A 56,048-nucleotide genomic window follows, 5' to 3' on the forward strand; every position below is an offset into this window, starting at 1 on the left:
CCGTCACGGTGCGTTCCAGGCCCACGATGTAGGCCGGGTCGCCGTCGCGGAAACCGCTGTAGCTGGCCGCGTTGGTCTTGGTGGTGTACACGCCGTCCAGGTACTTCTTGTCGAACAGGTTGTCGACGTTCAGGCGCAGGGTCGCGTCCTTGACCACCTTCTTGTCCACCGGCAGGTAGATACCCGCGCCAGCGTTGAACACGGTGCGCCCGGAGATGGCTTCGTCGTTGGTCAGGTCGCCGTAGAGCTTGCTGGTGTACTTGCCGCCGAAGGTGCCGTAGAAGCGGCCGTCGTCGTAGCCGATGTTGGCGGCCAGCATGTTTTTCGGCACGTTGGCGAACTGCTTGCCGCTGGTGGGCAACAGGATGGCTTTGCCGGCGTTGTACACGGTCAGGTCGTCTTGCTGCTCGGCCTTGGTGTAGGTGTAGGAGGTGTAGTAGTTGAAGTGATTCGGCAGCAGGCCGCTCCACTCCAGCTCCAGGCCGCTGTTGTTGACGGAGCCGGCGTTAATGTCGGCGAAGTCGCCGTTGATGTCGCGTGACGACACCTGGCGATCCTTGAACTGCATGTAGAACAAGGTGGCGGCGACGGTCATGTCTTCATCGGTGTAGCGCCAGCCCAACTCGTGGTTCCAGCTGGTTTCCGGCTTGGAATCGATGGAGCCGACACCCTTGTCGTACAGCACATAGTTCTGCGGGATGCGCATGTTGCGCGACAGGCTGTAGAACAACTGATCGCGTTCATCCAACTGGTATTTCAGGCCGGCGTTGGGCAGCAGTTTGTTGTAGGTCTGGTTACGTTTTTCCGGCTGCTCGGTGAGGCTGCCGTGGTTGGTGCCGTCACGCTTGACGTTCATGTAGGCCAGGCCGGCGATCAGGGTCCAGTCCGAGTTGATGTACCAGGTGTCCTGGGCCCAGACCTTTTGCGCCGGGGTGATGGTGAAGCGGTCGCGACCCTGGATGGTGTTGCCATTGGCATCAACCACGGCCTCGTTGGAGTCCGGCCAGGTGTCGACCGGCTTGCCACTGGCCTTGAGCGGAATGAACGGCTGGGTCTGGCTTTGACGTGCGCGCTCGTACCAGTAGCCGACTTGCAGGCTGTGATCGCCCAGGTCCCAGTTGAGTTTGGTGGTGATGCCCGGACGCCAGGTCTGGGTGCGCGAAGGGCGGTAGTACACACCGTTGTTCGGGGTGCCGTCGGCGTTGTATTGGGCACCGGTCGGCAGGTTGCCCAGGTCGAACACGCCGCCTTGGTTGGAGCCGCGGTTCAGCGCATAGCTGGACGAACCGACACCGCTGCCGTTACCCCAGTAGTAATACGGGATCACCGACAGCGCGAGGTTGTCCGCCAGTTTGAACTGGGTGTTGAGCACGGCGGTGAATGTCTGGAACGGGTTCTGCGCCAGGGCGTAGTAGCTGTTGTACTTGCCGTTGCTGCCCACGGTAGGCGTGGCCGGGTAGGGGTCGTACTTGCGGCCGTTCTGCTGGTACTGGGCCTTGGTCAGTTGGCTGTAGCTGTTGTTGTCCTGCTCGTGGTACTTGAGGATCAGGTTGGCGGTGTTGCCATCGCCGGCGTCGAAGAAGCTGTTCCACTCGACTTTGTCCGCGCGCACGGCGCCCGAACCGCGCCACATCTGGCCTTCGGTGTGGGACGCCGACAACCAGTTGCTCAGGCCATTGATCTCGCCGGTGTTGAGGCGGGCAAAGGTCTTGCGCGTGGCGTTGCTGCCCATCACCTGTTTGACGAACGCCCCGGTTTCCTTGGTCGGGCGAATGGTCACGATGCCGATGTTGCCGCCACTGGAACCGATGTGCGGGCCGTCGGCCTCCGAAGAGCCTTGGGTGACGAAGATCTGCTCGATGTTTTCCGGGTCGCCCAGCAGGTTGGAGTACAGCGCGTAGTTGCCGGAGTCGTTGATCGGCATGCCGTCCACCGACATCCCCACCTGGTCGGAGTTGAGCCCGCGCATGGTGAAGCGAAAGCCGGACAGGCCGGTGTTGTCTTCGCTGGAGATGTTCAAGCCCGGCGTGTACTTGAGCTTGTCCACGGCGTTGCCGGTGGCGGTCTGTTTATCCAGCGCTTCCTTGGTCACGGTGGAGCGGCCCTTGATGCTTTCTTCCTGAACCATGTAGCCGCCACCTGCCGTGGCCTTGCCCTGAACCCCAATCGTCCCGACGTCGCTGTTGCTGGTGTCGGCCATGACCATTCCATGGCCCATGCTTGCGGCAACGAGTGCCAGATGAATCCGTGTGAACCTCATCTCTGTCGTCCTGGTGTCGGGTGCTTATTGCACGCTGTAGTTGAAGGTGGCGGTGAAGCGCTGCTCATTGCGGCCCCCGAAAGCTTGCTCGGGGAACGGCTTGACTTGCTTGATACGACGCAAGCTGTTGGTGGCGGCCCGGTTGAGCAACATGCTCGACGCCTGGGTCTGCAAACCGGAGTCGAGAACCCGACCCTGGCGGTCCACCAACAACCAGACCACCACTTCGCCGGTGGGGCGTTCGAGGGAGGCCTGGCGTCCGGTGGGGTACTGCTTGTAAGTGTCCAACTCGTTGCGCAACCCCTTGAGGTAACCGCCTTCCAGGGCTTGGCCATCGACCTTCGGTGGTGCGGGCGGCGCGGGTGTCGGCGCGGCCTGGGCCACGGGCGCCGGTGCCGGTTTGGCGGCGACTGGTGGTGGTGTCGGGGTGGGCGTTGGCTTGGCGACCACTGGCTTGGGCACAGGTTTTGGCTTGGGCTCAGGCTTGGGTTTCGGCAAGGGTTTAGGTGGCGGCGGTGGCGGGGCCGGTTCGGCCTCTTCATCCTCGATCACCGGCGGTGGCGGCTCTTGTTCCACCACCGGCTCGGGGATCACTTCCGGCTCTGGCTCGACCAGCGCCAACTCGACCGCCGACTCGTCATACACCGGCTCGACCTTCAAGGTCTGGGACTGGATACCCAGTGCAATCAGCACCAGGGCGATCAGGGCCGGGACACTGCCCAGCAGCTGACGCGCACGAAACAAGACGTACATGATCAGGACTTACGCGTGGCAATGGACACGGAGGTAAAGCCACCCAGACGCAGGGTGTCCATCACCTCCACCAGGCGCGAAACCTCCACGCCTTTGTCGCTGTTCACGATGATGGTCGACTTGGTGTCAGGCTTTTCGGCCGCCTTCAGCGCCGGCACCAGCGCATCGACTGTGAGGTCCTTGCCATCCAGTTGCAGTTGGCCTTCCAGGCCCAGGGTGAGGATGAATTTGTTCTGTGGTTTGAGCTGCTGTGAACTGCTGGCGCTGGGCAGTTGCGTCTTCATGCCGAGGGCCGGAATCACGTTCAGGCTCACGAGTACGAAAAACACCAGGAGGAACATCATCACGTCGATCATCGGGATCAGTTCGATGTGCGCCTTGCGTTTTTTCGGTTCGTCCCAGGTTCTCATTCCGTTACCCCGTTATTGAATTAGGGGCGACACGCTAACAACCAAAAATGACCGATTGGTTAACTTTAATTGACGTTTTGAGGGCTCTAGGACAAGTCTTTCAGGCGATTATCAAGACATTTTTGTGACGTAACAGAATTGACATGCAGCAGGGGCATTCTCAAAAACTTTACATCGAGGGCCCCTGGAAATGAGCCGTGAACTGCCACAGATATCCACCCCGCGACTGTTAATGCGCGCACTGGAAAACCATCAGGCCGAGACGTTGTGCACGCTCGCCAACGGCCCGAAAATCGCCGACAACACGGCGAGTATTCCATCGCCCTACACCCTCGAAACAGCGCAGGATTTTATCGAGGGCATGCAGGCAAAATTTCGCTCTGATGGGTTGTTGAGTCTTGGGGTGCATGTGCGCGACACCGGTGAATTGATCGGTATCGCCAGCCTGCGCATCAATGCGAAACATCACTATGGGCATCTTGGCGGCTGGGCGGCGGCGGACGCGCGCAACCTGGGTTATGCGACCGAAGCGGCCACCGCGCTGATGGACTACGGGTTTGCCGAACTGGGCCTGCATCGCGTGGGCAGCCAGTGTTTCAGTCGCAACAAAGAGTCGGCGCGAGTCATGGAGAAAATCGGCCTGCAGTACGAAGGCTGCATGCGCGGGGCATTTCTCAAGAACGGCGTGCATGAAGACATGCTGGTGTTCGCCACCGTGCGTGAGGAGTGGGAGTTTCGGCCGTGAGTGGCGAGGTCGATCATGGCCGACGCCGGGTGCTTGCCGGGCTGGCTGTCGCCACCACGTTTTCGATCCTCAGTCCGTTTGCGCGCAGTGCCGGCGTGGATTATCCGTTCACCCTCGGCGTGGCTTCCGGTGACCCGTTGCCCGATGGGTTTGTGATCTGGACGCGCCTGGCGCCGTTGTTCAATGCCGTGGATGGCCGGGGTGGCTTGAGCCGTTCCGTACCTGTGCGTTGGCGGGTCGCCAGCGATGCCGCGATGACCCGCGTGGTGCGCCAAGGCGAAGCCATGGCCAGCGAGCGCTGGGGGCATTCGGTGCATGTAGAAGTCGCGGGGCTCGAGGCGGGCAGACCGTACTGGTATCAGTTCGAAGGGCTGGGTGCGCAAAGCCCAGTGGGGCAGTCGCGCACGGCGCCGGCGGTGCATGCCATGGCGTCGGCGCGTCTGGGGTTTGTCTCGTGTTCCCATTGGGAGCGCGGCTATTTCAGTGCCTACCGCCATTTGGCAGAGGAACAGCCCGACCTGGTGTTCTTTCTCGGCGACTACATCTACGACAGTTCCTACGCGGCGGATTCGGGCAAGATCATCCGCCCCCATGGCAGCGGCAATGCGGTGAGCCTGAGCGACTATCGCAACCGCTATGCCTTGTACAAAACCGATCCGGATCTACAGGCCCTGCACGCCGCTGCACCGAGCGTGGCGACCTGGGACGATCACGAAGTACAGAACGACTACGCCAACCGCTGGTCCCAGGACCCGAAGATTCCGGTCGGGCAATTCCTGCAGCAGCGTGCGGCAGCCTACCAGGCTTACTACGAGCATATGCCGCTGCGTGCCAGCAGCTTGCCGAAGGGGCCGGACATGCGCATTTATCGGCGCCTGGACTACGGCCGACTGGCCCGTTTCCACGTGCTGGACGGTCGGCAATACCGTTCCGAACAACCGTGCATTCCGGCCAATGGCAGCCACCAGGGGCATATCGCCGATAACCTCTGCCACGACTTGCGCGACCCTGGCCGCACCATGCTTGGTTGGCAGCAAGAAGCCTGGCTGGACCAGGGGTTTGCCCAGTCGAAGGCGCAGTGGAACATCATCGCCCAGGACCTGCTGGTGGCACCGCTGACCCAGCGTGACCTGACCAACCACAAGCCGGGGCGTTGGACCGACGGGTGGGATGGCTATATGGCCAACCGTTCGCGGATGCTGGCGTCCATCGAGCGTAACCGAGTCAGCAACCCGGTGTTCTGGGGCGGTGATATCCATTCGTTCTGGGTGACGGACTTGCATGCCGATGGCAATAACCCGGACTCGCGGGTGGTGGCCACGGAATTCGTCGGCACGTCGGTGACGTCTGACGGACCGCCCTTTGATGCGTTCAGCAAGCTGTTGCCGCTCAACCCGCATGTGAAGTTTTTCGATAGCCGTCAGCGGGGATATGTGTCGGTGGACGTGGAGGAGGGCAAGATGCTCACGAACCTGCGGGTGATTACCGACCCCCGCGACCCGATGGCCACGGTATCGACCCTCAAGTCGTTTGTGGTGGAACCGGGGCGGGCGGGGGCGAGTGAGGTTTAATCGAGTTCGTAGCGCACCGACAGCGCGCCCTTTTTCTCTGACAAGGTCAGGATGGTCACCTGGCCCAACTCGCTCAGTGCCTGTACATGAGTACCGCCGCAGGCGTACGCGGGCAATTCACCAAAGCCGACTTCGCGGGTGCCGTCTTCCAGGTTCATGTGCCGTGGGTAATCCGCAGCGATCCATTGGTTGACCTGTTGCTGGATCGCCTCGGCGTCCATGGCTTGCGCCGCTTCGCCACGGATGAAGGTGATCTTGCCTTCGCCGGGCCAGTGATGGGCCTTGATCGGCATCCAACCCAAGGTCTCGCCCACGTTGCCGATCAAGTGCCCGGCGGAATGCAGCCGGGTGTTCAACATACGGCGCTGTTCATCGACCCTTGCGGTGATCGGACCCGGTTCCAATGGCCGGTCGACGTAGTGCACCACGCGGTCTACTTCCTGGGTGACGCGCAGCACAGTGGCTTCACCGAGCCAGCCGGTATCGAAAGGTTGCCCACCGCCCTGTGGGTGAAAAATCGTCGACTGCAGGATCACTGCAAATTGCTCCTCATGGGGTGTGCAGCTCAACACTTCCAGCTCGGCAGTCAGGTGATCGTGGGTAAAAAACAGGCGCTCGGTCATCATCTACATCCGCATCAGGGTTCTGCGAGCAGTATAAATAGTGCGTAGATGGGTGATAATCCGCTCAATTATCAATGGACCTGTGCACCATGAGCATCAATCTTCCTTTGCCGCTGCTGGGCGAAATGGCGATTTTCGTCAAAGTGGTGGAAGCCGGCAGTTTCTCCGAAGCCGCCCGGCAACTGGGGGCTTCGCCTTCCTCGGTGAGCCGTAGCATCTCGCGCCTGGAGAAGGCCCTGGCGACGCGCTTGCTGCAACGCACCACACGCAAATTGCGCTTGAGCGAAGGCGGGGAAGAGGTACTCAAGCGTTGCCAGGAGATGGTCAGCGCGGCGCGTTCGGTGATGGAGATCAGCGGCCAGTTCACCCATGAAGCCGAGGGGCTGGTGCGGGTCAGCGTACCCAAGGCGGTGGGGCGGTTTGTGGTGCATCCGCATATGCCGGAATTCCTGCGGCGTTACCCCAAGGTGGATGTGCAGTTGATCCTGGAGGATCGCCAAGTGGACATGATCGATGACAATGTCGACCTGAGTATCCGCATCACTGACAGCCCGCCGCCGGGGTTGGTGGGCCGGCAGTTACTGCCCATCGAGCATCTGTTGTGTGCGACGCCGCAGTACTTGGCCGAACACGGGACGCCGGAGCATCCCCATGATCTGCTGGCGCACAGTTGCATCTACCTCGGGGAGACACCCGGAGACTCGCGCTGGAAATTCCGCCAGGCCGGCAAGGCGGTGACGGTGGCGGTGCGTGGGCGTTATGCCGCGAACCACACCGGGGTTCGGCTGGATGCGGTGTTGCAGCATGTGGGGGTTGGCAGCTTGCCGTATTTTACGGCGCGCCATGCGTTGGAGGAGGGGCGGTTGGTGCAGGTGTTGCCGGCGTGGGACTTCATTGCGTCCTACCATGGCGAGGCGTGGTTGCTGCATTCGCCCACGCGGTATTTGCCGCCGAAGTTGCGGGTGTTTATTGATTATCTGGTGGCGTGCATGGCGAAGGAGCCGACGTTGCGCAAACGGTAGGAATGCGGTCGAAACCGTAGGAGCCGGCTTGCCGACGATTGGCCCTTGAACCCAGTGCAGGACTCAAGGCCGCCATCGCCGGCAAGCCGGCTCCTACAAGGGAATCAGTGCTTGCTCTGGTCAACCGGCATGGCCAGCAGCTGCTTTTCCTGGTTCCAGTCGAACGGTTCGTCGTTCTGTTCGGCTTCGAAGCGACGCTCTTCCAGGGCCTGGTACAGGTCCAGTTCTTCGTCGGGCATGAAGTGCAGGCAGTCACCGCCAAAGAACCACAGCAGGTCGCGCGGCACCAGGTGGGCGATTTGCGGGTAGCGCAGGATGACCTGGCTCATCAGGTCCTGGCCCAGGTACTGGCTTTCGATCGGGTCGATCGGCAGCAGGGCGCGCAATTCGTCGAAGCGCTCCAGGAACAGAGAATGGCTTTCCTCGGGTACCTGTTCGGCTTCGCCGACGGCAACCAGGATGCTGCGCAGATGGTCGAGCAAGACGAGATGATCGGCAACGACGTTGGACACGAGATAAGTCCTCTAAAGCAAAAACGGGCGCGAGAGTATATGCCTCTCGCGCCCGTTTTTATATGACCGCTCGACTCAGCGGACCTTACCCTCAGCCTGGGTCAGCTCTTCCTTGCTGAAATCATCCACGTCGATCACCTTGCGCCGTGCCGCTTCGGCATCACGCAGGGTTTGTGCTTCGGCCGGTTGCAACACGCCTGCGTGCAGTGCCGCATCGATGGCGTGCTCGCCGGCAGTCGGTTTGACCTGGCCGCTCTTGAGCGCGGTGTGCAGTTTTTTCTGCAAGGGATGGCTGGCGCCAAGCAGGTCGTAGGCATGTTGCAGGGCGCCTACCGGATCTTCCGCCGATTGCGGGCGGTAGCAGCCGGCCAGCAACTCTTCCAGGGTCGGGTCACCCTTGGCGCGGCCGATCACCGCCGCCACTTCGGCATCCAGCGCATCTGACGGTCCGGTATGACGACGGCCGAACGGGAACACAATCACCCGCAGCAGGCAGCCCAGCACCTTGTTCGGGAAGTTGCTCAGCAGTTCATCCAGCGCACGCTCCGATTCACCAAGGCTTTCTTCCATGGCCCAGGCGAACAGCGGTTCCAGGTGATCCGGCGAATCCAGGTCGTGGTAACGCTTGAGGGCGGCCGACGCCAGGTACATATGGCTCAGCACATCACCCAAGCGTGCCGAGAGGCGTTCGCGCCGCTTCAGCTCGCCACCCAGCAGCATCATGCTCAGGTCGGCCAGGAGCGCGAACGCAGCAGCCTGGCGGTTGAGTGCGCGGAAGTAACCCTGGCTCAAACGGTTGCCCGGGGCCTTCTCGAAATGCCCCACACCGAGGTTCAGCACCAAGGTGCTGGCGGCGTTGCTCACGGCGAAACCGATATGTTGCATCAGCAGCCCGTCAAACTCCTTCAACGCCTGGTCATGGTCTTCGCGACCGGCCAGGGCCATTTCCTTGAGTACGAACGGATGGCAACGAATCGCGCCCTGGCCGAAGATCATCAGGTTGCGCGACAGGATGTTCGCGCCTTCTACAGTGATGAAGATCGGCGCACCTTGCCAATTGCGCCCCAAGTAGTTGTTCGGGCCCATGATGATGCCCTTGCCGCCGTGCACGTCCATGGCGTGGCTGATGCACTCGCGGCCACGCTCGGTGAGGTGGTACTTGAGAATGGCCGACAGTACCGAGGGTTTTTCCCCCAGGTCCACGGCGTTGGCGGTGAGCATGCGTGCGCTGTCCATCAGCCAGGCGTTGCCGCCGATACGCGCCAAGGCTTCCTGGATACCTTCGAATGCCGACAGCGGCACGTTGAACTGTTCGCGCACCTGGGCGTATTGGCCGGTCACCAGGCTGGTGAACTTGGCCGCGCCAGTGCCCACCGCAGGCAGGGAGATCGAACGGCCCACGGAGAGGCAGTTCATCAGCATCATCCAGCCCTTGCCGAGCATTTCCTGGCCGCCGATCAGGAACTCAAGCGGGATGAACACATCCTTGCCGGAGTTGGGGCCGTTCATGAACGCGGCGCCCAGGGGCAGGTGGCGACGGCCGATTTCTACGCCGGGGGTGTCGGTAGGGATCAGTGCCAGGCTTATGCCCAGGTCTTCCTCTTCACCCAGCAGATGGTCCGGGTCATGTGCCTTGAAGGCCAAGCCGAGCAGGGTCGCGACCGGGCCGAGGGTGATGTAGCGTTTTTCCCAGTTCAGGCGCAGGCCAAGGGTTTCCTTGCCTTCCCATTCACCTTTGCAGATCACGCCGGTGTCGGGCATAGCGCCCGCATCCGAGCCGGCCAGTGGGCCCGTCAATGCGAAGCACGGGATGTCATCGCCACGGGCCAGGCGCGGCAGGTAGTGGTTGCGCTGTTCTTCGGTGCCGTAGTGCAGCAGCAGTTCGGCCGGGCCGAGGGAATTGGGCACCATCACGGTCGAGGCCAGGTCACCGCTGCGAGTGGCGAGTTTCATCGCGACCTGGGAGTGGGCATAGGCGGAGAAGCCCTTGCCGCCATATTCCTTGGGAATGATCAGGGCGAAGAAGCCGTGGGTCTTGATGTGTTCCCAGGCGGCGGGCGGCAGGTCCATGGCCTGTCCGATTTCCCAGTCGCTGACCATGGCACAGAGTTCTTCAGTGGGGCCGTCGATAAACGCTTGTTCTTCTTCGGTCAGTTGCGCTTTGGGATAAGCCAGCAACTTGTCCCAGTCCGGGCGACCGCTGAACAGTTCGCCGTCCCACCAGACGGTACCGGCGTCGATCGCGTCGCGCTCGGTCTCGGACATCGGCGGCAGGACTTTCTGGAACCAACTGAACAGTGGCTTGGTGAAGTATTGGCGGCGCAGGTCGGGCAGCAGCAGGGGCGCGGCTACCACGGCGATCAGCACCCAGAAGACCAGCAGCAGCCAACCCGGTGCGTGGCTCCAAGCGCCCATCGCCAGCAGGTAGACGGCGACCACGCCCAAGGCGGGCAGGGGCGCGACGCGGCGGTGTGCGAGGTAGGCAATGCCGACCACCAGCACCAGTATCCACAACAACAGCATATTCAATCCTCCGTGAAACCAGGGGCGAAACCACCAGGGAGCTTAGTCGGCATCCGAACAAGCGGGGTGATCAGGGTGTAACGAGATTTGGCCGATTCGTCGTTATCTCCCCGGCAGGCCTGTGGTTAGACTCCAGGCTTCCTTCGGAGATAAAGCTCATGGATACCTACCTGAGTCCCAGCCGCTTCATCGATAGTGACCACCCTGCGGTGGTGGAGTTCGCCGAAAAACACCGTGGAACCCGTGCGAACTTAAGTGACCAGGCAGTCAGCCTCTACTACGCCGTGCGTGAGGCGATTCGCTATAACCCCTACACCTTCAGCCGCGACCCAGACACATTAAGTGCCAGCTTCGCCTTGGCCAGCGGCGAAAGCTATTGCGTGCCCAAGGCCACCTTGCTCGCCGCCTGTGCGCGCCACTGCGGCATTCCGGCGCGCATCGGCCTGGCGGATGTACGCAATCATTTGTCGACGCCGCGCCTGATCACCTTGCTCAAGAGTGACGTATTCGCCATGCACGGCTATACCGAGCTTTACCTCAACGATCGCTGGGTCAAGGCCACGCCTGCGTTCAATCAGCAGTTGTGCGATGTATTCGATGTGCCGCCGCTGGACTTCGATGGCATCCACGACAGCGTTTTCCACGCGTTCAATCGCCAAGGCCAACGTTCGATGGAATATGTGGTCGACCACGGGCAATTTCCTGACGTGCCCGAGGCGTTTTTCTTCGCGCATATTCAGCAGTGTTACCCCCACTTGTTCAGCGAGGACATGCCGACCCTGCTGGGCGATATGCAGAGCGATTTAAGCCGCGCGTGAACCGGCGTATGCTGCTGCGTTCATCAAGCCATGTTCATCAACAATAAGGCGCGGTTATGCTGAAAATCTGGGGTCGTAAAAATTCATCAAACGTCAGGAAGGCACTGTGGTGCGCCGAGGAACTCGGCCTGGACTATGAAGCAATTGATGCGGGCGGGGCTTTTGGTGTGGTCGATACGCCGCAATATCGGGCATTGAACCCCAACGGTCGGGTGCCGATGATCGAAGACGGCGATTTCGTGCTGTGGGAGTCCAATACCATCGTGCGCTACCTCTGCGCCAAGCAGGCGTCCAGCTGGTATCCGACAGAGGTGAAAGCCCGGGCCAACGCGGAAAAGTGGATGGACTGGACCACGTCGACTTTCGCCGAACCGTTCAAGATCGTGTTCTGGGGCGTGCTGCGCACCCCGGCGGAAAAACAGAACTGGGAAGACATCCATGCCGGTCGCCAGGCCTGTATCGATGTGCTCAAAACCGTTGATGAAGCGCTGGCTACACAGCCGTATCTGTCGGGCAACGAGATCGGCATGGGCGATATTCCCCTGGGCAGCTTTATCTACGCCTGGTTCGAAATGCCCATCGAACGGCCTGCGATGCCCAATCTAGAGGCCTGGTATGCGCGCCTGCAACAACGTCCGGCCTACCGCAAAGCGGTCATGACTGCGTTGACTTAATACCCACTATTAATACGGGTGACTGTACTTGTGCGGCGCGGGCAAGCACCATGCTTGTCATGCGCCGCCGTTGAACTACCTGGGCTGCGCCCCCATCTACTCTTTCTATTCCCTTCTTTGGTGCGTAATCCGATATGAGTTCCGCTCTGTCCATCCGGCAGCTAACCAAAACCTACGGCAACGGTTTCCAGGCCCTGAGTGGTATCGATCTGGACGTCGCCGAAGGTGACTTCTTCGCCTTGCTCGGCCCTAACGGCGCCGGCAAATCCACCACCATCGGTATCCTCTCGACCCTGGTCAACAAGACCAGTGGCACGGTGAATATCTTCGGCCATGACCTGGACAAATCCCCGGCGGCGCTCAAGCGTTCCATCGGCGTGGTGCCCCAGGAATTCAACTTTAACCAGTTTGAAAAGACCTTCGACATCGTCGTGACCCAGGCTGGCTACTACGGCATCCCGGCGAAAGTCGCCAAGGAACGCGCCGAGCAGTACCTGACCCAGCTGGGCCTGTGGGACAAACGCGACGTGCCTTCGCGTTCGCTGTCCGGCGGCATGAAACGCCGCCTGATGATCGCCCGCGCACTGGTGCATGAGCCGCGCCTGCTGATCCTCGACGAGCCCACTGCCGGCGTGGACATCGAACTGCGTCGCTCGATGTGGACCTTTCTCACCGAGCTGAACGAGAAGGGCATCACCATCATCCTCACCACCCATTACCTGGAAGAGGCTGAGCAGCTGTGCCGCAACATCGGCATCATCGACCACGGCACCATCGTCGAGAACACCAGCATGCGTAACCTGCTGGGTCAGTTGCATGTGGAAACCTTTTTGCTCGACCTGAAAAACAATCTATCGGCGCCGCCGCAACTGCTCGGCTACCCGAGCCGCCTGGTGGACAGCCATACCCTGGAAGTGCAGGTGGACAAGGCCATGGGCATCACCGCGCTGTTCACCCAGTTGGCGGCCCAGCAAATTGAAGTGCTGAGCCTGCGTAACAAAACCAATCGCCTTGAGGAGTTGTTCGTGTCCCTGGTGGAGAAAAATCTGGCGAAGGTGGCGGTATGAGTTCCGAACTGCAACCCAACCTTGTCGCGCTGCAAACCATCGTTTATCGCGAAGTGAAACGCTTTACCCGGATCTGGCCGCAGACCCTGCTGCCGCCGGCGATCACCATGGTCCTGTACTTCGTGATCTTCGGTAACCTGATCGGCCGGCAGATCGGTGACATGGGTGGCTTCACCTACATGGAGTACATCGTGCCGGGCTTGATCATGATGTCGGTGATCACCAACTCCTACGGCAACGTGGTCTCCAGTTTCTTCGGCAGCAAGTTCCAGCGCTCCATCGAAGAATTGATGGTGTCGCCGGTGTCGCCCCACACCATCCTGATCGGCTACACCCTGGGCGGTGTGCTGCGTGGCTTGATGGTGGGCGTGATTGTGACCCTGCTGTCGCTGTTCTTCACCCACCTGCAGGTGCATCACCTTGGAGTCACCATTCTGGTGGTGGTGCTGACGGCGACGATCTTCTCGCTGCTGGGCTTCATCAACGCCGTATTTGCGCGTAACTTCGATGATATTTCGATCATCCCGACCTTCGTGCTGACGCCGCTGACCTACCTGGGCGGGGTGTTCTACTCCATTACCCTGCTGCCACCGTTCTGGCAGACCGTGTCGCTGGCCAACCCGGTGCTGCACATGGTCAACGCGTTTCGCTACGGCATCCTGGGGGTGTCGGATATCAAGATCAGCGTGGCGATCACCTTTATGATCGTCGCCACGGTGGTGTTGTATATCGGCTGTGCGCGGTTGTTGGTGAGCGGGCGTGGGATGCGTACCTGAGCAGCGATCCGCAATGAAAAAACGGCCTCGGATGAGGCCGTTTTTTTTTGCACCGCTGTGGGAGCTGGCTTGCCTGCGAAGGCGGTCTGACAGCCGACCTGGATGTTGGATCTGATCGGGTACATATCCGTTATTTGGGTAACGGCTGGTATTGGTTCCGCCCTTACGGCGGGTCACTTTGGAAAAGCCCCAAAGTAACCAAAGGGCTCTTGCCCCAACACTCGGCACCTCGCCTAGGCTCGGTGTGCCCGTAATCCGACAGGTATTTGGGGGGCCGCCGCCACGCGCCATCCATGGCGCGGGGCGGCTAAACCGACATCCCTGCCGGTTTACCCCCCCCAAATCCCTGTCGAATTCCGGCCAGCGTGTTTGACGGGGCGCCTAGGATCAAGATCAAAAGCAAGAGCACGGCGGCCTGACAGCCGGCCTGAGTGGTTGGATCAAAGGCAGGTAGGTGTAGGAGCTGGCTTGCCGGCGATGCAGGCGGCTCGGTATAGCAGGTACACCCAGCGTTATGCCATCGCCGGCAAGCCGGCTCCTGCAGGGGAGGTTCAGGCGTTGAGTGCCAGTTCGATCAGGGCGTGCAGTTCTTGCACTGTCAGCGGGGCGTTCGAAAATAGAATGCGAAACACCGTTGGCGCTGCGATCAGGTTGATCAGGTGGTCCACGCTCGGCGGCGTGCTTTGCGGGTAGCGATCGACAATCGCCTGCAACTGCCCACTCAGGATGCTCACGCAGTATCCCGGCGTGATCGTGCACTGCAGGTCGCGCATCATGTTGCGGCCCGGCTCCGAACTCATTTCATCCAAGTATTGCTCGGCCCAAGCCTGCAGGTCGCCGCGCAGGCTGCCGGTGTTGGCGGGTTCGCTGTCGGGGCGCATGCGCGCCAGGGCCACGTCCGCGAGCAGCACGGAGAGGTCGCCCCAGCGCCGGTAGATAGTCGAGGGCGTGACGCCTGCGCGTGTTGCAATCATGGGCACGGTGACGCTGGAGCGCTCGTGGGCTTCCAGCAGTTCACGCACCGCCGAATGGACGGATTCTTGTACCCGGGCACTGCGGCCCCCCGGGCGAAGGCCTTCTTTTATCGCCATGTTTGTGACCTTAACACAAAGAATTTGCTTTAAGCGCTGGCGGGTAGCACACTCTGCAAAAGCAAAATATTAGCTTTAGCGGAGCGTGTGCATGTCCAGTCCTGTTTCCCATCGTTCCAGCCTGGTGTTTCTCGCGATCACCTTGCTGACCTTCCTGGCCGCTTCGAGTGCGCCGACGCCGTTGTACCACCTGTATCAGGAAGGCCTGCATTTTTCGGCAGGCATGCTGACGCTGATCTTCGGTGTCTACGCCCTCAGCCTGCTGGCGGCGCTGTTGACCGTCGGCTCTTTGTCGGACCACCTGGGGCGCAAGCCGGTGATTTTTGCTGCGCTGCTCCTGGATATGCTGGCGATGCTGCTGTTTATCAATGAAGGCAGCGTGGCCTGGCTGATTGCCGCCCGCACGTTGCAAGGGTTTGCCACTGGCATGGCCACCGCCGTATTGGGCGCGGCACTGCTCGACACCGACCGCCAACAGGGCCCGCTGGTCAACAGCGTGGCGCCGCTCTTGGGCATGGCTTGCGGGGCGATGGGCAGCAGTCTGCTGGTGGAATTCGCGCCCCTCCCGACCCAGTTGATCTACTGGACGTTGCTGGCCTTGATGCTGTTGCAGGCCCTCTACGTATGGCGCCTGCCGGAAACGGTGAGCCGCATCCCCGGCGCACTGGCGTCGCTGCGCCCAACATTGCATGTACCGCCCCAGGCGCGCCGGGCGTTGTGGCTGTCATTGCCGGTGGATGTGGCGGTGTGGGCGATGGGTGGCTTCTACTTGTCACTGGCCCCGTCGCTGGTGCGGGCCGCCACCGGGTCTACCTCCAACCTGATCGGTGGCGGCCTGGTGGCCGTGCTGACCCTGAGCGGCGCGTTGATGATCTTTACCTTGCGTAATCGTCCGGCCGACAAGGTGCTGCGTCTCGGCGCCGGCTTGCTGGCCATCGGTGTAACGCTGATCCTCACGGCGGTGCACAGCGCCAGCCTGCCCCTGTTCTTCATCGCCACGCTGATCGCCGGCAGTGGCTTTGGCGCGGGCTTTCTTGGCGCCTTGCGCAGTGTGGTGCCGTTGGCCTTGCCCCACGAGCGCGCGGGGCTGATGTCGGCGTTCTATGTGCTGAGCTACCTGGCGTTCTGCTTGCCTTCGTTACTGGCGGGCAACCTGATTCGCAGCTTTGGCCTGATCGCCACCACCGACGGCTACGGCGCGGTCCTCATCCTGCTGGCTGTCGGTGCGCTCATTGCCTTGCTGTTGCAGGATTCGGCGCGCGTGCGGGCGACGACAGGCGGCTGATGGGTAATAATCAGTGCCCGTATCCGCCTGATCGAGATTCGCGCATGAAGATCATCCGCAGCAAGGACTTCACCGGCAGCCGTGCCTGGGAGGCGCTGGACATCGCCAACATGAATGGCATCACCACGCGCCTGCACTGGACCGACCAGCCCTATCGCTGGCATATCAACGACGGCGAAGAAGTGTTTGTGGTGCTCGATGGCCGGGTGCAGATGCACTACCGCGACAATGGTTTCGAACAGGTGGCGGAGCTGGGCGTCGGGGACATCTTTTACGCCAGCGTCGGCACCGAGCACGTGGCCCACCCGCAAGGGCCGGCGCGGATTCTGGTGATCGAGTGCGAAGGCAGCGTCTGACGATATATAGGTAAAGTAGATAACAGATAGAGATATTACCCGTTATATAGATATTCGATTCGGTTCTACCATGGTCTCACCCTCATGCGAGGAAGAGGATTGCCATCATGACCTGCTCGAATAGCATCAGTTACAAACCCTTCAGTCACCTGACCCGTCCACGGGAAGTGATCCGCCAGTTCACGCCGAACTGGTTTGCCGCCACCATGGGCACTGGTGTGCTCGCACTGGCCCTGGCGCAGTTGCCAGTCAACCTGTCTGGCCTGCACGCCATCGCCCAGGCGTTGTGGTTGTTCACTGTTGGCCTATTTGTGTTGTTCAGCGTGTTGTACGCGGCCCGCTGGGTGATGTTTTTCCACGAGGCGCGGCGTATTTTCGGTCACTCCACCGTCTCGATGTTTTTCGGCACCATCCCCATGGGGCTCGCGACGATTCTCAACGGCTTGCTGTTATTTGGCCTGCCGCGCTGGGGCGCCGGTGTGATACCGCTGGCTGAAACCCTGTGGTGGTTGGACGTGGGCATGGCCCTGGCCTGCGGCGTGCTTATCCCCTTCATGATGTTCACCCGCCAGGAACACAGCATCGACCAGATGACCGCCGTCTGGCTGCTGCCTGTGGTTGCCGCTGAAGTTGCCGCGGCCAGTGGTGGGCTGCTCGCGCCGCACCTGGCAGACGCGCATTCGCAACTGGTGATGCTGGTGACCAGCTATGCGCTGTGGGCGTTTTCGTTGCCGGTGGCGTTCAGCATCCTGACCATCCTGATGCTGCGCATGGCCCTGCACAAACTGCCCCACGCCAATATGGCCGCGTCGAGTTGGCTGGCCCTGGGTCCCATCGGCACCGGTGCGCTGGGCATGTTGCTGCTGGGGGGCGATGCGCCGGCGATCTTTGCGGCCAATGGCTTGCCGGGTGTCGGTGAGATCGCCAACGGCCTCGGCCTGGTAGCGGGCATTACGTTGTGGGGCTTCGGCCTGTGGTGGATGCTGATTGCGGTGCTGATCACCCTGCGTTACCTGCGCGCCGGTATCCCGTTCAACCTCGGTTGGTGGGGTTTCACCTTCCCGCTGGGCGTGTATGCCCTGGCGACGCTGAAGCTGGCGAGCCTGCTGCACCTGGGGTTCTTCAGCGTTTTTGGCAGCGTGCTGGTGGTGGCATTGGCGCTGATGTGGCTGATCGTGGCCAAGCGCACCGTGCAGGGTGCCTATAAAGGTGAGCTTTTTGTTTCGCCTTGCATTGCAGGACTAGCGAATAAGTAAGCCGGATTAGGTAAAGTCGTGGCCTGACAGCTTTTACAAAAAAACAGGCCACGCAGGAACACGGACGATGAGCCACCCCTCGCAATTCACCTTGCTGCGCACACGGCGTTTCCTGCCGTTTTTCATCACCCAGTTGCTGGGCGCTTTCAACGACAACATCTTCAAGCAATCGCTGATCCTGGCCATTCTCTACAAGCTCACTATCGACGGTGACCGCTCGATCTGGGTCAACCTCTGCGCATTGCTGTTTATCCTGCCGTTCTTCCTGTTCTCGGCCCTGGCCGGGCAGTTTGGCGAGAAATTCAACAAGGACGCGTTGATCCGCGCGATCAAGATCGGTGAGATCGTGATCATGGCCGTGGGCGCGACGGGCTTCCTCACCAACCACCTGGAGCTGATGCTGCTCGCGCTGTTTGCCATGGGCACTCACTCGGCGCTGTTCGGCCCGGTGAAGTACTCGATCATGCCCCAGGCATTGCATGACGATGAGCTGGTCGGCGGCAACGGCTTGGTGGAAATGGGCACGTTCCTGGCGATCCTGGCCGGCACCATCGGCGCCGGGATCATGATGTCGTCCACCCATTACGCCCCCGTGGTGTCCGTGGCGATTGTCGGCGTAGCGGTGCTGGGTTACCTGGCCAGCCGCAGCATTCCGCGCGCGGCCGCGTCGACCCCGGAACTGCGCTTGAACTGGAATATCTTCAGCGAGTCCTGGGCCACCCTGCGCTTGGGCCTGGGGCAGACGCCGGCCGTTTCGCGCTCCATCGTCGGCAACTCGTGGTTCTGGTTTGTCGGTGCCATCTACCTGACGCAGATCCCGGCCTACGCCAAGGAGTGGTTGTACGGCGACGAGACCGTGGTGACACTGATCCTCACGGTGTTCTCGGTGGGTATCGCACTGGGTTCGATGCTCTGCGAAAAGCTCTCCGGGCGTAAGGTCGAAATCGGCCTGGTGCCGTTCGGTTCATTCGGCCTGACGGTGTTCGGCCTGCTGCTGTGGTGGCACTCCGGCGGCTTCCCGCAGAACGTGCAGGCCAACGATTGGCTTGCCGTGCTCAGCTACGGCCAGGCGTGGTGGGTGCTGTTCGATATCCTCGGCCTGGGTGTATTCGGCGGCTTCTACATCGTGCCGCTGTATGCACTGATCCAGTCGCGTACCGCCGAGAACGAACGCGCGCGCGTGATCGCCGCGAACAACATTCTCAACGCGCTGTTCATGGTGGTCTCGGCCATCGTGTCGATCCTGCTGCTGAGCGTGGCCAAGCTGTCGATCCCGGAACTGTTCCTGGTGGTGTCGCTGCTCAACATCGCGGTCAACACCTACATCTTCAAGATCGTCCCCGAGTTCACCATGCGTTTCATGATCTGGCTGCTCAGCCATTCCATGTACCGCGTGGAGCATCGCAACCTGCAGGCGATCCCGGATGAAGGCGCGGCGTTGTTGGTGTGCAACCATGTGTCGTTTGTGGATGCACTGTTGATTGGCGGCGCGGTGCGTCGGCCGATTCGCTTTGTCACGTACTACAAGATCTACCGTTTGCCGGTGCTGAACTTTATCTTTCGTACCGCCGGGGCGATTCCGATTGCTGGGCGTCATGAAGATATCCAGATCTACGAAAAGGCCTTCACACGGATTGCGCAGTACCTGAAGGACGGCGAGTTGGTGTGCATTTTCCCCGAAGGCAAGCTGACCGCCGATGGCGAGATGAATGAGTTTCGTGGTGGCGTGACGCGGATTCTGGAAGAGACGGCGGTGCCGGTGATTCCGATGGCGTTGCAGGGGTTGTGGGGGAGTTTCTTCAGTCGGGATCCGAAGAAGGGCTTCTTTCATCGCATCTGGTCGCGGGTGGTATTGGTGGCGGGCGAGCCGGTGGCGGTCGAGTCGGCGACCCCGGCGCAGCTGCACGAGAAAGTTACTCAGCTGCGCGGCACGGTCCTGTAGGAGCGCGGCTTGCCGGCGATGGCTATCTTCAGGCCGCCATCGCCCGCAAGCGGGCTCCTACAAGGGTTATGTGGAGATTTTCAGGCCAATAAGCCCACAAATGATCAACGCCACGCTGGCCAACCGGAACAACGCCATGGATTCCCCAAACAGGATAATCCCAGCGATCACAGTGCCCACTGCACCCACGCCGGTCCAGATGGCATAGGCGGTGCCCAGAGGCAGTTCCTTCATGGCGAGCCCCAGCAGGCCAAGGCTGATGGCCATGGCGGCAATCGTCAGGGCGGTGGGGAGTGGCTTGCTGAAACCGTCGGTGTACTTCAGGCCGACGGCCCAGCCGACTTCAAACAGACCCGCGAAAAACAGAATGATCCAGGACATGATGACCTCCTAACACTAGGTGGGGTCGTCCCCGGAGTAGTCGCTTGAGCGCGTCGCGGGGTCGTCCCCGCGAAGCGCGTTAGAGTGCCGAAAAGTGCTCGGCTGATCAAGTTTGCGGGGTGTTCTCCAGGGCGCGACGGTCTTCCTTTTCGCTCATGCGGCGGAAGTAAGTCGACAGCAATGCACCGGAGATATTGTGCCAGACACTGAACAAGGCACTCGGCACCGCCGCCAGCGGCGAAAAGTGCGCACTGGCCAGCGCGGCGCCCAGCCCGGAGTTCTGCATGCCCACCTCCAGCGCCAGCGACTTGCGCTGCGCCAACGGCAACTTGAACACGCGGCCGGTGAAGTAACCCAGCAGGTAACCAAAGCTGTTATGCAGCATCACCACTGCCATGATCAACAGGCCCGACTCGGCAATCTTCGCCTGGCTCGCCGCCACCACCGCCGCGACGATGATCACGATGCTCACCACCGACACCAGTGGCAGCACATCGACCGCATGCCGAACCCGGTCGCCGAGCACGCGTTGCGCCAGCACGCCGAGCACGATCGGCAGCAACACCACTTGCAGGATCGACCAGAACAGCTCCATGAACGACACCGGCAGCCAGGCCGAGGCCAGCAGCCAGATCAATGCTGGCGTGAGCAGCGGGGCGAGGAGGGTGGTGGCGGCGGCGATGGCCACCGACAACGCCAGGTCGCCACGGGCCAGCCAGGTCATCACGTTGGACGAGGTGCCGCTTGGGCAGCAACCGACCAAGATCACGCCGACGGCGATTTCCGGGGGGAGATGGAAGGCCTGGCACAGCAACCACGCCACGCCCGGCATGATCACGAAATGCGCAACCACGCCCAATGCCACACGCCAGGGGTGGCGGGCGACTTCGGCGAAGTCATCGAGTTTGAGGGTCAGCCCCATGCCGAACATCACCAGGCCCAGCAGCGGGACAATGGCGCTTTTAAGGCCAATGAACCAGCCGGGTTCGAGGAAGGCGACGACGGCGAAAATCAACACCCAGTAGGCGAAGGTATTGCCGACGAAGCGGCTCAAGGCGGCGAGTGCGCGCATGGGGATGTCCTTTTTTGTTGGATTCGATCAAATGTGGGAGGGGGCTTGCCCCCGATTGCAGTCTGTCAGTCATAGGTGTTTTAACTGACAGAATGCTATCGGGGGCAAGCCCCCTCCCACATTTTGAATTTCACACGGTTTAGATACCCTGCGGAGTCTCTTCACCGCCCAATGCTTCAACCAGCGCCGGCAAGAAATCGCCGAACGTCAGCATCATCAGGGTAAAGCTCGCATCCTGTTGGCCCAGGGCCTCGTCGCCGCCGTCCTGTTCGGCCTGGTCTTGCAGCAGGTCTTCGAACTTCAGGCGCTTGACGGTCATTTTATCGTCGAGCATGAAGGACAGCTTGTCCTGCCAGGCCAGGGCCAGTTGGGTCACGACTTTGCCGGTGGTCAGGTGCAGTTGGATCTCTTCGCCGGTCAGGTCCTGGCGCTTGCAGCGCACGATGCCGCCGTCTTCGTGGGTGTCGCGCAGTTCGCATTCGTCGAGGACGAAGAAGTCATCGGCCGGCTTCTGGGTGGTGACCCAGTCGGTCATGATTGCGGTTGGCGCGGTTTTCACCGTGAGCGGGCGAACGGGCAGGGTGCCGATCACTTCACGCAGGGTCGACAGCAGGTCTTCAGCGCGTTTCGGGCTTGCCGAGTTGACCAGGATCAGGCCCTGTTTCGGCGCGATGGCGGCGAAGGTGGAGGAGCGACGGATAAAGGCGCGTGGCAGGAAGGCCTGGATGATTTCATCCTTGATCTGATCGCGTTCCTTTTTATAGACCTTGCGCATCTGCTCGGCCTCGATTTCTTCGACTTTCTCTTTCAGTGCGTCACGCACCACGCTGCCCGGCAGGATGCGTTCTTCCTTGCGCGCAGCGATCAGCAGGAAATCACCGCTGACGTGAACCAGGGGAGCGTCTTCACCTTTACCAAAAGGCGCGACGAAACCATAAGTGGTCAATTCCTGGCTCGCGCAAGGGCGCGCCAGTTTGGTGGCCATGGCCGCTTCCAACGCCTCGGCATCAACAGGCAGATCTTGGGTCAGGCGATAGATAAGCAGGTTCTTGAACCACATGGGGTGAGTCTCTCCTTTATACAAAGGGGGGCATTATTCTCTTGATAACGTCCCAGGCCAACCCTGCCTAAGCCATTGGAAGCTATCAAAAAAAAGATTTCAGAAAGTGCTTGCCAGACTTAAGGTCGCTCCGTAGAATGCGCGCCACACCGAAACGAAGGGTGATTAGCTCAGCTGGGAGAGCGTCTGCCTTACAAGCAGAATGTCGGCGGTTCGATCCCGTCATCACCCACCATTCGCTTCATGTGTTACGCGCAGCGGTAGTTCAGTCGGTTAGAATACCGGCCTGTCACGCCGGGGGTCGCGGGTTCGAGTCCCGTCCGCTGCGCCATATTCGGTAACCTGGAACACTGAACGCCAGGTCACCACAGGAAGCCCGCTCAATGAGCGGGCTTTTTGCTGTCTGGGGTTTGTAAAACCAAAAAAACGCCGCCGATCATTTCCGATGATCGGCGGCGTTTTTTATGGGGCAATCAGAAATCCCAGCGAGTGGTGACCATGAAGTTGCGCGGCTCACCGTAAGCGGCCGAGTTATAGAAGCCGATGTTGGTGTAGTAGTGCTTGTCGAAGATATTGTTGACGTTCAGCGTCGCCGACAGGTTTTTGCTGACCTGATACTTGGTCATCAGATCCACCAGCCAATAAGCATCCTGGGAAAACTCTTCATACCCACCCTTCGGTGAGTTGTAGATGTCCTGCCAACCCACGCTTTGCCAACGCACACCACCGCCGATGGTCAGTTTGTCCAGGTTGCCCTTGAGTTTGTAGGTGGTGAACAGCTTGACCTGGTCTTCGGGTTCGAAGGTGGAGATCTTCACGTCCTTGTCGTCGCGCACCACCTTATGGGTGTAGCCGGCCTCGAGTTGCCAGCCGGGGGCAATCTCGCCGGACATCTCCAGTTCATAACCCTTGGTGACGGCCTTGCTACTTTTATAGGCGTAGTTGTTCGGGATCGGTGTCTGGTTGTTGTATTCGTCGTCGGAGAGTGCGCGATTGGACTCGCGGATTTCAAAGTACGCCGCGCTGGCGTTCACCCGTCCGTCGAGGAAGTCGGCTTTCACGCCCAGTTCCCAGTTCTGGCCTTCATCCGGTTCCAGCAACTTGTTGTCGCGATCGCGGTTGTAGTTTTCCTGCGGCATGAAGATATCGGTGTAGCTGGCGTAGACCGCGTACGTGTCGTTGAGGTCGTAGACGGCGCCGATGTACGGGACGAAACGCCCGGACTCACGGTAGTTGGGGTTGTAGCCCGTGACCTGATAATTGACCACGCGACCGCCCATCAGCAGCTTGAGGTCATCGGTGAGGTTCAGTCGCGTGGTCACGTAGGCGCCGGTCTGGCGCACGGTGTCATCGGTAAGCGATTGCGCCTTGCCCCAGTCCGGTATCGTGGCGTGGCCATGCCAGTTATTGAAGTCGACGATATTGGGGGAGAGGTTCCAATAGCCTTTGCCTTTCCATTCCGATGCGCTGATCGAGCCGCCCAGCACCAGTTCATGCTCGCGACCGCCGAGGCTGAATGGGCCGCTGACGTACAGGTCGGCGGAATCGCTGACGGTTTCCCCGGTGTACTTGCCCGAGGTGAGTTGCGCGGTGCCATCCGGCTGCGGTTGGTCGCCCTGGATCGAGCCCATCAGCGCGTGATAGCCGTTGATCTTGTGATCCAGTTGCAGCTTGGTGACCCAACCATTGCCCAGGTCGTGTTCGAGCATGGCGAATACGGTGCGGGTGTATTGCTCCCAACTGCTCCAGTCCGCGGCGTTGTTGAACGAGCGCTTGACGCTGTTGCGGTCGCCCTTGGAGTTGATCAGCGGGAAACTGCCCGACCACGATGAGCCCTTCGGCAAGGTGTCCTGGTAATCGCCGCCTACGGTCAGCAGCGTATCGGGTGACAGGTCGAACTCCATGATGCCGTAGTACGTCGGGCTCTTGCGCGAGTAGTGGTCCATGAACGAATGCTTGTCCTGATAGGCCGCCACGGCGCGGCCACGCACGTTGCCGCTTTCGGTCATGGGGCCGCTGACATCCAGCTCGCTGCGGTAGTTGTCCCACGAACCGGCGCCGAGGGTCGCGTGGCCCTGGAAGTCTGCGGTGGGTTTCTTGCGCACCAGGTTGATCGTCGCGCCCAGTGAGCCTGCACCTGTGAGCAGGCCGGTGGCGCCCTTGAGCACTTCGACACGGTCATAGATCGCCATGTCGCTCAAGGTGTTGCCCGCAGAGTAAGCGACGTTGCGTGCGGTCGAGGGGATGCCGTCGTATTGGAAGTTATTGATGGAAAAGCCCCGGGCGTAGTAGTTGGTACGCTCGGTGTCGAAGGCCGAAACGGTGATGCCGGGGGTATGGCGCATCACGTCGTCGACGTTGTTCAGGCCGAAGTCATCCATGTGCTGACGGGTGACCACGCTCACGGACTGCGGGGTTTCCTTGGGCGTCAGCACCAGGCGTGTGGAGGTCGCGATGGTGCCGGGCGTGTAGGAACCGGTGCCTTCGGTGACGTTGCCCAGCTGGTTGGCGGTGACGGCAGTCGGGCTCAGTTCCATGGTGCCATTGCCAGCGATGGGGGCGGGTTGCAGGGCGTATCCCTGAACGCCTTGCACGGCGCGGTAGCCGCTGCCTTCCAGCAACCTGTCAAACCCGTCCTGAATCCCGTAATTGCCTTTCAAGCCTGGGCCTTTGAGGCCCTCCAGTTCGTGGGACTGGAACACGATGGCCACACCGGCCTGCTGGGCGAAGCGGTTGAGCGAACTGCCCAGCGGTCCGGCGGGGATGTCATAGGACTGGGCGGCGACACTGACGGCGTCCGCCTGGGCCAGGCCGATGTTCAAGGTGCCGGCAGTGAACAGGGCCAAGGAAAGCGGTGCACTTTTCAGTAGCCGAAAGCGTCCGCGTGGGTAGGAAGGGGTGTGCATGGTGAAGGCAGTCCTTTATGTGTCGAATTACCTTCCTTGACGGGCAGCCTCGAAAAAACCGGAAGCAAATGCGAATAATTATTTATTGGGTGCTGGCTCGGGGCCAACCACGATCAGCCATGGAGTGTAGGACTGCACCCGGATCGGCAGCGTTTGCGCGAGTAATTGCAAAGCCTGGTCGCTGTCATCCAGGGGAATCACGGCAGACACGCGCAGGCTTTGCAGCGCGGCGCGATCAAACTGCACGCGGCCGCTGCGGTGCCGGGCGATTTCGTCGAGCACGTCGGGCAAGGGTTGGTTCTCCACCACCAATTGATGGCGTCGCCAGGCTTCGTTGATGCTGCTCGGCTCAACAGTGCCGGCCAGGCGCACTTGGTTCGCGTGCATCAGGGCTCGCGACCCTGCATCGACTTCCAGTGTCTGCTGGCCGTTCGCGCTTTGTGCCGCCACGCGCGACTGGAGCATGCTCAGCACCGTGACATCACCTTCGCGCTTGACCACAAACCGTGTGCCCAGCGCACGCAGCGTTCCTTGGGGCGTCTGCACGACAAACGGCCGGGTGCTGTCGTGGGCGACTTCCACCAGGATTTCGCCTTGCAACAGCTCGATACGGCGCTGCTGGCTATCAAAATGCAGGTTCGCTGCGCTGATGCCATTGAGCGTCAGTGTCGAACCGTCCGCCAGTTGCAGGGTTTGCCATTGGCTCGGGCCATTTCGTACATCGGCCATCCACTGCCGCGGATAGGGGCTGATCAACAAGGCCGCTGCTGGGATCGCCAGGCTGCACGCCAATACCAGCGCGCGCAGGGCGTGCTTGCGGCGACGGGTTTTCGGCTGAGCAAAGGCCGCATTCAATGCAGCGCGGGCAGGGGCTTTTTTACCGCGCAAGGCCTGCATGCGCGAAACCATAGTTTCCATGCGTGCGGCGGCTGCGGCGTGATGCGGGCCATGTTGCTTCCAGCGCTCGAACGCCTGCTGCTGGGCCTCGTCCCATTCGCCGTCGTGCAGGCGCAGCATCCATTCGGCGGCTTGTTCTTCGACGTCCGACATGCTCGATCAAGTGTCCATGCTGTGGCTGCAATGCATAAGCGCCTGGATCAGGTACTTGCGCACGGTGCGTTCCGACAACTTGAGCTGCCGGGCGATCTGTTGCTGGGTCATGTCTTCGAGGTAATACAGCACGAAGGCCTGGCGCGAGTATTCGTGCATGCCTTCCAGGATAAAGGCGATCTGTTCGAGGGCTTCGAGGGTGGTGTGGATTTGCTCCGGGGATTGGAACCCTTCGAGCGTGTCCACCGTCAGCGCCAATTCCTGCAGGTAAGCCTGTTCAATCTGCTTGCGCCGCGCCTGGTCAATGAGCAATCGCCGGGCGGTGGTGCTCAGGTACGCGCGGGGTTCGCGAATGCCGGCGACGGATTCACGCGCGTTCAAGATGCGTGCAAACGTGTCCTGCGCCAGGTCGGCGGCATTCTGTCGACAGCCCAGCTTGCGTCTTAGCCAGGTGAGCAGCCAGCCATGATGCTCGCTGTAGAGCTGGGTAATTTCCCGTTGGAAGGGTGGTTCACCCGCAGACATAGGCGTGGCTCAGGTGTTATTGAGAATGGTTTTTAATTGTGCGGCCAAGGGGCGGGTAAACGCAATAGACTCGCGTTTGAAGGCGTAGAAGCCCGTTTTTGCTGGGTTTTCTCGTACCTGAGAAAATATTTCAAATAAATTGCATTTAAATCAAGACATTGCGGATTTTTGGTGTATGATGCCGCCCACACCGAAACGAAGGGTGATTAGCTCAGCTGGGAGAGCGTCTGCCTTACAAGCAGAATGTCGGCGGTTCGATCCCGTCATCACCCACCATTCGTTTTACGTGTTACGCGCAGCGGTAGTTCAGTCGGTTAGAATACCGGCCTGTCACGCCGGGGGTCGCGGGTTCGAGTCCCGTCCGCTGCGCCATATTCGGTAACCTGGAACACTGAACGCCAGGTCGCCACAAGAAGCCCGCTCATTGAGCGGGCTTTTTTTCGTCTGCGATTTCTTCTTCTTATGCCCTGCCAGTGTGCACTGCTTATTCGTCCTGAACTGTACGGGTGCGCCATGACGTGAGGGAATACCCCCATGCTCATTGGTTGATTGCGCCGTCGGACGCTTAAACGTTTATCTATAGCCACGCGAAGACTTCCAGGCGAGTGACCGGCAGCAGGATGCTGCGGGGGCTCGCTCTCCAACATAAAAATAGTCTGCAAGGGGAATGGCTCTCTATGAAATATCCACTGCGTCCGTTGGTGTTCTGGCCAACGTTCCTGATCCTGCTGGCGGCGGTGATCGCCAGCTACGTCGACCTGAATGCGTTCCTTGCGGTCAGCAAACAGCTCAACAACCTGATCCTGAAAAACTTCTCATGGCTGTTCAGTGCAGGCTCGTTTGCCATGGTGGTGCTGACCGCTGTCGTGTACTTCTCTGCACTGGGCAAGGTGCGTATCGGCGGTGAAGATGCCCAGCCTCTGCTGAGCAAATGGCGCTGGTTCATGGTGGCGCTGTGCACCACCCTGGCGGTGGGCGTGCTGTTCTGGACCACCGCCGAACCGCTTTACCACCTGTACGGCCCACCCACCAGCCTGCCGATCGAGGCGGGCAGTTCGGCGGCGAAGAGCTTTGCCATGTCGACGATGTTCCTGCACTGGACCATCACGCCTTACGCCATCTACCTGGTGCCCTCGTTGGTGTTTGCGTTGGTGTTCTACAACCGTCGCAGCAATTTCTCCATCGGTGCCATGCTTGAACCGTTGCTGGGCGAAGCGCGGGTCCGGCGCTATGCCGGGCTGATCGACACCCTGGCGATGTTCGCCCTAGTGGCCGGCATGGCCTCGTCCCTGGGCACCGGCGCGTTGACCCTGGCCGGCGGCCTGGCCCAGTACATCGGCGGTGAAACCACGCCGTTTCGCCTGGCTATCATCATTGCGATCATCGTCATCACCTTTGTCGCGTCGGCCGCCAGCGGTCTACAGAAAGGCATTGTGATGCTGTCCTCGTTCAACACCTGGATCATGCTGGCCCTGGGGCTGTTTGTGCTGTTGTGCGGGCCGACCCTGTACATGTTCAGCCTCGGCGTCGAGTCCTTGGGCGTGTACCTCGACACCTTCTTCAGCCGCAGCCTGTTCACCGGCGCCGCCAGTGGCGACACCTGGCCGCACAGTTGGACGGTGTTCTACTGGTCGGTGTGGTTTGCCTGGGCGCCGGTCAGCGCGTTGTTCCTCGGCAAGATCGGCCGTGGCTACACGGTGCGTGAATTCATTCATATCAACATGCTCTACCCGGCGTTGTTCACGGCGGTGTGGATCTGCATCTTCTCCGGCACCAGCCTGTACTTCGATGCGCTGGGCGACGGCAGCCTCAACCGTGTGCTGAACGAGCAGGGCGTGGAACACGTGCTGTACCAGATGTTCCAGCAACTGCCGGCCAGCGGCGTGATGATCGCGTTCCTGCTGTTCGTCGCGTTCATCTCTTTTGTCACTGCCGCGGACTCCAGCACCGACGTTATCGCCAACCTGTGCAGCAAAGGCGTGACGGCCGATTCTGACATGGATGGCAACCCGCTGCTGAAGATTGTCTGGGGCCTGATCATCGGCTCGGTATCGTGGGTGATGGTCGCGTTTGTCGGCATCGACGGGGTGAAGATGCTCTCCAACCTCGGCGGTCTGCCGGGCATGATCCTGGTGTTGCTGGCCAGTACTTCGCTGATCTTCTGGTTGAAAAATCCCGCATTGCTGGATGTGAAACGCCTTCAGCGGACCCCCGAGACGGAACTGCGCGGCGCTAGCCCGGTGCCGGATTTCGCCCGCTGATCGATTGAATCGCTGTAGGAGTTACTGATGGAAATCGTCACTGAATTTGCTTACACCGTGCGCGAAATCGAGCACTGCCTGATCCCCTTGAAGGACGGCACTCAACTGGCCGCCCGCATCTGGTTGCCGGAAGTCGCCGGTGTGCAGACCTTCCCGGCAATCCTGGAATACCTGCCGTACCGCAAGCGCGATGGCACCGCCGTACGCGATGCGCTGACTCACCCGTGGATGGCGGGGCAGGGCTACGTGTGTGTGCGGGTGGACATGCGTGGCAACGGCGAATCCCAGGGCCTGATGGCCGATGAATACCTGCTGCAGGAACAGGAAGACGCCCTCGAAGTGATCGACTGGCTGTGCCGGCAACCCTGGTGCGACGGCAATGTCGGCATGATGGGGATTTCCTGGGGCGGCTTTAACGGCCTGCAAGTCGCGGCACGCCAGCCCGAGGCGTTGAAAGCAATCATCACCTTGTGCTCCACCGATGACCGCTTTGCCGACGACATCCATTACAAGGGTGGCAACCTGTTGATGGAGAATTTCGGCTGGGCCGCGACCATGCTCAATTTCAGCGCAGCGGTGCCGGATCCTTTGCTGGTGGGCGACGACTGGAAAGACCTCTGGCACCAACGCCTGGAAGCTATGCCGCTGCTGGCCGAAACCTGGCTGCAACACCAGACCCGCGATGACTATTGGCGCCACGGCTCGGTGTGCGAGGACTATTCGAAGATCAAGGCGGCCGTGTATGCCGTGGGCGGCTGGGGCGATGCCTACCGCAACACGGTTTCGCGCCTGATGGAAAATCTGCCGGGCCCGAAGAAAGCCATGATCGGCCCGTGGATCCACAAGTACCCGCATTTTGCCGTGCCCAACCCGGCCATCGGCTTCCTGCAAGAGGCCAAACGCTGGTGGGATCACTGGCTCAAGGGCATCGATAACGGGGTAATGGATGACGCAGCCTGCACCTTTTACCTACAGGATATTCTGCCGCCGAAGGGCAGTTATGCCGAGCGGCCAGGGATCTGGGTGCAGACCTCGGGTTGGCCGGATCCGCAGGTGCAATGGACGGATTTCAGCCTGGGCGATCAAGGCCTGAGCGCGGGCTCACAGCCCTTGGCGGCGCCGCGCAGCCTCTGTTCGCCGCTGACCACCGGCCTGCACCAGGGCGAGTACTGCGCCATCTGGTTTGGCCCCGATGGCCCAACGGATCAACGTCGCGATGACGCCCATTCGTTGTGCTTCGACTCCCAGCCGCTGACCGAGCCGCTGGCGTTGCTCGGCGATGCACGTCTCACGTTACGCCTGGCAAGCGACACTTCCTGTGGTCAATTGGTCGCCCGGCTGAATGCGATAGCGCCGGACGGGCAAGTCACCCAGATCAGCTACGGTGTGCTTAATCTCACACTGCGTGAGGATTTTTCCCAGGTAACGCCGGTAGTCCCCGGTGAACCCATGGACGTGCAGTTAAACCTCGACCACATCGGCATGCGCCTGCCCGCCGGCTACCGTTTGCGTCTGGCGCTCAGCACGGCGAGTTTCCCGCTGCTGTGGCCGAGCCGTGAATTGACCACCCTGACGTTGCTACCCACCCTGCAAAGCCTGCAACTGCCGATATTCAAAGGCGAGGCGGTGGACTGCCCGTTCGAAGCGCCGCAGTCGGCTACGCCGGTAGCGATGGAGGTCCTACGCGCCGCTGCGCCGAAACGCACCTTGATCGAAGACGTCGGCAGTGGTGAAGTCTGCGTGAAAATCGAAGATGACTTGGGTTCGGTGCGTTTTACCGACCATGGCCTGTCGGTGGACCAACGTTGTACCGAGCAATACCGCACCTTGCCCTGGGATCCGCTGTCGACGCAGGCTGACATTGAATGGCACTACCGAGTCGGTCGCGACCAGTGGGCCGTGGAGGTGGAAAGCCATTTGAGCGTGCACGCCGACGCCGAGTGGTTCTACATCGAAGCGGAGCAGACCGCCTGGGAAAATGGCCAGCTTGAGCACCGTAGGCAATGGAGTAAGCGCGTGGCCAGGGTCGCACTCTGAGCAGGCAACTGGCAGGATGCTCGCCAACGTGATCTCTGCGGGCCTGGGGTAACCTGGGCCCGTTATTGCCAATGGACTTGCTCATGTCGCGCCGAAACGTTGATCTTCCTCCCCTCAATTGCTTGCAGACCTTCGAAGCGGCCGCCCGCCATTTGAGCTTTACCCAGGCGGCCCACGAACTGAATCTGACCCAAAGTGCGGTCAGCCGGCAGGTCAAACGTCTCGAAGAAGACCTGGCCCGTCCACTGTTCTATCGGCTGGCCCAGGGCTTGAGCCTGACACCCGCTGGGGTGCGTTATTTCCGTACCGTCCAACGCCTGTTGCGCGAGCTTGATCGCGAGTCCGCCGAGTTGCGCAGGCGCGGTGCCGATCGCCAGTTGACCCTGGCCAGCACGCCCACCATCAGTTCCATCTGGCTGGCCGGTCTGTTGCCGCAGTTCCAGCACGACCACCCGGACCTGGATATCCGCATCCTGTGCAGCGAAAGCCCCAGCCACCTGGATGTCAGCGAATATGACCTGGGCCTGTTCTATCACCTGGATGAATTGGCCGCGCCCCACGGCCTGGAACTGTCGCCGGTGTTCGACAGCGAGCAGGTCATCACCGTGTGCAGCCCTGGTTACCTTGAGCGTCACGGCCCGATTCGCGACCTGCACCACTTGCTGCACGCTCACACCTTGTTGATCGTGGAGGACCACCACCACGACTGGTTGACCTGGGCCGACTGGTTCACTGATGCCGGCGCTGACTACTACACCCCGCGTCATGCCTTGCGGACCAACAGCTATCAACTGTTGATGCAATCGGCGGTGATGGGGCATGGCGTCGCTTTGGGCTGGAAGCGCTTGCTGGAAAGCGACTTGGAGTCCGGCCGTCTGCAAATGGCCTTGCCCCACAGCATGCACAGTCGCGGTCGCCTGCACTTGATGCAACCGCACCACCGCAACCCGCCGGCGGCGGTGCGTAGTTTTCGCCAGTGGTTGCAGGCTCGAACGGCAGAGGCAGGACAGGTCGGATAAGGCTCAGTGCTGGCCGGTTTTTTTCTTTTTGGTCTGGCGTGTCGCCAGGTGTTCGAAGCAAAAAGAAGCGGTGCCGAACACGGCGATCAGGGTCAGTACGATCATGCCGAGGGTTGAGCTTTCCACGATGACTTCCTACGGGTGTTGGGGTAGGTGCTCAAGGTAGAGGCGAGGTGAAACCGGCTCAATAGACCCGACGCAATCCTTACGCCGTCGGGCCCATTGTTACGCATTCTTTACGGGGCGTTGCGGCTGTGGCGGTAATCGCTGACCGCCTCATACACGGCCTTGCGCAAGCGGTTGATACCGCCGATGGGGCGGTGCTCCGCTACACCAAACCAAGGGTTGAACGACTGGTTGTCGCACGCCAGGTTCTGCTCGGGGGTGTCGAAATCCTGCGCCGGGATGCGTACCTTGGCCACGGTTTCATAGGGCGCATCACTCTCTTTCCATTCGATGCTGGTGTCTTCGATCGGCATGAATTTTTGTGGGTTCTGCCGCTGGATCTGCAGCACGAAACACGCAGGCGTGCGGTCGGTGGACAGCTGCTGGCTCAGGGCGCTGCGCAGGAAGTTTGGCAGGTCCTGGTTTTGCTTGGGCAACACATACTCCGGGCAACTTTGCGGGTCGGGCGCGACACGGAACTTGGCGTTGGCCGCACCGAACTTGTAGGGCGACACTGAAAAGTACGTGGTTTGCGTCGGGCTGGCCGGTGCCGGCGCCAGGGTCGCCAGGGCGATAAACAGATGTCGCACCTGCCAGGTCCTTGGGTCGACCTTGGGGAAGAACGCCAGGACTTTCTTGCCGTCCGCTTGCGCGCCGATGTTCTGCGCGTACTCCGCCACATCGCTGACAAAGAAGTTCGGATGGCTGAACATCACGAAGTCCTGTTCCGTGCGCGCCTGTTGGTCGGCCAGCAGTTGCTTGCCCGGCACATCCAGCAGCTTGAGCGCCATGCCCCGCGCATCACGGATACTGTCGAACTGCGGGTAGGCGTTGCCGTTGGACAGTCGCATCATCGCCTGCCAGGTCTTGCCTGGCTCGGTGAATACGCCCTGGCGCAGCGCTGGGTCGAGGTCGGCCAACACGCTGACTTCGGCCTTCACGCACCCATGGGCCTTGGCATGGGCATCGCGCAGGTAGCGCGTGCCTTCACGGTGCTGGTCAACGATGCGCACCGCCGTCTGGATGATGCCTTGGGTCATCGCCGCCTCACCGGACGGAATTTGCTCGTTCGGTGACACCGGGCCGCTGTGCTGCCAGGCGTACCAGGCACTGGCGCCCAGCCAACCGAGCAGGCCGAGGCCCACCAGCCACAGCAGGGTCTTGCCGAGGAACGCGCCGATGCGCAGCCACAGGCGGGCGAGCAGGGAAGGTCGGTCGTAGGGTGATCGAATCATCATGGCAGTTGTTGCTCCAGCGGGCCGCCCAGCACTTTGAGGTATTCCAGCAGCGCCCAGCGTTCCTGCGGCAGCAGGCCACGGCCGATTACGCCGTTGCCACGCTGGCCAGCGCGGAATTCGTGACCGCTGTTGTGGTTGCCGGTGATTTTGGTATCGAACACAAAGGCATTCTTGAACGCACCGGTCTCGAAGCCGAGGTGGCGCGGGTCGTAGTTGAACGTGCCTTTATAGAAGGTGGTGCTGCGCTCGTCCTGAGGCGAGAGCAACTGGTAGATCGTCGGCACCGAACCGTTATGCAGGAACGGCGGTGTCGCCCAAACGCCTGCCAATGGCCGCGCCTTGTAAGCACGCAACTCGCGCACACCGATGGGCAGGCCGTAACCGTCGAGGCGCGGGCGCTCGGCCAGGGTCACACCAGCGGCGCGGTAGGCATGTTCTTCGACGAAGGCGGTGACGTAGGCGAGGCCCTTGGCCACGGACATCTTTTTCAGGTCCAGTGGCTCGGTCGGCGTCGGGTGCAGCTCTACGTTGAGCTTGGCCAGTTCCGCCAGGTCCCATTGCAACGCGCTGAGGTCATAGCGCTGATCGGCGATGTTGCTGGCGGTGCCGGGGTCGGTGCCGATGTAGTCCACTGGCAGCATTTTCAGCTGTTGCACCGGGCGTCCGCCTTCCTGGATGACGCTGGGCACGTGGCAGCCGGCGCAGTTTTCGGCGAACAGTGCACGGCCTTGGGCGGCGAGCGGCTTGTCGATGCTGCCGAACAGGTCCTCGGGCCAGGTCGGTGGCTTGAGGCGTTGCAGGGTTTCTTCGATCAGGTTGAGGTCGCGCACCCTTACGCTGGACGGGTAACGCGCATCGCCCTGAAGCGGCTGGCCGGCGGCGTCGAAAAAAGTAAGCGTCGCACCGACACCCAGGGCTTCACCGATATTGCGTGCCATGGGTTGCTGGGCCGAACCGTTCCACTGCACCCAATCGAACGTCCAGATATCCCACAGCTGCGGGTAGTCCACCGGTGCGTTGGCGACGCGATAGTTGTCCGCAGAAATGGCATCGCCAAAGCTGGCATTGGCGATACGGCCAAAGGCGTCCGTGCGGCCGGGGCCTTCTTCTGTGGGGTAGAGGCCGCGGTGGGTATCGTTCCAGGCCACCTTGAGGAACTTGTTCAGCGACTGCTTGAAGTCCTGGCGCAATTGCTTGTGCTCGGCGTCGTAGCGATCCCCCAGCACCTGCCGGGCGAAACGCTCGAACTTCCACGGGTTGTAATAGGTGGCGGCGAGGCTGGCGACCAGGGCCTGGCCAAAACTGCCGCCGCGCAAGGTTGGCACGCTGGACGGCAATACGTGCTGGGCGGAACCGCCATCGATACGCAGGGCCTGGTTTTTGTAACGCAGTTCGCCGGTGTGGCAGGCGGCGCAGGTGATATCCAGGTATTCGGCGTTGCTGTCGGCGTTTTTATGCCGGGCGAAACCCACCGGCAGGTTGCCGGGGTTTTGTGCGGTGGGCACTTGCTTGGGATCGACCAGGAAACCGAAGCGCGCCAGATACGCCGGCGTAGCAAAACGCTGCTCGGAAAACGGCAATTCCAGGGCGGTGAACCAGTCGTAGTGCAGGCCTTTTACCTGGGTGCCCTGGGGCGTGAAGTAATAGGTCTGGCGGTCGGCGGCACTCCATTGGTCCTGGTAGTGCACCTGCTCCACGGGCACGTAGTCCGGCAGCTTGGGGTTGACGGTGTAATAGAGCACCACGGCCAGTACTAGGACCAAAATGGCGAATATCAGGAGTAAAACACGGGAAAAAATGCGCAAGATAACTATCCTTGTCGAGTTGTAGCGCTGTTATGCCACTACGGCACAAGTGCGGCAAGTGGCCATGAGCCCGGTAGTGGGCGGCCCCGCGATCCGTCGCGGGCCTCCATCATGAATGAAAATGCTTTTAAACACGTGAACTTATCAGAAGTTTCCCGCTCACATGCCGGTAGCCATTGGTCGTGGCCGCCTGATAAGCTCGCGACTTTATTCGAATGCCCTTTTGGCGCATGAACAAGGAAATAGCATGAAACAGCATCGGTTGGCGGCGGCGGTGGCCCTGGTTAGCCTGGTACTTGCGGGTTGTGATTCGCAGACCAGCGTAGAGCTGAAAACCCCGGCGCAGAAAGCTTCCTACGGCATCGGCCTGAACATGGGCAAGAGCCTTGCCCAAGAAGGCATGGATGACCTGGACTCCAAAGCAGTAGCCCAAGGCATCGAAGATGCCGTCGGCAAGAAAGAGCAGAAGCTCAAAGACGACGAGCTGGTTGAAGCGTTTGCCGCACTGCAGAAGCGTGCTGAAGAACGCATGACCAAAATGAGCGAAGAGTCGGCAGCCGCCGGCAAGAAATTCCTCGAAGACAACGCCAAGAAAGACGGCGTCGTCACCACCGCTTCCGGTCTGCAGTACAAGATCGTCAAGAAAGCCGACGGCGCCCAGCCTAAGCCGACTGACGTGGTGACTGTGCACTACACCGGCAAACTCACCAACGGTACTACCTTTGACAGCTCCGTGGATCGCGGTAGCCCGATTGACCTGCCTGTCAGCGGCGTGATCCCAGGTTGGGTCGAAGGCCTGCAACTGATGCACGTCGGCGAGAAGGTCGAGCTGTACATTCCTTCCGACCTGGCCTACGGCGCACAAAGCCCAAGCCCAGCGATCCCAGCCAACTCCGTGCTGGTGTTCGACCTGGAACTGCTGGCCATCAAGGACCCAGCCAAGGCTGACGCTCCTGCTGCACCGGCTGCCAAGAAGTAACAGGCGCCTGAACACACAACGCCCCGTCTCGACGGGGCGTTGTTGTTTATGGGGGTTGCAAAATCCGAGCCCGCGAACATCCGATCGAACGCCTGCAACCTGCAACAGTCTGATATAAGACTCGAGTACGGGTAGCCGCACATCAATGCCAAGTCAATGAAATCTTGGGTTTTTTTTCAGTGCGCAAAAAACGCCCGATCTGACTGCAAGCCTTGTAGTACGTGGCTTTCAGCGCAGAAAATAGGCTCTGTTCACAAGGTTATCCACAATTTGTGTGGATAACCTTTTATATCGCCTGGAACTGGAGTGACCGATGAAACCACCCTTCAATTTCACCCGATTCCTGCCCATGGCTGCACGTCTCCTGGGCCGTGGCCGCTTGCCGACGCTGCTGTTCGCCGTCGCTGCCAAGGGCTCCAGCCAGGGTAATCGACTGGGCAAGCTCAAGGATGACCTCAAGTTGCTCCAGGCCTTGTGCCTGGCTTACTGGCGCGGCGAGTACCGGGCGATCAGTCCCAAGGCACTGATCTCGGTGGTGGCAGGCTTGATGTACTTCCTTAGCCCGATTGATGCGATCCCGGACTTTATCCCCATGTTTGGCATGCTGGACGACATTGCCGTGCTGGCATGGGTCATGAAGACCCTGGACGGCGAACTGAGCGCTTTTCGCGCCTGGCGCGACGCCCAGCGTCCGGAAAAGCTTGCCGTGGTTGAGCGCCTACCTGCGACGCCCGCGCTGCTGTCCAAGGAAAGCCCGCAAAAAAACGGATGATGTGACTATCCCCCTGCGACCTTTGTGGCTGTTAGGATTACACTCCTAAGGAAAGAGCTTACTCAGTAAGTGTTGTTATCCTACGGGGCGGTCATGGATATTCAGATAATTTCACGCAATGGCGAACCCGAATACGCGGTGTTGCCATGGGACCAGTACCAGGCGCTGCTAAAAGCTGCCGGTCAGCAACAGCCAACGCTACCTCCTCTTTCATCGACTGCCCAAGCTGCCCCTGATCAGGACCTGCGCCCGCTCGCAGCCCTGCGCGGCTTGCGCGAAGCCAAAGGCCTGGCTATCGAGACCCTGGCCCGCACCGTGGGTATCAGCCCCTCGTATCTTGGATTGATTGAAAGTGGTGAACGCCAGCCGGATGCCGCGATCCGCCGCAGCCTGGCCTGGGAATTGGGCGTTGCAGGTTGGAGGGATGAATCTTGAGCCTACGTATCAGCCGTCAACACTGGGATGGGTTACTCAACGAACTGGACCAGGCGCGCCGCCAGCGCCATCTGCTGACCTACCGCGCGCTGCTGGAGCGCCTGCAATTCCCTACACCGGCCATGCAAACCCTGGCCGCCGCCCTGGAACACCTGGCGGCGCTGGACGCCAAAGCCGAGCAGCCGCTGCGCAGCTCGCTGGTGATCAGCCAGGGCGCCAGTCGCCTGCCGCGTACCGGTTTCTTTGAATGTGTCGAGCGCTTGGGCCGCTTCAGCGGGCCGTCCGACGGTGTGGCCGCGGCCTCCTGGCACGCCTCCGAAGTGGTGCGGGTGTTTGAATACGAATACCCGGAATCCGCAGAGGCCTAAAGCGCTTGGGGCAGCGCGTCCATGCTGTCGATCACATGGATGCTATAGCCGGCCATGTCCTTGGCATGGTGCTTGGCCTGCGAGGCCAGCTCCGCCAACTGGCTGGCATCGAGTTGTCCACAGGCCTGTGGATACAAATGCACCACGCCGATGGACAGTGACAGCAGCGCAAACTCCTGGCGCACGCCCTGGCGGTTGAGCGCCACGAAACAGCCTGCTTCAAGGTGTTCGGCACGGTAGAAGCGCCGGCATTGGGTGTGGAAGTCATCCAGCAGCTGATTAAGGCGTTTGCGCCAATCCTGCGGGCCCAGCACCAGCAAAAAATCATCACCGCCAATATGCCCGACAAAGTCGCGGCTAGGGTCGACACGGTCGTTCAAGCACTGCGCCAGGCACAACAACACCTCATCCCCACGCCCATAGCCGTAGATATCGTTGAACGGCTTGAAACTGTCGATATCCACGTAGCAGATCACCGATTCACGCTGTTGCTGCAACAGGCGCGTCAGGCACTGCTGGATCGGCACATTGCCCGGTAGCAGGGTCAGCGGGTTGGCGTAGCGCGCTTGTTGGATCTTCAATTCGGTGATCAGCTTGAGCACATCGATCACCCGGCCCAGGCCCAGATAATCGCCATTGAGCGTGATGATGAAGTCTTCTTCGATGCGTTGCCGCGCGCGGCTGGTGAGCAAACGGCTGACTTGTTGCAGGGACTGGCTCAGCTCCACTGCCAGAAAGTCGGTGCTCATCAAGCGACTGATGGGCTTGCGCGCAAACAGGTCGGTGGCGAAGGGTTTCAGCAGCGCATCCGACAGTGAATGCCGGTGAACGATACCGATAGGGTGCCCACGCCCATCCAGCACCGCCAGGGAATTGAGGTTGGCCTGGCGCCGGAACGCTTCCAGCACCTGGGCGGTGGCGGTGTCCTGATCCACCGCAGGCTGTTCGCTGAGTAAGGCGCTCAGGTCGCTGCCTTCGTCGTTCAGCGCCACGTTGGCGCTGTCGGGCTTGGGCAGCATCAGGCGCGCTTCCTGCGGCGGCTGCTCCTGCGGGCGGCAGAGCAGGTAACCTTGGACCAGGTCCACGCCCATCTCCGTCAGTACGGCCAACTCTTCAGGCAACTCGATTCCTTCGGCAATCACTTGGGCACGCGACGCCTTGGCGATTTGCAGGATGGAGCCGACAAATTCCCGTTTGAGCGCGTCCTGATGGATGCCGTCGATGAAGTGTCGGTCGATCTTCACATAATCCGGGCGCAACTCCGACCATAGGCGCAGGCTGGAATAACCGGCGCCCAAGTCATCCAGGGCAATTGAGAACCCCATGTTGCGGTAGTGGTGCAGGGCGGTTTGCAGCAGGTCGATATCGTTGGTGGGGGTTTGCTCGGTGAGTTCGATCACCACTTGGCTGGGTGGGATGCCGAAGTCACGCAGCAATTGCAGGGTACGCCCCGGTTGATGCGCAGTTTCCATCAGGGATTGTGGCGAGACGTTGAGGAACAGCTTGCCCGGCAGCTTCTGTTCACTGAAACGTCGGCACGCGCTTTCGCGGCAGGCGATCTCCAGCTCACTGAGTCGCCCGGCCTGGCTGGCCACCGAGAAGAGGGCGATGGGGGAGTGCAACGGGCTGTTGGAAGGACCACGACTGAGGGCTTCATAGCCGAGAATGCGCCGTTCAGACAGGCTGATGATCGGTTGGAACAGGCTGTGCAAACTGCCTTGAGCCAGGATAACGCCCAATGCATTCAGCTGTTCGGTCATGGTCATGGCGATCTCGATCGAAAAAAAAGGACCGCAGGCTGGAAACCTGCGGTCCTTCATTTCACGACAGAATGATGTCTATATGATGACACTCTGCTGAGCGATCACATTAAATCGCCATCATTTACTGCTTGGCCACCTGCTTAGTGATCTTCAGGTAGTCCAGCAGGATCCGGCCCGTCTCGGCCAGGTAGGCGTCGTCTTCCGGCTTGGTTTTATCCGCTTCGGTCGGCAACGCATCTTCGTCTTCTTTCTTCAGCTCCTTGAGTGGATCTTCACCCTTGGCCTTGCGGCGGATGTTTTCCAGTGCAAGTTGCTTGTTCTCAATGTCGGTGTGCTGCGCGCGGCGGTCCACTTCGTTGAGGCTGACGGTTTTTTCTTCCATCAGCTTCTTGGCCAGGGCCAGCTTGTCGCGGATGAACACGAACTCGGCATCCTTGGCGGAGCGGGTGTCGTGGTCAGCCTTCAACTGCGCCAGGAATGGCTTGAACGGATCCGAAGCGGGCTTGATCGCCGGGCGGATGGTGTCCCACGGCATGGCTTCCGGCAGGGCGCTTTCGCCAATTTCCTTGGTGTCGATGATCGACGGGAAATCGATGTCCGGCAGTACGCCCTGGTGCTGGGTGCTCTGCCCGGAAACCCGGTAGAACTTGGCCAGCGTCAGTTTCAGTTCGCCATGGTTCAGCGGCTGGATGGTCTGCACGGTGCCTTTGCCGAAGGTCTGTCCGCCGATGATCAGGGCGCGGTGGTAGTCCTGCATGGCGCCGGCGAAAATCTCCGAAGCCGAGGCCGAGAGGCGGTTGACCAGCAGCGCCATCGGGCCTTTGTAGAAGGCGCCCGGGTTCTCGTCTTCCAGCACATCCACACGGCCGTCAGCGTTGCGCACCAACACGGTCGGGCCCTTGTCGATGAACAGGCTGGTCAGCTCCGTGGCTTCCTGCAGGGAACCGCCGCCGTTGTTGCGCAGGTCGATGACCACGCCGTCGACTTTTTCCTTCTGCAGTTCTGTCAGGATTTTCTTAACGTCGCGGGTGGTGGACTTGTAGTCCGGATCGCCCGCGCGGAACGCCTTGAAGTCCAGGTAGAAGGCCGGGATTTCAATCACGCCCAGCTTGTAGTCCTTGCCATCCTGCTTGAGGTTGAGGACTTTCTTCTGCACGGCCTGGTCTTCGAGCTTCACCGCTTCACGGGTGATGGACACGATCTTGCTGGTCTGGTCGTTCGGTGCATTGGTGTGCGGAATCACTTCCAGGCGCACCACGCTGCCTTTCGGCCCACGGATCAGCTTGACCACTTCGTCCAGGCGCCAGCCGACCACGTCGACCATTTCTTTGTCGGCCTGGGCAACACCGATGATCTTGTCGGCCGGAGCCACTTGCTTGGTCTTGTCTGCCGGACCTGCCGGCACCAGGCGCACGATCTTGACCTGGTCATTGTCGCTTTGCAGGACGGCACCGATGCCCTCCAGCGACAGACTCATGTTGATATCAAAGTTTTCCGCGTTATCTGGCGACAGATAATTGGTGTGCGGATCGTAGGACATCGCGAAGGTGTTGATGTAGGCCTGGAAGATATCTTCGGCACGGGTCTGGTCCAGACGTGCCAGCTGATTCTTGTAGCGTTTGGTCAACAGCTCCTGAATGGCCTTAGGCTCTTTGCCGGCGATCTTCAGGCGCAGCACCTCGTCCTTGACGCGTTTGCGCCACAGGTCATCGAGGGCGGCGGTGCTGGTCAGCCAAGGCGCGTCCTTACGGTCGACCAGCAGGCTTTCCTTCTGGGTGAAGTCGAGCTTGTCGACGCCTTTGCCCAGCTCACCCAGGGCGAAGTCCAGACGCGCTTTGACGCGGTCCAGGTAACGCTTGTAGATGGTGAAGCCGGGTTGCAGGTCGCCGCTCTTGAGAAAGTCGTCGAACTGCGTCTTCCACTTGTCGAACTCGGCGATATCACTGGCCAGGAAGTAGCTGCGCGACGGGTCCAGCAGCTTGAGGTAGCTGTCATAGATGATCACCGAGCGCGCGTCGTCCAGCGGCGGCTTGCTGTAGTGATGGCGCTTGAGCAGTTCGACGACGTTAAGGCTGGCAATCACCTCATCGCGATCCGGCTGAAGGTTGTCCCAGCTGTTGGCTGCGAACGTATTGGTCGATGTCGACGCGAAGCCGAGACCAATGAAAAGAGCGAGGGCGGTGCTGGGGAACAAATGCTTCATGCTGATTCGACGCGGGGGCAATTGATAACGCATATTAGGCCGTCTTTGAGGGAGCCGGTTCCATATGGTCCGGTCGCATAATGCAAAAAGCCCGGCGATACAGCTACGGGCTCAGTCCAGACTCACTATGGAGGCACTGTGAAAGCATTGCAAGGCGTTGACGGTCATGTGGAGTGGTTGGAAGAACCCAGTCCTACCTGCGATGTAGGGCAAGTTCGCATTCGCGTGGCGGCAGCGGGCCTAAATCGCGCCGATTTATTACAGCGCGCCGGGCTTTATCCGCCGCCGCCGGGCGCGAGCCAGGTGTTGGGCCTGGAGTGTTCCGGGGTGATCAGCGAAGTGGGGTCGGGCTCATCCTGGCAGGTTGGCGACCGTGTCTGCGCGCTGTTGGCCGGCGGTGGCATGGCTGAAGAAGTGGTGGTGGATGCGCGTCATGTATTGCCTGTGCCAGAAGGTTTGTCGCTGATCGAAGCGGCGGCATTGCCTGAGGTATACAGCACTGCGTGGCTCAACCTGTTCCAACTGGCCGGTCTCAGGCCTGGCGAAAAGGTGTTGCTGCATGCCGGCGCCAGTGGTGTGGGCTCGGCGGCGATCCAGCTGTGCAAGGCGTTCGGCAGCCCGTGCTGGGTCAGCGTCGGCTCGGCGGAGCGCCTGGCCTATTGCGAAGTGCTCGGCGCCCAGGGCGGCGTGGTGCGCACCGATGGCCTCGAAGGGTTGCGGGATTTCGGGCCGTTTGATGTGATCCTCGACCCGGTCGGTGGCAACTATGCCGCGCTGGACCTGAAGCTGCTGGCCCTGGATGGGCGCTGGGTATTGATCGGCTTGATGGGCGGCCGTGAGGCTCAGTTGGACTTGGCGCAGGTACTGGGCAAGCGTATCCAGTTGTTGGGCTCGACCCTGAGAAGCCGCAGTGATCAGTTCAAGGCCGACCTGTTCAGTGACTTGAGCCAGCATGTATGGCCGTTGTTTGTTGAAGGGCGGCTGAGCCCGCAACTGGCCAAGACCTTCCCGATCAAGGATGCCGAGGCGGCGTTTGCCGAGCTGGCGACCAACCAGATTTCCGGGAAGTTGGTGTTGGTGATCGACGAATCTTTGGCCTGAATTGCAACGCGATCAAAACGGTAGGAGCCGGCTTGCCGGCGATGGCGGTGTATCGATGAAGAATGTTTCATCTGACACGCCGCCATCGCCGGCAAGCCGGCTCCTACAGGGAGCGGTGTGTCAGGTCCAATCGTGGATTGGCCAGCCAGCTTTTTCGGCGTGCTCGCGCAATACCGGGTCCGGGTTCACCACCTGTGGATGATCCACCTTCAACAGCAACGGCAAATCATTGCGCGAATCCGAATAGAAATACGCGCCTTCCAGCGTTTCACCTTCCTTTTCCAACCATTCCAGCAACCGGGTGATCTTGCCCTCGCGATAGGTCAGCACACCCACGGTGCGCCCGCTGTACACGCCGTGGCTGACATCCAATTCAATCCCCAGCACTTCATCAATCCCGATCCGCGCCGCAATCGGCGTGACCAGGTGCGTGCCCGACGCCGAGATCACCAGAATCCGATCGCCATTCGCGCGATGGCGGGCGATGGTCTTGGTGGCGTCGCTGTAGATCAGCGGTTCGATCACGTCCTCGACCCACGGCTCCACCAGATGTTCGATCTCCTCCGGCGTGCGGCCGATCATCGGCTCCAGGCTGAAGTCCATGAAGTCTTCCATCTTCAGCTTGCCCTGGCTGTAGGCATCCATCAGTTCGTGGTTCTTGCGCATGAACGATTCAGGGTCGACCCAGCCCAGGCGGCCCATCTGCTCGCTCCACAGGGTGGCGCAGTCGCCGTGGATGAGGGTGTCGTCCAGATCAAAAATTACCAATGCCATCCGTCATGCTCTCTCAAATGAAACGTTGCATCAGGCTACTTCACACAGGGCGCTTGGGTCGATGGAAAGTGCCAGGCGTTGTCCGTCCGGGTGCAGGTCGTCGGCCGAGCGGTTGAGCACATCCACCACCAGCTCCACGCCGCGCGCCTCGATGCGATAGCGAATCACGTTGCCCAGCAGGCTGTGGCTGCGCACCAGGGCGTCCAGTTCGCCGTCGCGGCTCAGCTCGATGGCCTCCGGGCGAATGGCGATGCGGCTGCTGATCGGGCGTTGCAGCAACTGGGTGGCCTTGTCGGCGTCCAGCAGGTTGTAGTTGCCGATGAAACCGGCGGCGAACACATCGACAGGCGCGGTATAGAGGGTTTCGGCATCGCCGCTCTGCACGATCTTGCCCTGGTTCATCAGGAAGATCCGGTCGGACATGGTCAGGGCTTCTTCCTGGTCATGGGTCACGAAGATGGTGGTCAGCCCCAATTCGCGCTGGATCTGACGGATCTGTTCGCGCAGGTGCTTGCGAATGCGTGCGTCCAAGGCCGACAGCGGCTCATCCAGCAACAACAGGCGCGGGCGGGTGACCAGGGAGCGGGCGAGGGCCACGCGCTGGCACTGGCCGCCGGACATCTGGTGCGGGTAACGACCGGCCAGGTCCTTGAGTTCCACCAATTGCAGCACTTCCTGCACGCGCTTGTGGCTGTCGTCGGCATTGACCTTCTGCATGCGCAGGCCGAAGGCGACGTTCTGCTCCACGGTCATGTTGGGGAACAGTGCATAGCTCTGGAACACCATGCCGATGTGGCGTTTCTGCGGGCTCAACGGGACGATGTCCTGCCCATCCAGCAGGATTTTCCCACTGTCCACCGAGGTCAGGCCGGCGATGCAGCGCAGCAGCGTGGATTTGCCGCAACCGGACGGACCGAGCAGGGTGACGAACTCACCCTTGGCGATCTCGCAGTTGATGTCACTGAACACCGGAGTGCCGGCGTAGCCTTTTTGCAGGTGTTGGACGCTGACGAAGCTCATTGGCTTTTGTCCTTGTTCAAGATATTGGCGGCCCAGGTCAGCACCAGCACAAAGAAGAAATAGGAAATCACGACGGCACTGGTGAAGTGGCCGCTGCTGTTGCGCATGTTGTTCAGATACACCTGTAATGTTTCGTAGCGGGTGCCCACCAGGATATTGGCGAACACGAACTCACCGAACAGGAACGAGAACGACAGCAGCAACGCCACCATCAAGCCTTTGCGCAGGTTCGGCAGCACCACCAGGATCGCCGCTTGCCAGGTGCTGGCGCCGAGCAGTTGTGACGCGTCCATCAGGTCGCGCAGGTTGATCGCCTGCAGGTTGTTGGTGATCGCCCGGTACATGAACGGCAGCGCCACGGTGAAGTAGCAACCGATCAGAATCCACGGCGTGCCGACCATCGCCATCGGCCCGGAGCCATACAGTTGCAGCAGGCCCACTGACGACACCACCGGTGGTACCGCGAAGGGCAGCAGGATCAGGATGTTCATCAGCGCATCGAGCTTGGGGAAGTGGTAATGCACCACAAACAGCAGCGGCAAAATCAGCACCACCGACAGGATCAGCGCGCCGACGCACACCAGCAACGATTGCCCGAAGGCCATCAGGAAGCGCGGGTCGCTCCACAGCTGCACGTACCATTTCACCGTGAAGCCGGCGGGCAGGATGGTCGCCGACCAACTGCTGGCAATGGAGTAGACAAAGGTGCCTATCAACGGCAGTACCAGGATTGCAAACAGCAGCCACACCACCACCCGATGGTAGAGGGAGGCCGGGCCGGCTTCAGCGCGAGACATGGTAGCTCCTCTTGAGCAGCAGTTGATGGACCACGGTGACCACGGTCATCAGCGCCACCAGCACCACGGCCAGGGCGCTGGCCATGTTCGGGTCGAGGGACACATCACCGGAGACCAGCCCGGCGATACGGATCGGCAGCACGTTGAAGTTACCGGTGGTCAAGGCGTACACCGTGGCATAGGCGCCCAAGGCGTTGGCCAACAGAATCACGAACGTACCGAGCAGGGCCGGGGTGAGCACGGGCAGGCCGATATGCCGCCAGAACTGCCAGCCATTCGCGCCGAGCAGTGCAGCCGACTCACGCCAGTCTTCGCGCAACGCATCGAAGGCCGGGTACAGCAGCAACACGCCCAGGGGAATCTGGAAGTAGGTATAGAGGATGATCAAGCCGGTCTTCGAATACAGATTGAAGTCCTGAATGATCCCCGCCTGCTTGAGCATGATCGTGATGCTGCCGTTGAAACCCAGCAAAATGATGAACGCGAAGGCCAAGGGCACACCGGCAAAGTTGCTGGTCATGTTGGCGAAGGCGGTGACGAAATTGCGCAGCGGCGAATCCACCCGGCGCAACGAGTAGCTGCCCAGCGTGGCGATGATGATGCCGAAGATGCTGGAGTAGACGCTGATCTCCAAACTGAACTGGATGGCTTGCAGGTAGAATTTCGAGCCGAAGATGCGCACGAAGTTTTCCACGCCCCAACCGGCCTCTTCCGTTTGCAGGCTGTTGATCAGCACCCACACCAGCGGGGCAATTTCAAACACGATAAAGAACAGCGCGAAGGGCACCAGGCACAGCAGCGCCAACCATTTGCCACGGATCATTTCAACAGCTCCCGGCAGACAGGTTTGTCGTGGGGCACGCCCAGCAACTCGCAGATGGTGCCGCAGAGGTCGGTCTGTTTCGGTGTAGCGTTGGGGTCGAGGCTGAAGGCATTGCCGAGAACGAACAGCGGCACTTCGCGCTCTTCCGGCAACAGGCCGTTGTGGGAGCGGTCGTTGTTCATACCGTGGTCGGCGGTCACCAGCACTTGGTAACCGGCATCGAGCCAGACTTGCAGGTAGTCGGCCAGGATAATGTCGGCCGAGCGTGCGCTGTTGCGGTATTGCGGGGTGTCGAGGCCGTGCTTGTGGCCGGCGTCGTCGATGTTCATCGGGTGCACCACCAGGAAGTTCGGCGCGTGTTTGAGGCGCAGGCTCTCGGCGTCGGCAAACAGGTGGGAGTCCGGGTAATGGTCATTCCAGTAGAAATGCCCGTGCTGGATCGCCAGTGACTTGTCGTCGGTATGACGGTCGCGGGCGGCGAGGAAGGGCGTACGGTTGTACAACTCGCTGACCCAATGGTAAGCCGCCGCTGCCGTGGTCAGCCCGGCGTCGGTGGCGTAATGGAAAATGCTGCGTTGGTTGGACAGGCGCGAGACGTTGTTGTGCACGATGCCACTCTGGATTGGAGGCACGCCGGTGAGGATGCATTCATACAGCGGGCGGGACAGGGCGGGCAGTTCACATTCCAGTTTGTAGAGGGCTGCGCGTCCTGCGCCGATGTAGGCCTGCAAGTGCCCCATGGCGTGTCGGGCAACCTCGAAGTTCAGGCCGTCGAGCACGACAAGGATGACAGTGTGCTTCATGGGGGCTGGCGCTCCGCAACAGATGGGCTTGGATCAGGTGGTATCAGATCGGTAGGAGCCGGCTTGCCGGCGATGATGGTGTATCAGTCAACATACAGGTTGAATGTTCGACCGCGATCGCCGGCAAGCCGGCTCCTACAGAGGTTTGCTTCGATTACTTCATCTCTACGATGACCTGCTCGTTCCACAACTGAGGCAGCTTCTTGGACGTGGCTTCCCAGGCATCCGCATCCTTGATCGGCTGCGGGTTGGCCTTGGTGTACTGCTCGCCCGGGATCAGGTTCTTGGCGATGTCGGCCGGCAGTTTCAGGTCGGTTTCAGCGCGAATCGGGCGCGCATTGCCTTTCGCCAGGTTGAGCTGGCCGGCGTCGCTGAAGATGTATTCGCGGGTCAGCTTGGCGGCGTTAGGGTGCTTGGCGTATTTGTTGATGATGGTGGTGTAGCCGGATTTCACCGAGCCGTCCGATGGGATCAACACCACGTAGTCATCTGGGTTGGCCATCTTGGCCTTGTAGCTCAGGCCGTTGAAGTCCCAGACCACGCCCACTTCGACTTCGCCTTTTTCCATGGTGGCGATGGTCGGGTTGGACAGCGAAAGACGGCCTTGCTGGGCGATCTTGGTGAAGAACAGCAGGCCGGGAGCGATGTTCTTTTCGTCGCCTTTATTGGCAATGGCCGCTGCCAGTACACCGTTGGCTGCTTGTGCCGCGGTGCTCACGTCACCGATGGAGACCTTGTACTTGCCGTTCTGCAGGTCCGCCCAACTGGTTGGCACTTCAGAACCGTGCAGCAGCTTCTTGTTGACGATAAACGCGATGGTGCCGGTGTAGGCCAAGGCCCAATGACCATCTTTGTCTTTAGCCCAATCCGGAACCTGAGCCCAGGTGGACGGTTTGTACGGTTGGGTGACTTCCTGCTTCACCGCGATCGGACCGAACGCTGCGCCCACGTCGCCGATGTCGGCGCTGGCGTTGTCTTTCTCAGCCTTGAACTTGGCGATTTCCTGAGCCGAGCTCATGTCGGTGTCGATGTGCTTGAGGCCGTAGGTCTTGGCCAGGTCTTCCCAGGTGCCTTTCCAGTTGGCCCAGTCATCGGGCATGCCGACGCTGTTTACAGCGCCTTCTGCCTTTGCGGCAGCTTCCAGGGTTTTTAGATCGGTATCAGCGGCCATGGCGGCGGTGCACATGGCAATGGTCGAGCCTAACAGTGATGCCAGGAAAAGCTGTTTCATCCGAAGCTCCTTTGGGCGTTTTCAACGCGGCGGTTTTTTCTGCTGTGTTGTTGGTCTAGGTCAGAGCAATACCTGAGCCAATCTAGACGCGATGGATGACAGTTTCATGTCGATGTCGTTTTCAAAGCTTAGATGTCGCTAAGTTCAGGATGAGCGTAGACCATGTCCAAGTGCCCGCATTGATTGGACTTGGCCGATGTATTGCAGGGTGTGCTGCGGGGGATCGACGTGGACTGTCATCTGTCGGTCATCTGCAATCCCTAGGCTGGCATGCAACCGCAACAGCCCAAATGCAGCGCGGTTTATGCACCCGAACGGTGCTGGTCTAGTCCAGATAGGTAACGTTGATGCGTGACGAGGCAATCAAGGCGGTGACATCCATTGGCCTGGCGCTGCAAGAGCAGATCGACCACGGTTTGTTGCCGCCTGCCAGCAAACTGCCTGCCGAGCGCAAGCTCAGCGAGTTGTTTGGTACCACCCGGATTACGGTGCGGGAAGCCTTGTTACAACTGGAAGCCCAAGGCCAGATCTATCGCGAGGAGCGGCGCGGCTGGTTTGTCTCGCCGCCACGGCTGGCCTACAACCTGATGCAACGCAGCCACTTTCACGCCATGGTCAGCGACCAGGGGCGCGTGGCGTCCACCGAAGTGATTTCGGCGCGGTTGCAGCCGGCATCGGCGGCGGTGTGTGCGTGGTTGCAGTTGCCGGCGCTGTCCAGTGTGATCCAGATCTGCCGGGGCCGGCGGATCGATGGGCGCTTGGTGCTGTATGTGGAGCACTACCTGAACCCGCAGTATTTTCCCGGGATCCTGGCGTGTGACTTGAATCAGTCGATGACAGAGCTGTATGCGCGCAAATACGACCTGCACTACGGGCGCGTGCGCTTTGAAATCGTGCCGACCTCACTGCCAGTGGAAGCCGCCGCCGCGTTGCGCGTGTCGGTGGGCAGCCCGGGCTTGCGGATCGCCCGGGTCAATTATGACCAGCACCAGCGGTTGATCGATTGCGACCTGGAGTTCTGGCGGCATGATGCCATTCATGTCGGTGTGGATGTTACGGGGTCAGCGCCTTGATCACCTGATCCACATTGGTTTCCAGCTCTGTCACCGGCTCGGCACCGTCCACATTCAACACCAACAGCTTCGAATCACCGGCAGTGATAGCCGCCTTCACCGCCTCACTCGGCTGCCGATGATGCAGCACCACCGCGACCTCATTGTCCTTCAAATCGGCACTCAGTTTCTGCAACGCCTCAGGCGTCCAATCCGCGTCGGGCCGTGCATCGGTGCTGAGCACTTCCAGGTTCAAACTGCTGACCAAGTACGCGAAGTGATCACTCAAGCTGACCACGCTCAGGTTATCCGCCTTGGCCAGTCGTGCTTCGCTGTCGGCGGTGAGCTTGAGCAGGCGCTGTTTGAGGGCGGCGAGGTTGGCGTCGATCTTCGGCTTGGCGGTGGGGGCGAGGCGGCTTAGGTCGGCGGCCAGCACATCGGCCATGCGCCCCATGTTGTTGCTCGATTGCCACGGCTGGCTGTTCAAACCATCGGTGACGCCCGGCTGCACCGCGATGCCAGGCAGACCGCCGTCCACCGGGCGTGCAGCATCGACTTCGACGATGCGGATATTGCTGCGCCGCGCCACCGGGTACAGCGGGTCGTCGGCCCACAGCGAACGCAGGCCGATGGCGGCGTCGGCATCCAGCGCCAACTTATTCAGGGCGGGGGCGCCACGGCCGGTGAAGTAGGACACTTGTCGCGAACCGGGCAGATTGGCCGGCGCGGCGCGTTCAAGCTGCACGTCGGTGCCTTTGAGCAGCACTTCAGCCAGGCCGTAGGTGATCGGCAACGAGGCCAGCACTTTGACCGGCTTTGCCGCGTGGGCAGCCGGTTTGGCCGCTTCAGCCGCCATCAACGGCGTGGTGAACAAACAAGCGATGGCCAGGGCCAGGGGAGAAAGAACGGAGCGCATTATCCAAGATTCCCTTTAAGGCTGGGCACCGTGCCGCGCGCGATGGCGGCCAGGGCGAAGGCGATACCGGCGACCAGGATGATCGCGGCGCCGGACGGCACGGGCAGGTCGAAGATGATCGGCAGCAGGATCCCGCACAGGGTGCTGATGGTGGCAATCGCGACGGAGATCCAGAAGAAGCCCTTGAGCGACTGGCTCAACAGGCGCGCCGCAGCGGCGGGAATCACCAGCAGCGCACCCACCAGGATCGCGCCGATGACCTTGACCGCCGCGACGGTGATCAGCGTCACCAGAATCACGAACAGGTAGTCCAGGGTCTTCACCGCTACACCGCGTACCGCCGCCAATTGCGGGTTGAAGCTGGCCAACATGATGCGGTTGTACAACGGCAGTGCCAGGGCCATCACCAACGAGCCGACCACTGCCAGCACCAGCAGGTCGTTGCCGTTGACCGTCAATACCGAGCCGAACAGTACGTTCTCGAGGATATGCACGTTGATCTTGCCGGCCAGGATCAGCAACAGGCTCGCACCCAGCGCCAGGGACACCGACAGGAACACGCCGATCAAGGTATCCGGCGCCAGGCCGGTGCGGTTGCGCAGGTAGTTGAGCAGGATGCCGAACAGCAGGCAGTAGCCGAACAGCGCGCCATACGGGCCGGTGTAGGGTTCACCGAGCAGGATGCCCACCGCCACGCCGGTCAGCGCCGCGTGGCCGACCGCTTCGGAGAAAAACGCGAAGCGCTTGACCACCACCAGCGTGCCCAGGCCGCCCAGTACCGGGCCGATCAGCAGACCGGCGAGCAGGGCGTTGACCACAAAACCGTAGGCCAGCGCCTCCGGCAGATAACCGGCAGAGGCCCAGCCCTGGACCATCAAGCGAAAGGCTTCATAACTCATTGCGCCGGGCTCCGAGGGTGGGTAGAGAACAGGGTCAGCAGGCGATCCGGGGTCAACGCCTCTTTGGGCGTGGCGTCGAACAGCACGCGGCGGTTCAGGCCGGTGACGTGGTCGGCCAGGCGGCCCACAGCTTCCAGGTCATGTTCGATCCATAGCACGGTGATTCCCGCCAGGCGCCAGTCATTCAGCAGGCGCTCAAACACCTGGATACCGGCTTCATCAAGCGCCGACATCGGTTCATCCAGCACCAGCAGCTGCGGCGCCGGGATCAGTCCCTGGGCCAGCAACACGCGCTGGCGCTCACCGCCGGACAGCGCGCCCATGCGCCGCTTGCGTTTGTCTTGCATGCCGACGCGCTCCAGCGCATCGCCAATCGCGCCGGCGTAATGTTTGGACAGGCCCAGAAACGCCGGACGCCGTTGGCACATGGCCGCCATGAAATCATCCACGGTCATCGGCAAGCCCCGGTCGAACTCCAGGGCCTGGGGCACATAGCCAATGGTGCCGGGCGTGGCCGGCCAGTGCAGGCTCAACCTTCCCTGATGAGGTGTCTGGCCCAGCAGTGTCTTGATCAGTGAGCTTTTGCCGCCGCCGTTGGGGCCGACCAGCGCATGAATGCTGCCCGGCTGTACCTGGAAGCTCACGTCATCAAGGATCACGGTGCGACCGAGCGTCAGCGCAATCTCGTCGAACTCAAGTGTCGGGCCGACGCTGACTGCACTCAGTTGTTCCGCCGCCGTCATGACCCGGACTCCTGAATGGCTCGCACCACCGTGTTGAGGTTGCCGGTCATCTCGACTTCGTACTTCTCGGCGCTGTATTCGCCGTAGGAAATATGCGACAGCGGGTACAGCTTGACCCCGGACTCACGTTGGATGGTGTCGACGTAGGTGGACGGGAAATCCATCTCCGAGAAGATCACCTTCACGTCCAGGGCGCGCAGTTCATCGATGGTCTTCTTCAACTGACTCGGGCTTGGCTCGATGCCGTGGGCCGGTTCGACCACAGCGGTGACTTCCAGGCCGAACTCGCGCAGCAGGTAGTCATAGGCCGCGTGCACGGTGGCCACGCGCAGGTCCGGGTTGGGCGCGCTGGTCAACTTGGCGAGGGCATCAGCGCGCATCTGGCGCAGGCGCTTGCCGTAGGCGCGGGCGTTCTGGGTGTAGGCCTTGGCGTTGTCCGGGTCGAGCTTGCCCAATTCGCGGGCGATGTTGTTGACCTGGGCAATCGACGCACTGATCGACAGGAAGGTATGCGGGTTGACCACCTTGCCCGCGCCGCGCGCGGCGTTACCGGTGGCCGCCAGCAGCGGTACGTTGGCGTTGGCCTCGATCACCGGGATGTCCGGGCGTTCGCTGGTGGCGATCATGCGGTCGGCAAAATCATCATGGCCGACGCCGTTGAGCACAATCACGTCCAGGGTGCCGATGCGCTTGATGTCTTCGGCGCGTGGCTCGTAGGCATGCGGGTTGAAACCGGCCGGAATCAGCGGCACCACTTCGGCCTTGTCGCCGACGATATTCGCCACGTAGCTGTAATAAGGGTGCAGGGTGATACCGATACGCAGGCGCTTGGCAGCCTCGGCGTTAGCCAATGGAGCGAGCATCAGGCTGAGCAGGCCAACCAGCAACAGGCGCAACAGGGGAGATGAAATAGACATGGGCAATCGGTCTTCTCGTTCAGTGACGGTGCTGGCGGGTGACGCCGGCATCGAATTGCGCAACCACTTGCTGCCAGCCGGCCGCAATCAGCGCCTGGTCAGTGAGGTCTGAAGGGGCGGCGAGGTTGGCCTGGCGATTGAGCCAGATATCCGGTTCGGTACCGTGCACGCGCATCAGCAGCGAGCCGGCGGTGGCCGGTGCCTGGCTCAAGCCCAGGTAGGCCGAGGGCTCAAGCAATCGCCAGCGATGATCGCCACGGCTGACCGAACTGGCATCCTGGGCAAAGGGCGCGAAGCCTTCTTCGGCCAGTTGCGCCGGGCTGGGCAGCGCGCTTTGCTCCTGCTGCAACAGCTGGATCTCATCCAGGGTCACCCGCAGGTCGGCGTAGATGCCTTGCTCGGCGGCGCTCAGGTCGCGGCGCGCATCCAATTGGTGGCTGGGCACGGCCGCCACTTCCTGGGATTCACCGTGCAGCGCGATCACCGAGCCTGCCACCGCGAGGATGATCAGGCATAACAGCAGCACGTAGAGGGTTTCATGACCGGCGCCGGCGGGGCGTACAACCTGTGTGGTCGTCATTGCGGCTGGATATCCGCTTGGTCGATTTCCACCACGTGGCCGGGGCCTGCATCAAACAACACGTAGAACTCGGCAGACGGTTTCTTGAAGGTCAGGGTCGAGTCCTCACCCAGCTTGCCGGGCACCAGGATGGTTTCGTCATAGCCGATCACATCGAGGGTCACGCCGGGTGCGCCGCTGCCGTCGGAGAAGCCGCCTTTGCACTGGATCTGCTCGCCGGGGATTTCCTTGCACTCACACATCGGGTTGTGGGCCAGGGCGACGGTACTGAAACCGGCGCACATCAGCAGGACGCCACAGGCGCGGGTCATGCGCATCAAAGTCATGGTTTAACTCCTTGCTTGTTCAGCCAGGCAATAGTGGCAGGCGAGGCCTGGCTCAACGGGATGGAACCCTGGTGCATCGTGCCGTCCCAGCCTTCCATGGTGACCCACAGTTCGGCGTCGGCGGGTGTGCGTTCCGGGATCGGCAGGCCAGCGCCCATGCGGTACGGCGTGCCAAAGAAGATCACCCCGGCGGCGCGCAGGCTGCGCGGCTTGCCGATGCGCAGGTAGGTGGCCTTGACCTGTTCGGCACAGGTGTCGCACAGGGCGGCATTGAAGAACTTCATCGGCCCGGCTGGGTCGGGGCGCGGGCCTTCATTGCGGAACTCCGCGAGGGTCAGGCTCCAGGGCCCGACCTGCACCTCACCGGCCACTCGCTCGCCGATGCCGGTGTCGCCACGAAACAGCGCCGCGTCAGCGAAGTACTTGGGCATGAAGCCCAGGGGGATCAGCAACAGCAGCACATTGATGTGGAAGCGCCATTTCAGCCAGAAGGCCCGCAGCGCCGAAGGTTTAGCAGCAGCGACCTTGCTCATGGGGTGACCTCCGAGGTTTCAGCCTGCCTGGCGGGGGCGGCCGCCGGCTTGTGTTGGGTCTTGGCTTCACGCTTGAGGGCATTGAGGGTGGCCAGGGCGGTGCGCTTGGTCCAGATCAGCAGGCCGCTCAACACCATCATGCTCATGATCAGGCCAAAGAATGCCCAGATCAGCTTGATCCAGATCCCACCAAAGTCGCCGGTGTGCAGCGGGCGCATGGATTCGGTGACGAACTCCAGCTTCGAGCGGTCGGACAGCAAGTGCGCCGCCGCGACTTCGCCGTCATAGGGGTTGATCTGCGCGGTCTGGAACATCAGCGGATACCAGCCGCGCCCGCCGATCTGCAGGTGGCTATAGGCATTGAGCGGCAGGCTGATGAAGCTCGCCTCCAGGCCAGGAATGCGCTGTGTGGCGATCTTGATCGCCTCGTCCACAGGAATCATGGGAGCCGGCACGCCGGGTGCCGACATCGGCACTTTTTCCCGTGCAATCACCGGGATGACCGGCTCGGTGGAAATCGAGATCTGGTTATCCCCCAGGATCGCCCGGATCAGGAACCAGATGCCGGTGACGGAGATCACCGCGATGAACCAGATCGACCAGATACCGCTCAAGCGGTGGAAGTCGCCCCAGAAGATCCGCGCACCATGGCGAATACGCAGGGTAGGGCGCAGGAATCCTTTCCAGAAACGCTTGTACACCACCAGCCCGGTGACCAGCGATGCCAGCAGCGGAATACCCAGTGCCGAGACCAGATACCAGCCCCAGCTGTAGCCATTGGTGAACGGCACCAGCCACCAGCCGTGCAGGGCGCGGGTAAAGGCCTGGAAGTTGAACGACGGGCTGATGCCCTGGATCGCACCGGTGTAGGGGTTGACGTAGACCTCGACGGAGCGCCCGTCGGGGTAGCTGAGGTCGACGCTGAGGGCGAAATGGGATTCGTCGGGGCGGCTGATCGACTGGACGAACACCTGGGGTTCTTCGCGCTTGATCGCGGCGATCACCTGGTCATAGCTCAGCGGTTCGGCGTCGTCCGTCGGCTTGCTCGCGCGGATATCCGGGTTGGCCAGCCAGACGATCTCCTGGCTGACCACCGCCAGGGTGCCGGTGACGCAGACGATCAGTACAAAGAACCAGATGGGCAAGGCCAACCAGCTATGCACGAGAAACCAGAGTTTGGAGCGTGACTTCTTCGACATGTGAATGAGGGTCTTGATCGGAGGGGGCAGTGAAGGCCCGGAAAAGGCCAGTCGTAGCTTTTGCTGACGCGACAGGCTGTATCTAAGTTAAGACGGATGAGAATGAGAAATCCCTAACCCGGATATGAAAGAAAATGTTTCAGGTTCACATTCAGGCCGCTTAAACGCCTTGATCGAACACGAAACATGTTCCAAGCCATCACCCAAGCGGCATTGATGGGGCCGAGGCGCTGCGTAGGATGGGCTCATACCGTTGAGTGAGCCCAAGAAATGACTGCCAGAACCCTCTACGACAAACACATCGACTCCCACACGGTGTGCCCCCTGGATGACCAGGGCCATGTCCTGCTCTATATAGACCGCCAGGTGATCAACGAATACACCAGTCCCCAGGCCTTCAGCGGCTTGCGCGAGGCTGGGCGCACGGTGTGGCGTCCGGGCACGGCGTTGGCCGTGGTCGACCATGTGAACCCCACCACGCCCCAGCGCATCGCGGCGATGCCGGATGCAGGCGGCGCGCGGCAAGTGTCGTACCTGGCGGAGAACTGCCGGGACTTCGGCATCGAGCTGCTTGACATCCTCGACAAGCGCCAGGGCATCGAGCACGTGAT

General features: G+C 60.9%; 53 protein-coding genes and 4 tRNA genes (2 of these 57 only partly in view). 25 read left to right on the forward strand and 32 right to left on the reverse strand.

Annotated features, from left to right (window positions below; translation table 11 throughout):
• The 3 genes in view from RB216_RS09300 to RB216_RS09310 are tightly spaced (at most 24 nt apart) and all read right to left on the reverse strand, a layout consistent with a single transcriptional unit that may run on beyond the window.
• Positions 1–2,260, reverse strand: the 5' portion of a protein-coding gene (locus RB216_RS09300; RefSeq protein ID WP_028615753.1) for a TonB-dependent receptor. 23 nt of this gene lie to the left of the window's left edge; 2,260 of the gene's 2,283 nt are visible here — the first part of the coding sequence; its start codon is at positions 2,258–2,260; its stop codon lies beyond the left edge, outside the window.
• A gap of 24 nt (positions 2,261–2,284) precedes the next feature.
• Positions 2,285–3,013: an energy transducer TonB family protein gene (locus tag RB216_RS09305; RefSeq protein WP_038845191.1), complete on the reverse strand. Its 729-nt coding sequence runs from the start codon at positions 3,011–3,013 to the stop codon at positions 2,285–2,287.
• Between the two features lie 2 nt (positions 3,014–3,015).
• Entirely contained in the window at positions 3,016–3,423 is a 408-nt protein-coding gene (locus RB216_RS09310; protein WP_005786670.1) for an ExbD/TolR family protein, read from the reverse strand.
• A 190-nt stretch (positions 3,424–3,613) separates the two neighbouring features.
• Here RB216_RS09310 and RB216_RS09315 point away from each other — a divergent pair, with 190 nt between their 5' ends.
• Both RB216_RS09315 and RB216_RS09320 read left to right on the forward strand, forming a co-directional pair.
• Positions 3,614–4,168 carry a GNAT family N-acetyltransferase gene (locus RB216_RS09315; protein ID WP_122725356.1) on the forward strand — a complete coding sequence of 185 codons (555 nt, stop codon included), beginning with the start codon at positions 3,614–3,616 and terminating at the stop codon, positions 4,166–4,168.
• A complete protein-coding gene (locus tag RB216_RS09320; RefSeq protein WP_308908596.1) occupies positions 4,165–5,739 on the forward strand; it encodes an alkaline phosphatase D family protein in 1,575 nt (524 codons plus the stop codon). The genes RB216_RS09315 and RB216_RS09320 overlap by 4 nt, the downstream gene beginning before the upstream one ends.
• Here RB216_RS09320 and RB216_RS09325 read toward each other — a convergent pair.
• A complete protein-coding gene (locus RB216_RS09325; protein WP_122684580.1) occupies positions 5,736–6,362 on the reverse strand; it encodes an alanyl-tRNA editing protein in 627 nt (208 codons plus the stop codon). The two genes, RB216_RS09320 and RB216_RS09325, sit on opposite strands and share 4 nt — an antisense overlap.
• An 89-nt stretch (positions 6,363–6,451) precedes the next feature.
• Here RB216_RS09325 and RB216_RS09330 point away from each other — a divergent pair, with 89 nt between their 5' ends.
• The gene (locus tag RB216_RS09330) at positions 6,452–7,384 is read left to right on the forward strand and encodes a LysR family transcriptional regulator (RefSeq protein ID WP_068932517.1); all 933 of its coding nucleotides are present in this window, start codon (positions 6,452–6,454) and stop codon (positions 7,382–7,384) included.
• Between the two features lie 104 nt (positions 7,385–7,488).
• Here the strand turns inward: RB216_RS09330 and RB216_RS09335 are convergent, their stop codons facing one another.
• Together RB216_RS09335 and RB216_RS09340 are read right to left on the reverse strand one after the other, a co-directional pair.
• Positions 7,489–7,896 carry a PA2817 family protein gene (locus RB216_RS09335; RefSeq protein WP_016979513.1) on the reverse strand — a complete coding sequence of 136 codons (408 nt, stop codon included), beginning with the start codon at positions 7,894–7,896 and terminating at the stop codon, positions 7,489–7,491.
• A 75-nt stretch (positions 7,897–7,971) separates the two neighbouring features.
• Positions 7,972–10,419 carry an acyl-CoA dehydrogenase gene (locus tag RB216_RS09340; RefSeq protein WP_028615759.1) on the reverse strand — a complete coding sequence of 816 codons (2,448 nt, stop codon included), beginning with the start codon at positions 10,417–10,419 and terminating at the stop codon, positions 7,972–7,974.
• Between the two features lie 158 nt (positions 10,420–10,577).
• Here RB216_RS09340 and RB216_RS09345 point away from each other — a divergent pair, with 158 nt between their 5' ends.
• The 4 genes from RB216_RS09345 to RB216_RS09360 all read left to right on the forward strand — a co-directional run bounded on the left by RB216_RS09345 (position 10,578) and on the right by RB216_RS09360 (position 13,754).
• Positions 10,578–11,237, forward strand: coding sequence for a transglutaminase-like domain-containing protein (locus RB216_RS09345; RefSeq protein ID WP_236319060.1), 660 nt, complete (start codon positions 10,578–10,580; stop codon positions 11,235–11,237).
• Positions 11,238–11,293: 56 nt separating this feature from the next.
• Positions 11,294–11,911, forward strand: coding sequence for a glutathione S-transferase family protein (locus RB216_RS09350; RefSeq protein WP_308908597.1), 618 nt, complete (start codon positions 11,294–11,296; stop codon positions 11,909–11,911).
• Between the two features lie 134 nt (positions 11,912–12,045).
• Positions 12,046–12,978: an ABC transporter ATP-binding protein gene (locus tag RB216_RS09355; RefSeq protein WP_028615762.1), complete on the forward strand. Its 933-nt coding sequence runs from the start codon at positions 12,046–12,048 to the stop codon at positions 12,976–12,978.
• Positions 12,975–13,754 (forward strand): ABC transporter permease, encoded by a 780-nt coding sequence (locus tag RB216_RS09360; RefSeq protein WP_005786689.1) that lies wholly within the window; start codon positions 12,975–12,977, stop codon positions 13,752–13,754. The genes RB216_RS09355 and RB216_RS09360 overlap by 4 nt, the downstream gene beginning before the upstream one ends.
• A 551-nt stretch (positions 13,755–14,305) precedes the next feature.
• Here RB216_RS09360 and RB216_RS09365 read toward each other — a convergent pair.
• Positions 14,306–14,845: a TetR/AcrR family transcriptional regulator gene (locus tag RB216_RS09365; protein ID WP_028615763.1), complete on the reverse strand. Its 540-nt coding sequence runs from the start codon at positions 14,843–14,845 to the stop codon at positions 14,306–14,308.
• A 91-nt stretch (positions 14,846–14,936) separates the two neighbouring features.
• Here RB216_RS09365 and RB216_RS09370 point away from each other — a divergent pair, with 91 nt between their 5' ends.
• The 4 genes from RB216_RS09370 (at position 14,937) to RB216_RS09385 (ending at position 19,684) form a co-directional block, all read left to right on the forward strand.
• Positions 14,937–16,130: an MFS transporter gene (locus tag RB216_RS09370; protein ID WP_028615764.1), complete on the forward strand. Its 1,194-nt coding sequence runs from the start codon at positions 14,937–14,939 to the stop codon at positions 16,128–16,130.
• 44 nt (positions 16,131–16,174) lie between these two features.
• Positions 16,175–16,486 (forward strand): cupin domain-containing protein, encoded by a 312-nt coding sequence (locus RB216_RS09375; protein ID WP_028615765.1) that lies wholly within the window; start codon positions 16,175–16,177, stop codon positions 16,484–16,486.
• Between the two features lie 107 nt (positions 16,487–16,593).
• On the forward strand, positions 16,594–17,742 hold the full coding sequence (locus RB216_RS09380; RefSeq protein WP_308908598.1) for a TDT family transporter: 1,149 nt from the start codon (positions 16,594–16,596) through the stop codon (positions 17,740–17,742).
• 67 nt (positions 17,743–17,809) lie between these two features.
• Entirely contained in the window at positions 17,810–19,684 is a 1,875-nt protein-coding gene (locus tag RB216_RS09385; protein WP_308908599.1) for an MFS transporter, read from the forward strand.
• Between the two features lie 66 nt (positions 19,685–19,750).
• On the opposite strand, the gene sugE is transcribed toward RB216_RS09385, so the two are convergent.
• The 3 genes from sugE to rdgC all read right to left on the reverse strand — a co-directional run bounded on the left by sugE (position 19,751) and on the right by rdgC (position 22,197).
• Positions 19,751–20,065, reverse strand: coding sequence for a quaternary ammonium compound efflux SMR transporter SugE (gene sugE, locus RB216_RS09390; protein ID WP_003237114.1), 315 nt, complete (start codon positions 20,063–20,065; stop codon positions 19,751–19,753).
• A 106-nt stretch (positions 20,066–20,171) separates the two neighbouring features.
• Positions 20,172–21,137, reverse strand: a complete 966-nt coding sequence (locus tag RB216_RS09395) for a bile acid:sodium symporter family protein (RefSeq protein ID WP_308908600.1) — start codon at positions 21,135–21,137, stop codon at positions 20,172–20,174.
• Between the two features lie 139 nt (positions 21,138–21,276).
• Positions 21,277–22,197, reverse strand: a complete 921-nt coding sequence (gene rdgC / locus RB216_RS09400; RefSeq protein WP_122684536.1) for a recombination-associated protein RdgC — start codon at positions 22,195–22,197, stop codon at positions 21,277–21,279.
• Between the two features lie 159 nt (positions 22,198–22,356).
• On the opposite strand from rdgC, the gene RB216_RS09405 reads away from it, so the two are divergent.
• Both RB216_RS09405 and RB216_RS09410 read left to right on the forward strand, forming a co-directional pair.
• A tRNA-Val gene (locus tag RB216_RS09405) sits at positions 22,357–22,432 on the forward strand.
• A 19-nt stretch (positions 22,433–22,451) separates the two neighbouring features.
• Positions 22,452–22,528: transfer RNA gene (locus tag RB216_RS09410), tRNA-Asp, on the forward strand.
• A gap of 142 nt (positions 22,529–22,670) precedes the next feature.
• Here the strand turns inward: RB216_RS09410 and RB216_RS09415 are convergent.
• The 3 genes from RB216_RS09415 to RB216_RS09425 all read right to left on the reverse strand — a co-directional run bounded on the left by RB216_RS09415 (position 22,671) and on the right by RB216_RS09425 (position 26,678).
• Positions 22,671–25,103 (reverse strand): TonB-dependent siderophore receptor, encoded by a 2,433-nt coding sequence (locus tag RB216_RS09415; protein WP_308908601.1) that lies wholly within the window; start codon positions 25,101–25,103, stop codon positions 22,671–22,673.
• Positions 25,104–25,181: 78 nt separating this feature from the next.
• Positions 25,182–26,153, reverse strand: coding sequence for a FecR family protein (locus tag RB216_RS09420; RefSeq protein ID WP_308908602.1), 972 nt, complete (start codon positions 26,151–26,153; stop codon positions 25,182–25,184).
• A gap of 6 nt (positions 26,154–26,159) precedes the next feature.
• Positions 26,160–26,678 carry a sigma-70 family RNA polymerase sigma factor gene (locus RB216_RS09425; RefSeq protein ID WP_028615770.1) on the reverse strand — a complete coding sequence of 173 codons (519 nt, stop codon included), beginning with the start codon at positions 26,676–26,678 and terminating at the stop codon, positions 26,160–26,162.
• A gap of 200 nt (positions 26,679–26,878) precedes the next feature.
• On the opposite strand from RB216_RS09425, the gene RB216_RS09430 reads away from it, so the two are divergent.
• The 5 genes from RB216_RS09430 to RB216_RS09450 all read left to right on the forward strand — a co-directional run bounded on the left by RB216_RS09430 (position 26,879) and on the right by RB216_RS09450 (position 31,995).
• Positions 26,879–26,954 (forward strand) — tRNA-Val (locus tag RB216_RS09430).
• Between the two features lie 19 nt (positions 26,955–26,973).
• A tRNA-Asp gene (locus RB216_RS09435) sits at positions 26,974–27,050 on the forward strand.
• A 305-nt stretch (positions 27,051–27,355) separates the two neighbouring features.
• Positions 27,356–28,939, forward strand: coding sequence for a BCCT family transporter (locus tag RB216_RS09440; protein ID WP_308908603.1), 1,584 nt, complete (start codon positions 27,356–27,358; stop codon positions 28,937–28,939).
• A 27-nt stretch (positions 28,940–28,966) separates the two neighbouring features.
• Positions 28,967–30,976, forward strand: coding sequence for a CocE/NonD family hydrolase (locus tag RB216_RS09445; RefSeq protein ID WP_308908604.1), 2,010 nt, complete (start codon positions 28,967–28,969; stop codon positions 30,974–30,976).
• Positions 30,977–31,059: 83 nt separating this feature from the next.
• Positions 31,060–31,995 carry a LysR substrate-binding domain-containing protein gene (locus RB216_RS09450; protein ID WP_122684540.1) on the forward strand — a complete coding sequence of 312 codons (936 nt, stop codon included), beginning with the start codon at positions 31,060–31,062 and terminating at the stop codon, positions 31,993–31,995.
• 3 nt (positions 31,996–31,998) lie between these two features.
• Here the strand turns inward: RB216_RS09450 and RB216_RS09455 are convergent, their stop codons facing one another.
• The 3 genes from RB216_RS09455 to RB216_RS09465 form a co-directional block, all read right to left on the reverse strand.
• Positions 31,999–32,121, reverse strand: coding sequence for a hypothetical protein (locus RB216_RS09455; RefSeq protein ID WP_256348291.1), 123 nt, complete (start codon positions 32,119–32,121; stop codon positions 31,999–32,001).
• A gap of 110 nt (positions 32,122–32,231) precedes the next feature.
• A complete protein-coding gene (locus tag RB216_RS09460) occupies positions 32,232–33,398 on the reverse strand; it encodes a catalase family protein (protein WP_028615779.1) in 1,167 nt (388 codons plus the stop codon).
• On the reverse strand, positions 33,395–35,203 hold the full coding sequence (locus tag RB216_RS09465) for a di-heme-cytochrome C peroxidase (protein ID WP_028615780.1): 1,809 nt from the start codon (positions 35,201–35,203) through the stop codon (positions 33,395–33,397). Before RB216_RS09465 ends, RB216_RS09460 begins: the two co-directional genes overlap by 4 nt.
• Positions 35,204–35,450: 247 nt before the next feature.
• Here RB216_RS09465 and bamJ point away from each other — a divergent pair, with 247 nt between their 5' ends.
• From bamJ to RB216_RS09485, 4 genes are all read left to right on the forward strand, one after another.
• Complete coding sequence (gene bamJ / locus RB216_RS09470; protein ID WP_028615781.1) at positions 35,451–36,182, forward strand: BamJ family beta-barrel-assembly machinery protein; 732 nt, start codon at positions 35,451–35,453, stop codon at positions 36,180–36,182.
• 313 nt (positions 36,183–36,495) lie between these two features.
• A complete protein-coding gene (locus RB216_RS09475) occupies positions 36,496–36,954 on the forward strand; it encodes a YkvA family protein (RefSeq protein WP_122684546.1) in 459 nt (152 codons plus the stop codon).
• A 93-nt stretch (positions 36,955–37,047) separates the two neighbouring features.
• The gene (locus RB216_RS09480) at positions 37,048–37,389 is read left to right on the forward strand and encodes a helix-turn-helix domain-containing protein (protein ID WP_028615783.1); all 342 of its coding nucleotides are present in this window, start codon (positions 37,048–37,050) and stop codon (positions 37,387–37,389) included.
• Positions 37,386–37,757, forward strand: a complete 372-nt coding sequence (locus RB216_RS09485; protein ID WP_005786715.1) for a hypothetical protein — start codon at positions 37,386–37,388, stop codon at positions 37,755–37,757. The genes RB216_RS09480 and RB216_RS09485 overlap by 4 nt, the downstream gene beginning before the upstream one ends.
• Here RB216_RS09485 and RB216_RS09490 read toward each other — a convergent pair.
• Entirely contained in the window at positions 37,754–39,523 is a 1,770-nt protein-coding gene (locus tag RB216_RS09490) for a bifunctional diguanylate cyclase/phosphodiesterase (protein ID WP_028615784.1), read from the reverse strand. The two genes, RB216_RS09485 and RB216_RS09490, sit on opposite strands and share 4 nt — an antisense overlap.
• 118 nt (positions 39,524–39,641) lie before the next feature.
• A complete protein-coding gene (locus RB216_RS09495; protein ID WP_174890955.1) occupies positions 39,642–41,723 on the reverse strand; it encodes a carboxy terminal-processing peptidase in 2,082 nt (693 codons plus the stop codon).
• Positions 41,724–41,861: 138 nt separating this feature from the next.
• Here RB216_RS09495 and RB216_RS09500 point away from each other — a divergent pair, with 138 nt between their 5' ends.
• Positions 41,862–42,824, forward strand: a complete 963-nt coding sequence (locus tag RB216_RS09500) for a zinc-binding dehydrogenase (RefSeq protein ID WP_122684548.1) — start codon at positions 41,862–41,864, stop codon at positions 42,822–42,824.
• Positions 42,825–42,944: 120 nt separating this feature from the next.
• On the opposite strand, the gene RB216_RS09505 is transcribed toward RB216_RS09500, so the two are convergent.
• The 6 genes from RB216_RS09505 to RB216_RS09530 all read right to left on the reverse strand — a co-directional run bounded on the left by RB216_RS09505 (position 42,945) and on the right by RB216_RS09530 (position 48,272).
• Complete coding sequence (locus RB216_RS09505) at positions 42,945–43,598, reverse strand: HAD family hydrolase (protein ID WP_122684550.1); 654 nt, start codon at positions 43,596–43,598, stop codon at positions 42,945–42,947.
• A 30-nt stretch (positions 43,599–43,628) separates the two neighbouring features.
• Positions 43,629–44,618, reverse strand: a complete 990-nt coding sequence (locus RB216_RS09510; protein ID WP_122684552.1) for an ABC transporter ATP-binding protein — start codon at positions 44,616–44,618, stop codon at positions 43,629–43,631.
• Positions 44,615–45,415, reverse strand: a complete 801-nt coding sequence (locus tag RB216_RS09515; RefSeq protein WP_028615789.1) for an ABC transporter permease — start codon at positions 45,413–45,415, stop codon at positions 44,615–44,617. Before RB216_RS09515 ends, RB216_RS09510 begins: the two co-directional genes overlap by 4 nt.
• A complete protein-coding gene (locus tag RB216_RS09520; protein ID WP_308908605.1) occupies positions 45,402–46,238 on the reverse strand; it encodes an ABC transporter permease in 837 nt (278 codons plus the stop codon). The genes RB216_RS09515 and RB216_RS09520 overlap by 14 nt, the downstream gene beginning before the upstream one ends.
• On the reverse strand, positions 46,235–47,041 hold the full coding sequence (locus RB216_RS09525; protein WP_308908606.1) for an alkaline phosphatase family protein: 807 nt from the start codon (positions 47,039–47,041) through the stop codon (positions 46,235–46,237). The genes RB216_RS09520 and RB216_RS09525 overlap by 4 nt, the downstream gene beginning before the upstream one ends.
• 154 nt (positions 47,042–47,195) lie before the next feature.
• Positions 47,196–48,272, reverse strand: coding sequence for an ABC transporter substrate-binding protein (locus tag RB216_RS09530; RefSeq protein ID WP_028615792.1), 1,077 nt, complete (start codon positions 48,270–48,272; stop codon positions 47,196–47,198).
• A 347-nt stretch (positions 48,273–48,619) separates the two neighbouring features.
• On the opposite strand from RB216_RS09530, the gene RB216_RS09535 reads away from it, so the two are divergent.
• Entirely contained in the window at positions 48,620–49,345 is a 726-nt protein-coding gene (locus RB216_RS09535) for a UTRA domain-containing protein (RefSeq protein WP_038844847.1), read from the forward strand.
• On the opposite strand, the gene RB216_RS09540 is transcribed toward RB216_RS09535, so the two are convergent.
• From RB216_RS09540 to RB216_RS09575, 8 genes are read right to left on the reverse strand one after another with little or no spacing between them, the layout of a single operon-like run.
• Positions 49,326–50,240 (reverse strand): metal ABC transporter solute-binding protein, Zn/Mn family, encoded by a 915-nt coding sequence (locus tag RB216_RS09540; RefSeq protein WP_308908607.1) that lies wholly within the window; start codon positions 50,238–50,240, stop codon positions 49,326–49,328. The two genes, RB216_RS09535 and RB216_RS09540, sit on opposite strands and share 20 nt — an antisense overlap.
• Complete coding sequence (locus tag RB216_RS09545) at positions 50,240–51,139, reverse strand: metal ABC transporter permease (RefSeq protein WP_028615795.1); 900 nt, start codon at positions 51,137–51,139, stop codon at positions 50,240–50,242. The genes RB216_RS09540 and RB216_RS09545 overlap by 1 nt, the downstream gene beginning before the upstream one ends.
• Complete coding sequence (locus RB216_RS09550; protein WP_028615796.1) at positions 51,136–51,882, reverse strand: metal ABC transporter ATP-binding protein; 747 nt, start codon at positions 51,880–51,882, stop codon at positions 51,136–51,138. Before RB216_RS09550 ends, RB216_RS09545 begins: the two co-directional genes overlap by 4 nt.
• On the reverse strand, positions 51,879–52,799 hold the full coding sequence (locus tag RB216_RS09555) for a metal ABC transporter substrate-binding protein (protein WP_028615797.1): 921 nt from the start codon (positions 52,797–52,799) through the stop codon (positions 51,879–51,881). The genes RB216_RS09550 and RB216_RS09555 overlap by 4 nt, the downstream gene beginning before the upstream one ends.
• Before the next feature lie 19 nt (positions 52,800–52,818).
• A complete protein-coding gene (locus RB216_RS09560) occupies positions 52,819–53,379 on the reverse strand; it encodes a DUF6162 family protein (protein WP_028615798.1) in 561 nt (186 codons plus the stop codon).
• Entirely contained in the window at positions 53,376–53,705 is a 330-nt protein-coding gene (locus RB216_RS09565) for a hypothetical protein (RefSeq protein WP_016980241.1), read from the reverse strand. Before RB216_RS09565 ends, RB216_RS09560 begins: the two co-directional genes overlap by 4 nt.
• Positions 53,702–54,238, reverse strand: a complete 537-nt coding sequence (locus RB216_RS09570) for a PA2404 family protein (RefSeq protein WP_025859107.1) — start codon at positions 54,236–54,238, stop codon at positions 53,702–53,704. The genes RB216_RS09565 and RB216_RS09570 overlap by 4 nt, the downstream gene beginning before the upstream one ends.
• Positions 54,235–55,437, reverse strand: coding sequence for a PepSY-associated TM helix domain-containing protein (locus RB216_RS09575; RefSeq protein WP_016980239.1), 1,203 nt, complete (start codon positions 55,435–55,437; stop codon positions 54,235–54,237). The genes RB216_RS09570 and RB216_RS09575 overlap by 4 nt, the downstream gene beginning before the upstream one ends.
• 270 nt (positions 55,438–55,707) lie before the next feature.
• Between RB216_RS09575 and leuC the strand changes: the two genes are divergently transcribed.
• Positions 55,708–56,048: the 5' portion of a 3-isopropylmalate dehydratase large subunit gene (gene leuC, locus RB216_RS09580; RefSeq protein ID WP_308908608.1), read on the forward strand. Its footprint extends 1,078 nt past the window's final position; only the first 341 of its 1,419 coding nucleotides appear in the window; it begins with the start codon at positions 55,708–55,710; the stop codon falls past the right edge of the window.

Source organism: Pseudomonas canadensis, assembly GCF_030980095.1.
Taxonomy (GTDB): Bacteria; Pseudomonadota; Gammaproteobacteria; order Pseudomonadales; family Pseudomonadaceae; genus Aquipseudomonas; species Aquipseudomonas canadensis.

Excerpts from the sequence above, each read along its gene's own strand:
- RB216_RS09305 (WP_038845191.1), bottom strand. The coding sequence starts at position 3,013 with ATGTACGTCTTGTTTCGTGCGCGTCAGCTGCTGGGCAGTGTCCCGGCC.
- RB216_RS09310 (WP_005786670.1), bottom strand. The coding sequence starts at position 3,423 with ATGAGAACCTGGGACGAACCGAAAAAACGCAAGGCGCACATCGAACTG.
- RB216_RS09315 (WP_122725356.1), top strand. The coding sequence starts at position 3,614 with ATGAGCCGTGAACTGCCACAGATATCCACCCCGCGACTGTTAATGCGC.
- RB216_RS09325 (WP_122684580.1), bottom strand. The coding sequence starts at position 6,362 with ATGACCGAGCGCCTGTTTTTTACCCACGATCACCTGACTGCCGAGCTG.
- RB216_RS09330 (WP_068932517.1), top strand. The coding sequence starts at position 6,452 with ATGAGCATCAATCTTCCTTTGCCGCTGCTGGGCGAAATGGCGATTTTC.
- RB216_RS09340 (WP_028615759.1), bottom strand. The coding sequence starts at position 10,419 with ATGCTGTTGTTGTGGATACTGGTGCTGGTGGTCGGCATTGCCTACCTC.
- RB216_RS09345 (WP_236319060.1), top strand. The coding sequence starts at position 10,578 with ATGGATACCTACCTGAGTCCCAGCCGCTTCATCGATAGTGACCACCCT.
- RB216_RS09350 (WP_308908597.1), top strand. The coding sequence starts at position 11,294 with ATGCTGAAAATCTGGGGTCGTAAAAATTCATCAAACGTCAGGAAGGCA.
- RB216_RS09355 (WP_028615762.1), top strand. The coding sequence starts at position 12,046 with ATGAGTTCCGCTCTGTCCATCCGGCAGCTAACCAAAACCTACGGCAAC.
- RB216_RS09360 (WP_005786689.1), top strand. The coding sequence starts at position 12,975 with ATGAGTTCCGAACTGCAACCCAACCTTGTCGCGCTGCAAACCATCGTT.
- RB216_RS09365 (WP_028615763.1), bottom strand. The coding sequence starts at position 14,845 with ATGGCGATAAAAGAAGGCCTTCGCCCGGGGGGCCGCAGTGCCCGGGTA.
- RB216_RS09370 (WP_028615764.1), top strand. The coding sequence starts at position 14,937 with ATGTCCAGTCCTGTTTCCCATCGTTCCAGCCTGGTGTTTCTCGCGATC.
- RB216_RS09375 (WP_028615765.1), top strand. The coding sequence starts at position 16,175 with ATGAAGATCATCCGCAGCAAGGACTTCACCGGCAGCCGTGCCTGGGAG.
- RB216_RS09380 (WP_308908598.1), top strand. The coding sequence starts at position 16,594 with ATGACCTGCTCGAATAGCATCAGTTACAAACCCTTCAGTCACCTGACC.
- RB216_RS09385 (WP_308908599.1), top strand. The coding sequence starts at position 17,810 with ATGAGCCACCCCTCGCAATTCACCTTGCTGCGCACACGGCGTTTCCTG.
- sugE (WP_003237114.1), bottom strand. The coding sequence starts at position 20,065 with ATGTCCTGGATCATTCTGTTTTTCGCGGGTCTGTTTGAAGTCGGCTGG.
- RB216_RS09395 (WP_308908600.1), bottom strand. The coding sequence starts at position 21,137 with ATGCGCGCACTCGCCGCCTTGAGCCGCTTCGTCGGCAATACCTTCGCC.
- rdgC (WP_122684536.1), bottom strand. The coding sequence starts at position 22,197 with ATGTGGTTCAAGAACCTGCTTATCTATCGCCTGACCCAAGATCTGCCT.
- RB216_RS09415 (WP_308908601.1), bottom strand. The coding sequence starts at position 25,103 with ATGCACACCCCTTCCTACCCACGCGGACGCTTTCGGCTACTGAAAAGT.
- RB216_RS09420 (WP_308908602.1), bottom strand. The coding sequence starts at position 26,153 with ATGTCGGACGTCGAAGAACAAGCCGCCGAATGGATGCTGCGCCTGCAC.
- RB216_RS09425 (WP_028615770.1), bottom strand. The coding sequence starts at position 26,678 with ATGTCTGCGGGTGAACCACCCTTCCAACGGGAAATTACCCAGCTCTAC.
- RB216_RS09440 (WP_308908603.1), top strand. The coding sequence starts at position 27,356 with ATGAAATATCCACTGCGTCCGTTGGTGTTCTGGCCAACGTTCCTGATC.
- RB216_RS09445 (WP_308908604.1), top strand. The coding sequence starts at position 28,967 with ATGGAAATCGTCACTGAATTTGCTTACACCGTGCGCGAAATCGAGCAC.
- RB216_RS09450 (WP_122684540.1), top strand. The coding sequence starts at position 31,060 with ATGTCGCGCCGAAACGTTGATCTTCCTCCCCTCAATTGCTTGCAGACC.
- RB216_RS09460 (WP_028615779.1), bottom strand. The coding sequence starts at position 33,398 with ATGATGATTCGATCACCCTACGACCGACCTTCCCTGCTCGCCCGCCTG.
- bamJ (WP_028615781.1), top strand. The coding sequence starts at position 35,451 with ATGAAACAGCATCGGTTGGCGGCGGCGGTGGCCCTGGTTAGCCTGGTA.
- RB216_RS09475 (WP_122684546.1), top strand. The coding sequence starts at position 36,496 with ATGAAACCACCCTTCAATTTCACCCGATTCCTGCCCATGGCTGCACGT.
- RB216_RS09480 (WP_028615783.1), top strand. The coding sequence starts at position 37,048 with ATGGATATTCAGATAATTTCACGCAATGGCGAACCCGAATACGCGGTG.
- RB216_RS09490 (WP_028615784.1), bottom strand. The coding sequence starts at position 39,523 with ATGACCATGACCGAACAGCTGAATGCATTGGGCGTTATCCTGGCTCAA.
- RB216_RS09495 (WP_174890955.1), bottom strand. The coding sequence starts at position 41,723 with ATGAAGCATTTGTTCCCCAGCACCGCCCTCGCTCTTTTCATTGGTCTC.
- RB216_RS09505 (WP_122684550.1), bottom strand. The coding sequence starts at position 43,598 with ATGGCATTGGTAATTTTTGATCTGGACGACACCCTCATCCACGGCGAC.
- RB216_RS09510 (WP_122684552.1), bottom strand. The coding sequence starts at position 44,618 with ATGAGCTTCGTCAGCGTCCAACACCTGCAAAAAGGCTACGCCGGCACT.
- RB216_RS09515 (WP_028615789.1), bottom strand. The coding sequence starts at position 45,415 with ATGTCTCGCGCTGAAGCCGGCCCGGCCTCCCTCTACCATCGGGTGGTG.
- RB216_RS09520 (WP_308908605.1), bottom strand. The coding sequence starts at position 46,238 with ATGATCCGTGGCAAATGGTTGGCGCTGCTGTGCCTGGTGCCCTTCGCG.
- RB216_RS09525 (WP_308908606.1), bottom strand. The coding sequence starts at position 47,041 with ATGAAGCACACTGTCATCCTTGTCGTGCTCGACGGCCTGAACTTCGAG.
- RB216_RS09530 (WP_028615792.1), bottom strand. The coding sequence starts at position 48,272 with ATGAAACAGCTTTTCCTGGCATCACTGTTAGGCTCGACCATTGCCATG.
- RB216_RS09535 (WP_038844847.1), top strand. The coding sequence starts at position 48,620 with ATGCGTGACGAGGCAATCAAGGCGGTGACATCCATTGGCCTGGCGCTG.
- RB216_RS09540 (WP_308908607.1), bottom strand. The coding sequence starts at position 50,240 with ATGCGCTCCGTTCTTTCTCCCCTGGCCCTGGCCATCGCTTGTTTGTTC.
- RB216_RS09545 (WP_028615795.1), bottom strand. The coding sequence starts at position 51,139 with ATGAGTTATGAAGCCTTTCGCTTGATGGTCCAGGGCTGGGCCTCTGCC.
- RB216_RS09550 (WP_028615796.1), bottom strand. The coding sequence starts at position 51,882 with ATGACGGCGGCGGAACAACTGAGTGCAGTCAGCGTCGGCCCGACACTT.
- RB216_RS09555 (WP_028615797.1), bottom strand. The coding sequence starts at position 52,799 with ATGTCTATTTCATCTCCCCTGTTGCGCCTGTTGCTGGTTGGCCTGCTC.
- RB216_RS09560 (WP_028615798.1), bottom strand. The coding sequence starts at position 53,379 with ATGACGACCACACAGGTTGTACGCCCCGCCGGCGCCGGTCATGAAACC.
- RB216_RS09565 (WP_016980241.1), bottom strand. The coding sequence starts at position 53,705 with ATGACTTTGATGCGCATGACCCGCGCCTGTGGCGTCCTGCTGATGTGC.
- RB216_RS09570 (WP_025859107.1), bottom strand. The coding sequence starts at position 54,238 with ATGAGCAAGGTCGCTGCTGCTAAACCTTCGGCGCTGCGGGCCTTCTGG.
- RB216_RS09575 (WP_016980239.1), bottom strand. The coding sequence starts at position 55,437 with ATGTCGAAGAAGTCACGCTCCAAACTCTGGTTTCTCGTGCATAGCTGG.